This window comes from Cellulomonas sp. (assembly GCF_035634735.1).
Taxonomy (GTDB): domain Bacteria; phylum Actinomycetota; class Actinomycetes; order Actinomycetales; family Cellulomonadaceae; genus Cellulomonas.
This window is the reverse complement of sequence record NZ_DASQCJ010000205.1, coordinates 1-57,671: the sequence shown is the minus strand read 5'-3', so window position 1 is coordinate 57,671 and position 57,671 is coordinate 1. Positions and strand designations below refer to the sequence as shown.

The 57,671-nt window shown below is 77.1% G+C and carries 47 protein-coding genes and 1 tRNA gene (1 of these 48 running past the window's edge); 27 read left to right on the top strand and 21 right to left on the bottom strand.

What is annotated here, in order from left to right; genetic code table 11:
• From VER05_RS16980 to VER05_RS16970, 3 genes are all read left to right on the top strand, one after another.
• On the top strand, positions 1 to 46 hold the end of the coding sequence (locus VER05_RS16980) for a toxin HicA (RefSeq protein WP_324846496.1). The gene continues 224 nt to the left of window position 1, outside the view; only the last 46 of its 270 coding nucleotides appear in the window; its start codon lies off the left edge, out of view; its stop codon occupies positions 44 to 46.
• On the top strand, positions 43 to 372 hold the full coding sequence (locus VER05_RS16975) for a type II toxin-antitoxin system HicB family antitoxin (RefSeq protein ID WP_324846495.1): 330 nt from the start codon (positions 43 to 45) through the stop codon (positions 370 to 372). The genes VER05_RS16980 and VER05_RS16975 overlap by 4 nt, the downstream gene beginning before the upstream one ends.
• Before the next feature lie 77 nt (positions 373 to 449).
• Positions 450 to 521, top strand: a tRNA-Gln gene (locus VER05_RS16970).
• Between the two features lie 11 nt (positions 522 to 532).
• Here the strand turns inward: VER05_RS16970 and VER05_RS16965 are convergent.
• Positions 533 to 1,162 (bottom strand): zinc-binding dehydrogenase, encoded by a 630-nt coding sequence (locus tag VER05_RS16965; protein ID WP_324846494.1) that lies wholly within the window; start codon positions 1,160 to 1,162, stop codon positions 533 to 535.
• 387 nt (positions 1,163 to 1,549) lie between these two features.
• Here VER05_RS16965 and VER05_RS16960 point away from each other — a divergent pair, with 387 nt between their 5' ends.
• The 5 genes from VER05_RS16960 (at position 1,550) to VER05_RS16940 (ending at position 7,341) form a co-directional block, all read left to right on the top strand.
• On the top strand, positions 1,550 to 2,860 hold the full coding sequence (locus VER05_RS16960; RefSeq protein ID WP_324846493.1) for a sensor histidine kinase: 1,311 nt from the start codon (positions 1,550 to 1,552) through the stop codon (positions 2,858 to 2,860).
• Positions 2,857 to 3,528, top strand: coding sequence for a response regulator transcription factor (locus VER05_RS16955; protein WP_324846492.1), 672 nt, complete (start codon positions 2,857 to 2,859; stop codon positions 3,526 to 3,528). The genes VER05_RS16960 and VER05_RS16955 overlap by 4 nt, the downstream gene beginning before the upstream one ends.
• Positions 3,529 to 3,669: 141 nt before the next feature.
• Positions 3,670 to 4,455, top strand: coding sequence for an ABC transporter ATP-binding protein (locus tag VER05_RS16950; protein WP_324846491.1), 786 nt, complete (start codon positions 3,670 to 3,672; stop codon positions 4,453 to 4,455).
• The gene (locus VER05_RS16945) at positions 4,452 to 6,380 is read left to right on the top strand and encodes an ABC transporter permease (protein WP_324846490.1); all 1,929 of its coding nucleotides are present in this window, start codon (positions 4,452 to 4,454) and stop codon (positions 6,378 to 6,380) included. Before VER05_RS16950 ends, VER05_RS16945 begins: the two co-directional genes overlap by 4 nt.
• 226 nt (positions 6,381 to 6,606) lie before the next feature.
• A complete protein-coding gene (locus VER05_RS16940) occupies positions 6,607 to 7,341 on the top strand; it encodes a DUF6518 family protein (RefSeq protein ID WP_324846489.1) in 735 nt (244 codons plus the stop codon).
• Between the two features lie 192 nt (positions 7,342 to 7,533).
• Here VER05_RS16940 and ptsP read toward each other — a convergent pair whose 3' ends face one another.
• The 3 genes from ptsP to VER05_RS16925 all read right to left on the bottom strand — a co-directional run bounded on the left by ptsP (position 7,534) and on the right by VER05_RS16925 (position 10,175).
• The gene (ptsP, locus tag VER05_RS16935) at positions 7,534 to 9,270 is read right to left on the bottom strand and encodes a phosphoenolpyruvate--protein phosphotransferase (protein ID WP_324846488.1); all 1,737 of its coding nucleotides are present in this window, start codon (positions 9,268 to 9,270) and stop codon (positions 7,534 to 7,536) included.
• The gene (locus VER05_RS16930) at positions 9,267 to 9,545 is read right to left on the bottom strand and encodes an HPr family phosphocarrier protein (protein WP_324846487.1); all 279 of its coding nucleotides are present in this window, start codon (positions 9,543 to 9,545) and stop codon (positions 9,267 to 9,269) included. Before VER05_RS16930 ends, ptsP begins: the two co-directional genes overlap by 4 nt.
• Positions 9,546 to 9,737: 192 nt before the next feature.
• Complete coding sequence (locus VER05_RS16925) at positions 9,738 to 10,175, bottom strand: VOC family protein (protein WP_324846486.1); 438 nt, start codon at positions 10,173 to 10,175, stop codon at positions 9,738 to 9,740.
• Positions 10,176 to 10,362: 187 nt separating this feature from the next.
• On the opposite strand from VER05_RS16925, the gene glmU reads away from it, so the two are divergent.
• From glmU to VER05_RS16885, 8 genes are all read left to right on the top strand, one after another.
• Positions 10,363 to 12,027 (top strand): bifunctional UDP-N-acetylglucosamine diphosphorylase/glucosamine-1-phosphate N-acetyltransferase GlmU, encoded by a 1,665-nt coding sequence (gene glmU, locus VER05_RS16920; RefSeq protein WP_324846485.1) that lies wholly within the window; start codon positions 10,363 to 10,365, stop codon positions 12,025 to 12,027.
• Entirely contained in the window at positions 12,024 to 13,007 is a 984-nt protein-coding gene (locus VER05_RS16915; RefSeq protein WP_147795744.1) for a ribose-phosphate diphosphokinase, read from the top strand. The genes glmU and VER05_RS16915 overlap by 4 nt, the downstream gene beginning before the upstream one ends.
• Positions 13,008 to 13,317: 310 nt before the next feature.
• A complete protein-coding gene (locus VER05_RS16910) occupies positions 13,318 to 13,917 on the top strand; it encodes a 50S ribosomal protein L25/general stress protein Ctc (protein WP_324846484.1) in 600 nt (199 codons plus the stop codon).
• 109 nt (positions 13,918 to 14,026) lie between these two features.
• Positions 14,027 to 14,647 carry an aminoacyl-tRNA hydrolase gene (gene pth / locus VER05_RS16905; protein ID WP_324846483.1) on the top strand — a complete coding sequence of 207 codons (621 nt, stop codon included), beginning with the start codon at positions 14,027 to 14,029 and terminating at the stop codon, positions 14,645 to 14,647.
• Positions 14,648 to 15,146: 499 nt separating this feature from the next.
• A complete protein-coding gene (locus tag VER05_RS16900; RefSeq protein ID WP_324846482.1) occupies positions 15,147 to 16,790 on the top strand; it encodes a sugar transferase in 1,644 nt (547 codons plus the stop codon).
• The gene (locus VER05_RS16895) at positions 16,777 to 17,985 is read left to right on the top strand and encodes a glycosyltransferase (protein WP_324846481.1); all 1,209 of its coding nucleotides are present in this window, start codon (positions 16,777 to 16,779) and stop codon (positions 17,983 to 17,985) included. The genes VER05_RS16900 and VER05_RS16895 overlap by 14 nt, the downstream gene beginning before the upstream one ends.
• A complete protein-coding gene (locus VER05_RS16890; protein ID WP_324846480.1) occupies positions 17,982 to 19,895 on the top strand; it encodes a polysaccharide biosynthesis tyrosine autokinase in 1,914 nt (637 codons plus the stop codon). The genes VER05_RS16895 and VER05_RS16890 overlap by 4 nt, the downstream gene beginning before the upstream one ends.
• Entirely contained in the window at positions 19,892 to 21,100 is a 1,209-nt protein-coding gene (locus tag VER05_RS16885) for a glycosyltransferase (RefSeq protein WP_324846479.1), read from the top strand. Before VER05_RS16890 ends, VER05_RS16885 begins: the two co-directional genes overlap by 4 nt.
• Here the strand turns inward: VER05_RS16885 and VER05_RS16880 are convergent.
• The 15 genes from VER05_RS16880 to rfbF form a co-directional block, all read right to left on the bottom strand.
• The gene (locus tag VER05_RS16880) at positions 21,060 to 22,295 is read right to left on the bottom strand and encodes a glycosyltransferase (RefSeq protein ID WP_324846478.1); all 1,236 of its coding nucleotides are present in this window, start codon (positions 22,293 to 22,295) and stop codon (positions 21,060 to 21,062) included. The genes VER05_RS16885 and VER05_RS16880 overlap by 41 nt on opposite strands.
• Complete coding sequence (locus VER05_RS16875) at positions 22,292 to 23,392, bottom strand: glycosyltransferase family 4 protein (RefSeq protein ID WP_324846477.1); 1,101 nt, start codon at positions 23,390 to 23,392, stop codon at positions 22,292 to 22,294. The genes VER05_RS16880 and VER05_RS16875 overlap by 4 nt, the downstream gene beginning before the upstream one ends.
• Positions 23,389 to 24,936, bottom strand: coding sequence for an O-antigen ligase family protein (locus VER05_RS16870; protein ID WP_324846476.1), 1,548 nt, complete (start codon positions 24,934 to 24,936; stop codon positions 23,389 to 23,391). The genes VER05_RS16875 and VER05_RS16870 overlap by 4 nt, the downstream gene beginning before the upstream one ends.
• Positions 24,933 to 27,125, bottom strand: a complete 2,193-nt coding sequence (locus tag VER05_RS16865) for a glycosyltransferase (protein WP_324846475.1) — start codon at positions 27,123 to 27,125, stop codon at positions 24,933 to 24,935. The genes VER05_RS16870 and VER05_RS16865 overlap by 4 nt, the downstream gene beginning before the upstream one ends.
• A 52-nt stretch (positions 27,126 to 27,177) precedes the next feature.
• Positions 27,178 to 28,398, bottom strand: coding sequence for a glycosyltransferase family 4 protein (locus tag VER05_RS16860; protein ID WP_324846474.1), 1,221 nt, complete (start codon positions 28,396 to 28,398; stop codon positions 27,178 to 27,180).
• A complete protein-coding gene (locus VER05_RS16855; protein ID WP_324846473.1) occupies positions 28,395 to 29,282 on the bottom strand; it encodes a glycosyltransferase family 2 protein in 888 nt (295 codons plus the stop codon). Before VER05_RS16855 ends, VER05_RS16860 begins: the two co-directional genes overlap by 4 nt.
• A gap of 40 nt (positions 29,283 to 29,322) precedes the next feature.
• Positions 29,323 to 32,628, bottom strand: a complete 3,306-nt coding sequence (locus VER05_RS16850) for a discoidin domain-containing protein (RefSeq protein WP_324846472.1) — start codon at positions 32,626 to 32,628, stop codon at positions 29,323 to 29,325.
• 1 nt (position 32,629) lies between these two features.
• Positions 32,630 to 33,454, bottom strand: coding sequence for an ABC transporter permease (locus tag VER05_RS16845; RefSeq protein WP_324846471.1), 825 nt, complete (start codon positions 33,452 to 33,454; stop codon positions 32,630 to 32,632).
• Positions 33,455 to 33,457: 3 nt separating this feature from the next.
• Positions 33,458 to 34,666, bottom strand: a complete 1,209-nt coding sequence (locus VER05_RS16840) for an ABC transporter ATP-binding protein (protein ID WP_166944183.1) — start codon at positions 34,664 to 34,666, stop codon at positions 33,458 to 33,460.
• Positions 34,663 to 35,733, bottom strand: coding sequence for a glycosyltransferase family 4 protein (locus tag VER05_RS16835; RefSeq protein ID WP_324846470.1), 1,071 nt, complete (start codon positions 35,731 to 35,733; stop codon positions 34,663 to 34,665). Before VER05_RS16835 ends, VER05_RS16840 begins: the two co-directional genes overlap by 4 nt.
• Entirely contained in the window at positions 35,726 to 36,904 is a 1,179-nt protein-coding gene (locus tag VER05_RS16830; RefSeq protein ID WP_324846469.1) for a glycoside hydrolase family 99-like domain-containing protein, read from the bottom strand. The genes VER05_RS16835 and VER05_RS16830 overlap by 8 nt, the downstream gene beginning before the upstream one ends.
• A 325-nt stretch (positions 36,905 to 37,229) precedes the next feature.
• A complete protein-coding gene (locus VER05_RS16825; protein ID WP_324846468.1) occupies positions 37,230 to 38,513 on the bottom strand; it encodes an NAD(P)H-dependent oxidoreductase in 1,284 nt (427 codons plus the stop codon).
• Positions 38,510 to 39,070, bottom strand: coding sequence for a dTDP-4-dehydrorhamnose 3,5-epimerase (gene rfbC / locus VER05_RS16820; protein ID WP_324846467.1), 561 nt, complete (start codon positions 39,068 to 39,070; stop codon positions 38,510 to 38,512). Before rfbC ends, VER05_RS16825 begins: the two co-directional genes overlap by 4 nt.
• On the bottom strand, positions 39,067 to 40,095 hold the full coding sequence (locus VER05_RS16815; RefSeq protein WP_324846466.1) for an SDR family oxidoreductase: 1,029 nt from the start codon (positions 40,093 to 40,095) through the stop codon (positions 39,067 to 39,069). The genes rfbC and VER05_RS16815 overlap by 4 nt, the downstream gene beginning before the upstream one ends.
• Before the next feature lie 4 nt (positions 40,096 to 40,099).
• Positions 40,100 to 40,924, bottom strand: coding sequence for a glucose-1-phosphate cytidylyltransferase (rfbF, locus tag VER05_RS16810; protein WP_324846464.1), 825 nt, complete (start codon positions 40,922 to 40,924; stop codon positions 40,100 to 40,102).
• Between the two features lie 345 nt (positions 40,925 to 41,269).
• On the opposite strand from rfbF, the gene VER05_RS16805 reads away from it, so the two are divergent.
• Positions 41,270 to 42,109, top strand: a complete 840-nt coding sequence (locus VER05_RS16805; RefSeq protein ID WP_324846463.1) for a polysaccharide deacetylase family protein — start codon at positions 41,270 to 41,272, stop codon at positions 42,107 to 42,109.
• A complete protein-coding gene (locus tag VER05_RS16800) occupies positions 42,106 to 43,206 on the top strand; it encodes a glycosyltransferase family A protein (protein ID WP_324846462.1) in 1,101 nt (366 codons plus the stop codon). Before VER05_RS16805 ends, VER05_RS16800 begins: the two co-directional genes overlap by 4 nt.
• Before the next feature lie 188 nt (positions 43,207 to 43,394).
• Here VER05_RS16800 and lhgO read toward each other — a convergent pair whose 3' ends face one another.
• Positions 43,395 to 44,615, bottom strand: coding sequence for an L-2-hydroxyglutarate oxidase (gene lhgO, locus VER05_RS16795; RefSeq protein WP_324846461.1), 1,221 nt, complete (start codon positions 44,613 to 44,615; stop codon positions 43,395 to 43,397).
• 170 nt (positions 44,616 to 44,785) lie between these two features.
• Between lhgO and VER05_RS16790 the strand changes: the two genes are divergently transcribed.
• From VER05_RS16790 to VER05_RS16770, 5 genes are all read left to right on the top strand, one after another.
• Positions 44,786 to 45,643, top strand: coding sequence for a glycosyltransferase (locus VER05_RS16790; protein WP_324846460.1), 858 nt, complete (start codon positions 44,786 to 44,788; stop codon positions 45,641 to 45,643).
• Positions 45,640 to 46,797, top strand: coding sequence for a glycosyltransferase family protein (locus tag VER05_RS16785; protein WP_324846459.1), 1,158 nt, complete (start codon positions 45,640 to 45,642; stop codon positions 46,795 to 46,797). Before VER05_RS16790 ends, VER05_RS16785 begins: the two co-directional genes overlap by 4 nt.
• Position 46,798: 1 nt before the next feature.
• On the top strand, positions 46,799 to 47,317 hold the full coding sequence (locus VER05_RS16780) for an acyltransferase (protein ID WP_324846458.1): 519 nt from the start codon (positions 46,799 to 46,801) through the stop codon (positions 47,315 to 47,317).
• 95 nt (positions 47,318 to 47,412) lie between these two features.
• Positions 47,413 to 48,495, top strand: coding sequence for a glycosyltransferase family A protein (locus VER05_RS16775; RefSeq protein WP_324846457.1), 1,083 nt, complete (start codon positions 47,413 to 47,415; stop codon positions 48,493 to 48,495).
• A gap of 156 nt (positions 48,496 to 48,651) precedes the next feature.
• Positions 48,652 to 49,851, top strand: a complete 1,200-nt coding sequence (locus VER05_RS16770) for a glycosyltransferase family 2 protein (RefSeq protein WP_324846456.1) — start codon at positions 48,652 to 48,654, stop codon at positions 49,849 to 49,851.
• 437 nt (positions 49,852 to 50,288) lie between these two features.
• Here the strand turns inward: VER05_RS16770 and VER05_RS16765 are convergent, their stop codons facing one another.
• Positions 50,289 to 52,085 carry an acyltransferase gene (locus VER05_RS16765; RefSeq protein WP_324846455.1) on the bottom strand — a complete coding sequence of 599 codons (1,797 nt, stop codon included), beginning with the start codon at positions 52,083 to 52,085 and terminating at the stop codon, positions 50,289 to 50,291.
• Positions 52,086 to 52,321: 236 nt separating this feature from the next.
• On the opposite strand from VER05_RS16765, the gene mfd reads away from it, so the two are divergent.
• The 4 genes from mfd to VER05_RS16745 all read left to right on the top strand — a co-directional run.
• Positions 52,322 to 55,969: a transcription-repair coupling factor gene (gene mfd, locus VER05_RS16760; RefSeq protein ID WP_324846454.1), complete on the top strand. Its 3,648-nt coding sequence runs from the start codon at positions 52,322 to 52,324 to the stop codon at positions 55,967 to 55,969.
• Between the two features lie 110 nt (positions 55,970 to 56,079).
• On the top strand, positions 56,080 to 56,631 hold the full coding sequence (locus VER05_RS16755) for a hypothetical protein (RefSeq protein ID WP_324846453.1): 552 nt from the start codon (positions 56,080 to 56,082) through the stop codon (positions 56,629 to 56,631).
• Positions 56,628 to 57,377, top strand: a complete 750-nt coding sequence (locus VER05_RS16750) for a MazG family protein (RefSeq protein ID WP_324846452.1) — start codon at positions 56,628 to 56,630, stop codon at positions 57,375 to 57,377. The genes VER05_RS16755 and VER05_RS16750 overlap by 4 nt, the downstream gene beginning before the upstream one ends.
• Positions 57,378 to 57,547: 170 nt before the next feature.
• Positions 57,548 to 57,671: hypothetical protein (locus VER05_RS16745; RefSeq protein WP_324846511.1), on the top strand; the 124-nt coding region annotated here is incomplete at its 3' end.

Here is a 57,671-nt window from a genome sequence, read left to right as displayed (position 1 = left end):
CGACAGGCTCGCGACCGAGGCGGGAGAGGAGCAGGGAGCGCGATGAGCACCTACGAGGACCACTACAGCTACCGCGTCGGATGGTCGCCCGAGGACGACGCCTACGTCGGCACCGTCGTCGAGTTCCCGTCGCTGTCGTGGCTCGACGCCGACCGCGCGCTGGCCTTCGGCGGGATCCAGCGCCTGGTCGAGGACGTGATCGCCGAGATGGTGGAGTCCGGGGAGGACCCACCCGCCGCGCTGGCCGACCGGGTGTACTCCGGGCGGTTCGTCGTCCGCATCCCGCCGGAGCTGCACCGGAGGCTCGCGATCGAGGCGGCGGAGCAGCAGGTGTCGCTGAACCGGCTCGCCTCGATGCGCCTCGCGGGCTGACGCGGCCCGGGAGCGCGTCCCGGGCTGGCAGACTGGCGGCCGACGCGGGGGAGCCGGCACGCCCGGCCCGCCCGCGGTCCGCCCTGGTGTAACGGCAGCACGCAGGCCTTTGGAGCCTTGAGGTCCGGGTTCGAATCCTGGGGGCGGAGCCGGCGTGTCGCTACCGTCCGGGCGTGATGGCGATCTTGCCGTGGACGTGCCGGCTCGTCTGGTGGGTCACCGCTTGCTGGAACTGCTCGAGGCCGTAGACCGCCGCGACCGGGACCCGAAGCCCGCCCTCGGAGATGAGCGCGAGCAGACGGTGCAGCGCGTCCGGTCGCGCGTCGGAGCCGTTGACCTGCACGACCCCGGCCGGCGGACCGTCAGCCTCGATGGTGACGACGCGGTGCCGCGGCACCCCCAGGCGGATCGCCGTCTCGGCGGTTTCCGTGCCGTGCAGGTCGGCGGCGGCAGCGACGGAGACGCCCATGGCGGCGATCTCGCCGTCGAGAGCAGGGCCGTAGGTCACGGGCCGCGCACCGAGCGATCGGATGTGGTCGGCAGAGGCCGCCGAACCCGTCCCGATCACCCCGACGCCGCCGCGGACGAGCAGCTGGGTCAGGATCGAACCGACTCCGCCGCCTGCGGCGCCGACGAGGACGGTCTCGCCGGGCTCCGCAGCCAAGGCGTCAGCGACGGCCGACGCGGTACGTCCGGCGATGTCCAGAGTCCCGGCCTCGAGGTCGGAGACACCAGCAGGTGTGCGGTGCAGGCTCGGATGGCGTTCGTCGACAGTGATCGACGTCGCCACGGCCCGGCCGCGGGCTCCACCGAAGACGCGATCTCCCACGCGCCATCGGCTCACCGACGGGCCGATCTCCGTGATCGTCCGCAGGGACGTCGATCACGAACGCTGCTGCGAGCGTGCTCGACTCGACGATCTGCCAGTCCACGGGGTTCAGGCCGGCGACGGTGACGCCGATCCGGACCTCAGAGCCCAGGAGGCGACGAGGTGCGACGGAGCGGAGGGCGAGGTCGGCGACGTCGCCGAACCGGTCGAGTACGACAGCAGAGTCCACGTCGTCCGCAGCGAGGCCGCTCGAGCGTCTACTCCTCCGCGGTCACCTCGTCGTGCAGCGGACTCCACCCCACCGCGCGCCCGTCGGGCGTCGACGACGCGCTCGGCCGCCGTGCGACGATGCCCGACGTGCCCGTGCCGCTGCCCGCGTCCGCCGCCGCCCCCGCCCTGGCGGCCGTCCGGCGCGGGGACGTCGTGGCGGCCGGCGTGACGCTCGCGCTCGGCGTGGCCGGGCTGCTCGCGCTCCCGGCGCTCGCCGCGATGGAGCCGGCCGAGCCGGTGCCGGTGCCGGCCGTGGGCGCCCTCGGGTGGTGGCTGGTCGTCGCGACGCTGGTGGTGCAGGCCGGCGCGGTCGCCGTCGCCCGGACCGCGCCCCGCGCCGCGCTGCTCGTCGTCGCGGCCGTCCCGCTCGGGGTCGCGCTCGCGGGCGGGGGCCCGGAGGTGAGCGCGTCCGGCCTGCTCACGCTGGCCGTGGTGGTCGCGGTGTACCGCGCCGCCGTCGCCGTGCCGCTCGCCCGGATCCGCCTGGCGCTCGCCGCCGGGGTGCTGCTGCTCGCGGTCGCCTCCGCGGTCGCGGGGGTGGACGCGGTCGACGCACCCGGCACACCGCTCGTCGCGCTCGCCGCGGCGGCGCAGGCGCTGGCCGTGGTGGCGCTCGGGCTGGTGCCGGCGCTGGTCGTGTCGTCGCGCCGGGCGGTCCGGGCGGCGCAGGAGGGGGAGCTCCGCGCCCTCGCCGGCGAGCAGGAGGCCCGGGTTCGGACGGCGCTGGCGGAGCAGCGGACCGCGATGGCCCGCGAGCTGCACGACCTCGCGGCGCACCACCTGTCCGGCATCGCGCTGATGGCGTCGGCGATCGACCGGCAGATCACCACGGACCCCGAGGCCGCGCGCCGCGGGGTGCGGGAGGTGCGGGAGCAGAGCCGTGTCGTGCTCGCGGACCTGCGCCGGCTGGTCGGGCTGCTGCGGGAGGACGACGGCGCGGAGACGTCGGCGCTGACGCTCGCGGCGGTGCCGGACCTGGTCGCGGCGGCGCCCGGCGCCCCCCGGGACGTGACGCTGGAGGTGCTGCGGGCCCCGGGGGCGGACGCGGCGCCGCTCGGCGCCGGCGTCGGGCCGCTCGCCCAGCTCGCCGGGTACCGGATCGTGCAGGAGTCGCTCGCGAACGTCCGGACGCACGCGACGGGCGCGGCCTGCCGGGTGACGGTCGACGACCGGGGTGCCGACTCGGTCGTGCTGACGGTGCGGAACGGGGTGCCCACCGGCGAGCCGCGGGCCGGCGACCCCGGGCACCCCGGGTACGGCCTGCGCGGGATGCGGGAGCGCGCCGAGCTCGTCGGCGCCGACCTGCGGCACGGCCCGACCCCCGACGGGGGCTGGGAGGTCCGGCTCGTGCTGCCGCGCGAGCCCCGAGCAGAGGAGGGCGCGCCGTGACCCGGGTGCTCATCGCCGACGACCAGCCCCTGGTGCGCGCCGGCCTGTCCGCGCTGCTCGCCGCCGAGCCCGACCTCGAGGTCGTGGGCGTCGCGGCGGACGGCGACGAGGCGGTCGCGCTCGCCCGCACCGCCGAGCCCGACGTGGCGGTCCTCGACATCCGGATGCCCGGCCGGGACGGGATCAGCGTCGCGCGGGAGCTGTGCGGGCCGGAGGCCGAGCGCCCGGTGCCGGTGCTGGTGCTGACGACGTTCGACCTCGACGACTACGTGTTCGGCGCGCTCGAGGCGGGCGCGTCGGGGTTCCTGCTCAAGGACGCCGAGCCGGAGGAGATCGTCCGGGCGGTGCGGCACGTCGCGGCGGGGCGGGGCACGCTCGACCAGGCGCTGACCCGCCGGGTGCTGCGCGAGTTCGCGGACCGCCGCCGGCTGCAGCCCGTGACGGTGCAGCGGGGGGCCGACGTGCTGACCGCCCGGGAGCAGGACATCCTCCGGCTGCTCGCGCAGGGCATGTCGAACGAGGAGATCGCCGCGGAGCTGGTGGTCGAGGTGTCGACGGTGAAGTCGCACCTCGCGCGGATGATGCCGAAGCTCGGGGTGCGGTCGCGGCTGCAGGCCGTCGTCTGGGCGTACCAGAACCGGGTGGTCACGGTCCCCGACGAGGGCTGACGCCGGGCGCGGTCCGCCGCGCGGCGGACCGGTTGCGTCGAAGGATGCAGGCCCGCCGGTTCCGTCGCAGGCGGCTGGAGGGCGAGGGGGCCGGATTCCTAGCGTCGAGGGGACGCAGCACCCCAGACGAGGAGACCGGCCATGAGCGCCACCGCACCCACCCCGACCAGCCCGGCGAGCCCGGCCGCCCCCCCGGCCGGCGCCCAGCCCGCCGTGCTGCTGGACCGGGTCCACCGCACCTACCCCAACGGCCGCGGCACGGTCGCGGCGCTGGCGGGCGTCTCCCTGGCGCTCGCCCCCGGCTCGTTCACGGCGGTCATGGGGCCGTCGGGCTCCGGGAAGTCGACGCTGCTCAACGTCTCCGCCGGCCTGGACCGGCCGTCGAGCGGGCGCGTCGTGGTCGGCGGGTCCGACCTCACGGCGATGTCGCCCGACGCGGTGACCCGGCTGCGGCGGGACCGGATCGGCTTCGTGTTCCAGGCGTACAACCTGGTCGGCCACCTGACCGTGGCGGAGAACATCGCGCTGCCGCTGCTGCTCGGCGGCCGCGAGCCCGACGCGCACCTGCGCCGCTACCTGATGGCCGCCGTCGGGCTCGAGGGGATGGACGACCGGCTGCCGGGCGAGCTGTCCGGCGGGCAGGCGCAGCGCGTCGCGATCGCCCGCGCGCTGGTCACCCGGCCCGCGGTGGTGTTCGCCGACGAGCCGACCGGCGCGCTCGACTCGCACACCGGCGGCCAGGTGCTGGAGGTGCTGCGCTCGACCGCGCAGACCCTGCAGCAGACGCTGGTGCTGGTCACCCACGACGCGCACGTCGCCGCCGCGGCGGACCGCGTGCTGTTCCTCGCCGACGGCCTGATCGCCGGGCACCTCGACGCGCCGACGACCGAGCAGGTCACGGCCCGGATGATCGAGCTGGGCCGATGAGCGCCGTCGGGTCGATGGCCCGGTCCGCCGTCCGCGTGCACCGCGGCAGCCTGGCCGGCAGCGCGCTGGTCGTGGGGCTCGCGGCCGCGCTGCTCACCGCGACGGGCGTCTGGGTGGAGGCCGGGGTCCGGCTCGCCGCCGGCGCGGCCGACGACCCCGCCGCCTCGATGCTGCTGGCCGTCGCCTCGTCGTTCGCGGGGACCGCGGTGCTGATCGCGCTGCTGGTGGTCGCGTCGACGTTCGCGGGCGCGCTCCGGCCGCGGGCGCGGGAGTTCGCCCTGCTGCGGGCCGTCGGCGCCACGACCGGGCAGGTGCGCCGGCTGGTGACCGCGGAGGTGCTGCTGGTGTTCGCGGTCGCCGCGCCGCTCGGGGCCGTCCCCGGGCTGCTGCTCGCACCGCTGCTGGCCGACGTGCTGGTCGCCGGCGGGGTCGTGCCGGCCGGGTACGCGCCCGCGCTGTCGCCGTGGCCGGTGCTCGGCGCGCTCGCGCTGCTGGTGCCGACGGCGCTGCTCGGCGCGCGCCTGGCCGGACGGGAGAGCGCGCGGCTGAGCCCGGCGAGCGCCGTGCAGCAGGCCGCGGTCGAGCCGCGGGGCATCCCGCGGGCGCGCGCCGTGACGGCGGCCGTGCTGGCCGTGGCCGGGCTGGTCGCCGCGCTGGTGCCGTTCGCCCTGCCCGGGATCGCGGGCGCCGCGGCCGCGACGACGTCGGCGATCGTGCTGCTGATCGCCGCCGCGCTGGTCGGGCCGCTGCTGGTCCGGTGGGGTGCGGAGCGGGGGCTGCGGCTCACCCGCGGGTCGCGCGCCGTGCCGACGCTCGCGCTGACCAACGCCCGCGGGTTCTCCCGGCGGCTCACGGGGGCGGTGCTGCCGCTCGCGCTCCTGCTGGCGCTCGGCACCGTGCAGTCCGGGGCGAACCGGGCGATCGTCGACGCCGCGGAGCAGCAGGTGCGGGACGCCGTGGTGGCGGACGTGGTGGCCGAGGACCCGGCCGCGGGCGGGGTCGCCGAGGCGCGGGCCGCCGAGGTGGCCGCGCTGCCGGGCGTCGCCGCCGCGGGCGTGACCGCCGGCGTGGCCGCGCAGGTCCGGACCGACCAGGAGGACGAGGACCTGCCGTTCCTCGACGGGCTGTCCTGGGAGGCGGCGACGCTGCGGACGGTGCCCGCCGAGGCGACGCTCCTCGACCCCGACGTGCGGTCCGGCTCGCTGGACGACCTGGGCCGGGACGGCACGATCGCGATCAGCAGCGAGGCGGCGCTCGGCACCAGCGGGCTGGGCGACCCGGTGGAGGTGCGGGTCGGGGGCTCCGAGGTCGAGCTGACGGTGGTGGCGGTCTACGAGCGGGGTCTCGGGCTGGGCGACTACCTGGTCGGCTCCGGGACGGCGGTCGCCGCCGGGGCGGAGGGCGGCGTGCTGCTGGTCCGCGCCGAGGACCCGGCCGCGGCCGGGGACGTGCGGGCGGCTGTCGCGGCGACCGGGCTCGACGTCACCGACCCCGCCGGGTACGCGCGGTCGGTGCGGGACGCCGCGGCGGGGGAGCAGGGGCTCGGGACGGCGCTGCTGCTGGCGCTGCTGGCGTTCGTCGCGGTCGCGGCGGGCAACGCGCTGGTGGGCCTGGTCGGCACCCGGCGGGCGGAGCTGGCGCTGCTGCGCCGGACCGGGGCGACCCGCGCGCAGCTGATCCGGATGGTGGCCGCGGAGTCGGCGCTGATCACCGGGACCGCGGTCGCGGTCGGGCTCGCGGCGGTGCTGCCCGCGCTGCTCGGGGTCGGGCAGGGGCTGCTCGGCGTGCCGGTGCCGGTGCTGGACCCGGTGGTGCTCGGTGGGCTGCTGGCGGTCGTGGCGCTGATCGGGCTGACGCTGCCGGTCGCGGCGGCGGTGCGCGCGACGGCCCCGTCGGCCGGGGGCCTGGCGGCGCGGGCGGGGTGAGGCCCGCGGCGGCCGGGCCGGCTCGCCCGCACCCGATTTTCGCGCTGCCACCTGATCATGAGGGTGACGGCGCGAGAATCGGGCGCACGGACCCGGGGGCGCCCGCGGGCGCCCCGGCGCGCCACGGGCCCCGCCCGCGGGCCCGACCCCGGGTGGACGCGCGCGGGGGAGCGGTCCGGCCCCGGGGGGACGACGGCGCGGGGGTGCGCGCGGTCGGATGGGGACCGTGAGCACCGCCGTCCCCGCCCCGCGCGCCGCGCGCGACCCGCACCCCGCGCCCGAGCCCGCGCCCGCCCCCGGCGTCCCGGCCGCCGGTCCCGGCGACCGCGACCCCGCCGCGCGCTCGGCCGGCCCGACCCCCGCCCCGGGCCTCCCCGCGCCCGGCGTGCTCGCCGCCGCGGTCGGCGCCGGGCTCGTGGTCGGCGCGCTGACCTCGTTCGGCCAGACCGTGCTCGGCGGCACCTGGTTCGCCGGCCTGGCCAACGCCGTGAGCCCGTGGCTGGTGGCGTCGTTCCTGGTGGGCGCGCTGGCCCGGCGCTGGTGGGTCGCGGCGCTCGCGGGCCTGCTCGCCTGCGTCGGCCAGGTCGCCGGCTACTACCTGGTGGCCGACCTGCGCGGGTTCGGCGTCGGGGCGTCGTCGGTCGCCGTGTGGGCGGTGTCGGGCGTCGTCGGCGGGCCGGTGTTCGGCTGGGCCGGGCGGCTGTGGCGGACCGCCGCGGGCCGGTGGCGCGGGCTCGGCCCGGCGCTGCTCGCGGGGTGCTGGCTGGCCGAGGCGGTCGTGACCTACGCGGTCGCGCTGCGGTCCTGGGGCGACGCGGCCGTGTTCGCCGTCGTGGCGGCGCTGCTCGTGCCGCTGCTGGGCCGGGTCGGGGGTCAGACGCGGGCGGTGCTGCGCCGGCTCCCCGCCGCGGCGCTCGTGGGCGCGGTCGGCTTCGCGGCCGTGCACCTGGCCCTGTCCTGACGCTCACGGTGACAGTGGAAGGTGGTGACGGACACGCCGCCGGCGTGTCCGTCACCACCTTCCACTGTCGACCCGGGGAGGGGCGGGGAGGCGGGCCGCGGACCGGGGTCGTCCGGGCGGCCCCACGCGCGACCCAGGCCCCGAGGGGCCGCCGGGCGGGCCTGCGTAGGAGCCCGCCCGACGGGGTCGGTGTCAGTCCTCGCCGAGGAGGACCCGCGCCACGTCGGCGTCCAGCCCGGCGCGGACCGCCGCCCGGGCGGACGCGGCGTCCGGCGCCGCCAGCGCGGCCGCGGCCAGCGCCCGGCACGCCTCCAGCGTCAGCGACCGCAGCGCGTACCGCGCGGCCGGCACCCGGCCCGCCGCCATCGACAGGCTGGTGATGCCGAGGCCGGCCAGCACCAGCGCCATCAGCGGGTCGGAGGCCGACTCGCCGCACACGCCCACGGGCTTGCCGACCCGGACCCCGGCCGACGCCGTGGCCGCCACGAGCGACAGCACGGCCGGCTGCCACGGGTCCAGCAGGTCGGCGAGCTCGCCGCGCAGCCGGTCGGCGGCCATCGTGTACTGCGCCAGGTCGTTGGTGCCCAGGGACACGAAGTCGACCTCGGCCAGGATCGCCTCGGCCAGCAGCGCCGCCGCGGGGACCTCGACCATGACGCCGACCTTGACGATGCCGACCTCGCGCGCGGCCGAGGCGAACGCCCGGGCCTCGGCGGGAGTCGCGATCATCGGCGCCATGACCCACACGTCGGCCTGCCGCTCGGCGGGCAGCGCGCGGACCGCCGCGCCCAGCGCCTCGAGCTGGCGGGTGACGATGCCCGGCAGCGACCGGACCAGCCGGTAGCCGCGGACGCCGAGCGCCGGGTTCTCCTCGTCGGCCTGGGTGGCGAACGCCAGCGGCTTGTCGGCGCCGGCGTCGAGCGTGCGGATGACGACCTTGCGGCCCGCGTACGCCTCGATCACCTCGGCGTAGGCGGCCGTCTGGTCGGCGACGGCGGGCTCGGTGCGCGCGTCGAGGAACAGCACCTCGGTGCGGAACAGGCCCACGCCCTCGGTGCGCGGCGCGGCCGAGCGGGCGTCGTCGGGGGTGCCGACGTTCGCCAGCAGCGGCACCTCGTGGCCGTCGGCGGTCGCGCCGGGGCCGGTGACGGCGGCCACGACGGCCTCGTCCTGCGCGCGGCGGGCGACGCGGTCGGCGGCCTCGGCGGCCGGCGACACCTCGACGGTGCCGGCGGCGGCGTCGACCAGGACCGGCGTGCCGGCGGCCAGGCCGGTGGCGCCCGCGACGCGGACGACGCACGGGAGGCCGAGCTGGCCGGCGACGATCGCGGTGTGGCTGGTCGGGCCGCCGAGCTCGGTCACGATCGCCGCGACCTTCGACAGGTCGAGCGCCGCGGTGTCGGCCGGGGACAGATCGTCGGCGACCACCACGGCCGGGGCGTCGAGCGGGGCGAGGCCGGGCTCGGGCACGCCGAGCAGCCGGGCCACGGCGCGGTGCCGGACGCTGCGCAGGTCCGTGGCGCGCTCGGCCAGGTCGCCGCCCGCGGCGGTGAACACCGCGGCGAAGCCCTCGACGGCCTGGTCCAGCGCGGTGGCCGGACCGGTGCCGGCGTGCACGAGGCGGGCGGCCTCGGCGGCGAGCGCGGGGTCGCCGGCCATCGTGGCGGCGGCCTCGAGCATGCTCCGCAGGTCGGCGTTGGGCGTCGCGGCGGACCGGGCGCGCAGGTCGTCGCCGACCTCCGCGAGCACCGCGCGCAGGCGGGCCTCGGCGGCGGCCGGGTCGGCGGGCGCGGGCTCGTCGGCGGGGATCGCCGGCGGGGCGGCGACCAGGGCGACGGGGGCCAGCGCCACGCCGCGCCCCACGCCGATGCCCGCCAGGACCGTCCCGGCGGCGAGGGCCCCGGCGGGGGCGGCGTCGACGGTGGTCACGCCTGCTCCACCAGGTCCAGGTCGCTCTCCAGCAGCGCGGCCAGCTCGTCCAGCAGCGCCTCGGCGTCCTCGGACGTGGAGCTCAGCTCGATCTGGTCTCCGTGCTGCAGGCGCAGGCCCATCACCGACAGGATGCTCGAGGCGTCCACGCCGGGCTCGCCCTCGCGGCCGATCAGGACGGGGTGGCCGCCCTCGGCGGCCTTGCGGGTGACCAGCGACGCCGGGCGGGCGTGCAGGCCGGAGGCGGTGGCGACTCGTGCTCGACGTCGAGGCATTGCCGGACTTCCCTTCTCGTCGCGCCGGCCTGCGTCGGACGGCGCGCCAGGGCAACAAAAAAGACCTGAGGCGTCCGACGCTCGCCGGTGCCTCAGGTCTTGCCTGAACCGCTCAGTAACAACCCTGGTGGCGTCAGTTGTACGGCGGCCGGGCGCGCCCCGTCAAACGCCGCGGTGCGGCGCGGCCGCGCCTCAGCCCACGAAGATGCAGAACGGGTGGCCCGCCGGGTCGGCGAACACGTACAGCGGCTCGTCCGGGTCGTCCCGGCGGTCGAGCAGCAGCCGGGCGCCGAGCGCGACCGCGCGGTCCCGCTCCGCGTCCAGGGTGTCGCCGTCGGGCACCGTCATGTCCAGGTGCAGCTGCTGCGGCACCGCGGGCTCCGGCCACGTCGGCGGCGTGATCTGGAGCACCTTCTGGAACGCCAGCGGCCACAGCCCGTCACCCCGCAGGACCAGCCAGTCGTCCCCGCGCGCGTCCGGCTCGCCGGGCGCCGGCGGCTCGTCGCCCGGGCGGTACGTCATGCCCAGCAGCTCCCGGTAGAACTCCGCGAGGCCCCGCGGATCGGTGGTGTCCAGCACCGTCTGCACGACCCGGGGCCGTGCGGCGCCGGGGGCGGTCGCGTCCGTCATGGCGGCGCTCCTCTCGGGGACCGGCGGGCCCCCGTCCGGCACCCGCGCCGGTCCCATCATGGTGCCGCCGGGCCGGACCCGCGACGGCGGGCTCCCCGGCGGCGGTAGAGTGCGTCAGCGCACGACGTCCCCGCCCGGCTCGCCCTCACCGGCGCGCGGGCAGACCTCTCACAGGGAGCACCCACAGGTGACCACCCCCCGCCCCGCCGCGGTCATCGTCCTCGCCGCAGGCGAGGGAACGCGGATGCGATCCGCCACTCCGAAGGTCCTCCACACCCTCGCGGGCCGCTCGATGCTCGGGCACGCGCTCGCGGCCGCGCAGGCCCTCGAGCCGCGGCGCACCGCGGTCGTGGTCCGGCACGAGCGCGAGGCGGTCGCGGCGCACGCCCGCGAGCTGCTGCCGCAGGTGCTGGTGGCCGACCAGGACGACGTCCCCGGCACCGGCCGCGCCGTGCAGTGCGCGCTGTCCGTGCTCGACGCCGCCGCGCAGGCCGAGGCCGCGTCGGCCGGCGACGGCCCGGGCGAGCCCGGCAGCGTCTCCGGCGTGCTGGTCGAGGGCCCGGTCGTGGTCCTCGCCGGCGACATCCCGCTGCTGGACGGCGAGACGCTGGGCGAGCTGCTCGCCGCGCACGCCGCCGACGGCAACGCGGTGACCGTGCTGACGACCGAGGTCCCGGACCCGACCGGCTACGGCCGCATCCTGCGCGCCGCGCCGGACGCCCCGGACGCGGGTGACGTGCTCGGCATCGTCGAGGAGAGGGACGCCACCGACGCCCAGCGCGCGGTGGCCGAGATCAACTCGTCCGTCTACGTGTTCGACGCCGCCGTGCTGCGCGGCGCGTTCGGCCGGCTCGGCCGCGACAACGCGCAGGGCGAGGTCTACCTGACCGACGTCCTGGCGATCGCGCGCGGCGACGGCGGCCGGGTGCGCGCGCTGCGCACCGACGACCCGGTGCTGGTCGAGGGCGTCAACGACCGCGCCCAGCTCGCGGTGCTCCGCGCGGAGCTCAACCGCCGGGTGCTCGACCGCTGGATGCGCGCCGGCGTGACCGTCGTCGACCCGGCCACCACGTGGGTCGACGTCGACGTCGAGCTCGCGCAGGACGTGACGCTGCTGCCCGGCACCCAGCTGCTCGGCGCCACCTCGGTCGCCACCGGCGCCACCGTGGGCCCGGACACCACGCTCCAGGACGTCGAGGTGCACGCCCGCGCGACGGTCGTCCGGACGCACGGCTCGCTGGCCGTGGTCGGCGAGGACGCGACGGTCGGCCCGTTCGCCTACCTCCGCCCGGGTACCGTGCTCGGCGAGCGCGGCAAGATCGGCACGTTCGTGGAGACCAAGAACGCCGAGATCGGCGCCGGGTCCAAGGTGCCGCACCTGTCCTACGTCGGCGACGCCACCATCGGCGTCGAGACGAACATCGGCGCCGCCTCGGTGTTCGTCAACTACGACGGCGTGCGCAAGCACCGCACCACGATCGGCTCCTACGCCCGGACCGGCTCGGACAACATGTTCGTCGCCCCGGTCGAGGTGGGCGACGGCGCGTACACCGGCGCCGGCAGCGTGATCCGGCACGACGTGCCGGCGGGTGCCCTGGCGGTCAGCGCCGGCGCCCAGCGCAACATCGAGGGCTGGGTCGCCCGGTCCCGCCCGGGCACCCCGGCCGCCGAGGCCGCCGCCCGCGCGCGCGACGAGGACGCGGAGCTCTCGCCGCAGGCGCGCGCCGAGCGCGAGCGCGCCGGGCAGGCGAGCGCCGGCTCCGGCGTGCACCGCACGCCACCCCCGACCCTGCCGGACCACCCGGTCCCGCTGCCCGACGCCCAGCCCAGCACGGAGGACACCGCACGATGACCGGGATCGTCTCGCAGGACGGTGAGAAGCGGCTCGTCCTGGTCTCCGGGCGCGCGCACCCCGAGCTCGCCGCCGCGGTGGCCAAGAGCCTCGACATCGACCTCCTGCCCACCACGGCCTACGACTTCGCCAACGGCGAGATCTACGTGCGGTTCGCCGAGTCGGTGCGCGGCGCGGACGTGTTCGTGCTGCAGAGCCACGCGGCGCCCATCAACCAGTGGCTGATGGAGCAGTTCCTCATGGTCGACGCCCTCAAGCGCGCCTCGGCCAAGACCATCACCGTGATCGCGCCGTTCTACGGCTACGCGCGGCAGGACAAGAAGCACCGCGGCCGCGAGCCGATCTCGGCCCGCCTGATGGCGGACCTGTTCAAGACCGCGGGCGCCGACCGCCTGATGAGCGTCGACCTGCACGCCGCGCAGATCCAGGGCTTCTTCGACGGCCCGGTGGACCACCTGTGGGCCATGCCGATCCTCACCGAGTACGTGCGGACCCGGGTCGACGTGCAGAACGTCACCGTCGTGTCCCCGGACGCCGGCCGCATCCGCGTCGCCGAGCTGTGGGCGCAGAAGCTCGGCGGCGGCCCGCTGGCCTTCGTGCACAAGTCGCGCGACATCCGGCAGCCGAACAAGACCGTCGCGAACCGCGTCGTCGGCGACGTCGAGGGGCGCACCTGCGTGCTCGTCGACGACCTGATCGACACCGCCGGCACCATCGCCGGCGCCGTGCGCGTGCTGCACGAGGCCGGCGCGAAGGACGTCATCGTGGCGGCGACCCACGGCGTGCTGTCCGACCCGGCGATCGACCGCCTGCAGCAGTCCGGCGCCCGCGAGGTGATCATCACGGACACGCTGCCGATCCCGGAGGAGCGCCGGTTCGAGGGCCTGACGGTGCTGTCCATCGCGCCGCTCATCGCCCGGGCGATCCGCGAGGTGTTCGACGACGGCTCGGTGACCAGCCTGTTCGACGGCCAGTCCTGACCTGCGCGCGCGGCGCCCGTCGCCGCACGTGCGCCCGAGGCCCGCTTCCCCGCGACGGGGGAGCGGGCCTCCACGCGTCGCGGGGCGCGGCGGCCGCCGCCGGGGGGTGCGGGGCCTGGTTTCGTGCGGGGCGCGGGCCCGGGTAGGATCGTCCAGTTGCCTCGGCGAGGGATGTCGGACGGTCACCGGAGAGACCCGGGTCCGCCGGTCCGTGATCGACAGGGTGGAACGCCTCCGCGTGCCCGTCCCGCGCCCCGCGTCGAGGCCACCACCGCTCGCCATCGCCCTTCTCAGCGCCCCAGGAGTCACCGTGTCCGAGATCAAGCTCGCCGCCACCGCCCGCACCGAGTTCGGCAAGGGCGCCGCCCGCCGCCTGCGTCGCGCCCACCAGATCCCGGCCGTCCTGTACGGGCACGGCACCGAGCCGGTCCACGTCGCCCTCCCGGGCCACGAGACCATGCTCGCGGTCAAGGGCGCCGCGAACGCGCTGTTCGAGATCCAGCTCGACGGCAAGCCGGTCCTGGCCCTGGCCAAGGACGTCCAGCGCGACCCGGTCAAGAACGTCATCGAGCACGTCGACCTGCTGATCGTCCGCCGCGGCGAGAAGGTCCAGGTCGAGGTCCCGGTCACGGTCGTGGGCGAGTCGGCCCCGGGCACCATCCACATCGTCGAGACCCAGACGCTGACCCTCGAGGCCGAGGCCACGCACCTGCCCGCGCACGTCGAGGTCTCCATCGAGGGCCTCGAGGCCGGCACCGCGCTGACCGCCGGCGAGCTGACGCTCCCGGAGGGCTCCGTGCTCGAGGGCGACGCCGAGCAGGTCATCGTCACCGTCACGGTCCCGACGGTCTCCGCCGAGGACCGCGCCGCCGACGAGGCCGAGGCCGCCGAGGCCGCTGCCGCGGAGTGACCCACCCGGCGCGCGCGCTGCGCGCCGACCGCGTCGGGACGCCCGGTACCGTGACGGTGCCGGGCGTCCGGCGTTCCTGCAGGTGGACGACGGAGGGAGTGGCGCCGCGATGAGCGAAGGGCGCTGGCTGGTGGTCGGGCTCGGGAACCCCGGGCCGCAGTACGCCGGGAACCGGCACAACGTCGGGCAGATGGTGCTCGACGAGCTCGCGCGGCGCGCGCAGGCGTCGTTCGGGTCGAAGGGCGGCGTGCTGTCCCGCCGCCCGCAGGCCGCGACGGCCGAGGTGCGCCTCGGCACCCTGCCCGGCGGTGCGCCCGGGCCGCGGGCGGTGCTCGCGAAGCCGACCACGTACATGAACACGTCCGGCGGGCCGGTCGCGGCGCTGTCGAAGTACTACGACGTGCCGCCCGAGCGCGTGATCATGGTGCACGACGAGCTGGACATCCCGTTCGGGGAGATCAAGCTCAAGATCGGCGGCGGAGAGGGCGGCCACAACGGCCTGCGCGACACCACCAAGGCGCTGGGCACCAAGGACTACCTGCGGGTGCGGGTCGGCATCGGCCGGCCGCCGGGGCGGATGGACGCGGCCGACTTCGTGCTGCGCGACTTCGCCAAGCCGGAGCTCAAGGAGCTGCCGCTGCTGCTGGACGACGCCGCCGACGCCGTCGAGGTCCTCGTGACCGAGGGCCTGGAGCGCGCGCAGCTCCGGTTCCACACGCGCACCGCGTAGCGCGTCGCCCGCGCCACCGAGGCCGCCACCCCACCCCGGGTCGGCGGCCTCGCGTGCGTCCGGGGCCGGGTCGCTCCGCGGACAGTGGAACGTCGTGACCGACACGCCGACGGCGTGTCGGTCACGACGTTCCACTGTCGACAGCTCAGCCGCGGGCCGGAGGGCCGCCGGCTGCCCTCCCGCCGGCCGGCCGGCTGCCCGGCCCGCCGGCCGCCACCGCCTGCCGGCCTCCGGCGGGCGGGTGAACCGTGCCCGCCCGGGGCCCGGCGCGCGCCCGCCGCGCGCTCGCGTCGGTGCTGGTCAGCGCGATACCCGCAGGTCAGCACCACCCCCCTCGGGTACCCCCGGACAGGGCCGTCCGGGGGTGTTCGCGCACGTCAGAGGGGCATCGCTCGCCCATACGGGTGTGAAAGGGGTGAAAACGGACACATCGGGCGGACTAGGACAAACACGCTGATATAGCCTCAACTCACACCAAAGCCGCCCGGGGGGATCCGACATGAGTCTGCTCGACGATCACGACGTCTCGCGCTCCGCGCAGCGCGACGTCGCGACCCCGGGCACGGCGGCACCGAGCGGCACGGAGGCGCCCGTGGGCGCCGCCGAGCGCCCCGCGGAGCAGCCTGCCACGGGACAGGCGGACGCCGAGCGCGCGGCCGCCGCGTCCGCCGCCGAGCGCCGCCGCGACACCCGCGGCCCCCGGCTGTCCTGGGCCTCGGACCGCCCGTTCCACGAGCCGCTCGGCCACGCGGAGCCCTCGGGCTGGCGCGGCTCGCACGCCGCCTACCAGGTCGAGACGCTGGCGCGCGACGTCGTGCTGGCGACCTGCGTGCCGACGCTGCTGCTGTTCCTCATGCACGGCGTGACGCTGCTGCAGCTGTCCTGGGGCCTGATGATCGGCCTGCTCTACATCGCGTTCGTCGCGGTGGAGCGCGGCTACGACCGCCAGGTGATCGGCGACGGCCACCAGGAGTTCGAGGCCGTGATCCGCGGCGGCGTGCTGACCGCGGCCGCGCTGGCGGTGTTCGCGGTCGGCGCGGACGTCGACGTGCCCCGCACGATCGTGTTCCTCGCGCTGCCGCTCGTCGCGGTGCTGCTGCTCGGCGCCCGCCACCTGGCCCGCCGGTCGCTGCACAAGCGCCGGGCCCAGGGCGAGTCGATGCGCCGCACGCTGGTGGTGGGAGACGCCTCCTCGATCACGCACGTGGTCGACGACCTGTGCGGGCTCCCGCAGTACGGCTACAACATCGCCGGCGTGTGCGTGCCCTCGTTCGACGGCCCGCTGCCCGCGCTGGGCGTCCCGGTGCTCGGCACCGTGTCGGACGTCGTGCAGGTGGCTGTGGACGGCGAGTTCGACGTCGTGATCGTCACCGGCTCGGAGCTGTCGGGGCAGGCGCTGCGCCGGCTGTCCTGGGCCCTCCAGCGCACCGACACCGAGCTCGTGGTCGCCCCCGGCATCGTGGAGGTGTTCGGGCCGCGCGTGAGCCTGGAGCCGACCGCGGGCCTGTCGCTGATCCACGTGAACGCCGCCGAGTCGCGCCGGTCCCGGATCCTCGCCAAGCGGGCCTTCGACACCGCGTTCGCGCTGGGCGCCCTGCTCGTGCTGTCGCCGGTGCTGGCCGTGACCGCCCTCGCGGTGAAGCTCACCAGCCCCGGCCCGGTCCTGTTCAAGCAGACCCGGGTGGGCAAGGAGGGCCGCGAGTTCTCCATGCTGAAGTTCCGGAGCATGGTGGTCGACGCCGAGGAGCGGCTGGCCGCGCTGCGCGCCGCGAACGAGGCCGACGGCCCGCTGTTCAAGATGGACCGCGACCCGCGGATCACCCGGATCGGCCACTTCCTGCGCAAGCACTCGCTGGACGAGCTGCCGCAGCTGATCAACGTGGTCAAGGGCGAGATGGCGCTGGTGGGCCCGCGCCCGCCGCTGCCCTACGAGGTCGCCCAGTACCGGGAGTCCGCGCGGCGCCGCCTGCTCGTGAAGCCGGGCCTCACCGGCCTGTGGCAGATCAGCGGCCGCGCCGACCTGGCCTGGGAGGACGCGGTGAAGCTGGACCTGCGGTACGTGGAGAACTGGTCGATCGCGTTCGACCTCATGATCCTGTGGCGCACCGTGCACGTCGTCGTGAGCGGTCATGGCGGTCGGTGACGGGGTCGCGCTGGCGCACGACTACGCCACGCAGCGCGGCGGCGCGGAGCGCGTCGCCCTGGTGATGGCCGACGCGTTCCCCGGCGCCCCCCTCTACACGACGCTGTACGACCCCGCCGCGACCTTCCCGGAGTTCGCGCCGCTGGACGTGCGGACCAGCCCGATCGACCGGTTCGGCGTGCTGCGCCGGCACCACCGGCTCGCCCTCCCGCTGCTGGCCCCGGCCGTCGGCGCCACGCCCATCGAGGCGGAGGTGCTGCTGGCCTCGTCGACCGGCTGGGCGCACGGCTTCCCGACGACCGGCCGCAAGGTGGTCTACTGCCACGCCCCGGCGCGCTGGCTGTACCAGTCGGACCGGTACCTCGGCCCGTCCCGCCAGGGCGGCTCGGGCCACGCCCCGGGCGGAGCCCAGCGCCGGCTCGCGGCGGCGGCCCTCGGCCTGCTCGCCCCCGCCCTGCGGGCGTGGGACCGGCGCGCCGCCGGCACCGCCGACCGCTACCTGGCCAACTCGACCGTGACCGCGCGGGCGATCCGCGAGGTCTACGGCATCGAGGCGGAGATCGTGCCGCCGCCGCCGGCCATGCTGCCGGGCGGCGCCGAGACCCCGGTGGACGGCGTCGAGCCCGGGTTCCTGCTGTGCGTGGCCCGGCTGCTGCCCTACAAGAACGTGGACGTCGTGGTCGAGGCCGTCCGGCGCACGCCCGGGGCCCGCCTGGTCGTGGTCGGCGACGGCCCCGAGCGCGCGGCGCTCGAGCACCGCGTGCGGGACCTGCCGCGCGTCGTGCTGGCCGGCCGGGTCGACGACGCGCGCCTGCGCTGGCTCTACCGGAACAGCGCCGCCCTGGTCGCCGCCTCGTACGAGGACTACGGCCTGTCCCCGCTGGAGGCCGCCGCCTTCGGCCGCCCGTCCGTCGTGCTGCGCGACGGCGGGTACCTCGACACCGTCCGCGACGGCGTCACCGGGGAGTTCTTCGACGCCCCCGACCCCGACCTGGTGGCCGAGGCCGCCGGTCGCGCGCTGGCACGCACCTGGGACCCCTCGGTGCTGACCGCGCACGCCGACGACTTCGCCGCGGAGCGGTTCGTCGAGCGGCTGCACCGCGTCGTGCGCGAGGAGCGCGCGGCCGGGCGGTCCGCCGGACCCGAGCGGCCCGACCCCGCAGAACCTGTGCTGACCGAGAGGCGATCCCGATGACCCTGCAGGACATGTTCCGGACCATCTGGTTCGGCAAGTGGCTGGTGCTGGTGTCCGTGCTCGCCGCGCTCGGCGGCGCGTACCTCTACGTGTCCCGCCAGGAGCCGCAGTACGCCAGCACGGCGACGGTGCAGATCGTCGACGCCGAGACGCTCGCCGCCTCCGGCGTACGCCTGGAGAGCGACCCGAGCCTGGTGACCAGCGACGCGGTGACGGCCGCCGCGGCGAAGGACCTCGGGGACCCGGGCCTGGCCGACGGCCTGGCCGCGTCGTCGACGGCCGAGTACGCCACGGACAACCCGAACACCGTCATCATCACCGAGACCGGCCCCGACGCCGACGCCACGGTGGACCGGGCCAACGCGATCGCCACGGCGTACGTCGCGGCGCTCCAGGCCCAGTTCGACGACGACCTCGCGTCGATGCAGGAGCGGCTGAGCACCCTCGCCACCAGCATCGACCAGCAGCAGAAGGCGATCACCGAGGCCCGGCGTGCCGCCGCCGCGGCCACGGCCGCCACGAACCCGAACGCCCAGGTGGACCCCGTCGACGGCCTGCTCGAGGCGCAGTACTCCACGACCATGGACCAGTACCAGACGCTGTCCGGCCAGCTCACCCAGGCCCAGCTGCTGGCCTCGCCGGCGACCATCCTGCAGAACGCGGTCGGCAGCACCCTGGTGAGCATCCCGGCCAGCCTGGTCTACGCGATCGCCGCCCTCGCCGGCCTGCTCGTCGGCATCGGCCTCGCGGTGGTCCGCCGCGGCCTGGACACCAAGGTCCGCACCTCGGGGCAGGCGCGCCGCTCGGCGGGCGCCCCGGTGCTCGCCCGGCTGTCCGGCACCGGCGTCGCCCTGAAGTCGGCCGAGGCGGAGGGCACGCTGCCCGTCGCCCGCCGCGAGGCCACCGCGTACACCCGGTCGATCCGCGAGCTGCGCACCGCGCTGCAGGCGGCGGTCGAGAACGACTCCGGCAGTGCCGTGATCGTGGTGACGGCGGCCGACGTGGAGACCCCGCGGTCGTTCCTGGCCGCCAACCTGGCGGCCTCCTGGGCGCTGTCCGGCCGGAGCGTGGTCGTGCTGTCCGGCGACCTGCGGCAGCCGCGCCTGAACGCGCTGCTGCCCGCCGACGCCGACGCGCCCGTGCGCACCGGCCGGGGCGGCGGCCGCGCCCGCACCGCCGCGCTGCCGACCGCGATCCCGCACCTCGCGGTGCACCCCGCGCTGCAGACCGAGCTCGACCCGGCCGACTTCCTGGCCTCCGCCGACGTGCGGGCCCTGGTCGAGCAGCTGCGGGCCACCGCGGACGTCGTCATCATCGACGCCCCGCCGATGCTGGTCGCGGCCGACGCGACGATCCTCGGCTCGTACGCCGACGGCGTGCTGCTCGCGGTGACGCTGGGCCACACCCACGTCGGCGCGGTCGAGGAGTCCGCGGAGCGGCTCCGGGCGGCGAACGCCGCGCTGCTCGGCCTGTCGGTCGACGGCACCACGGAGCGCAGCGAGGCGACCTACGAGGCGACCTACGCGTTCGCCGGGGCCGACGAGGCCGCGCAGGACGCGGAGGGCGCCGAGGACGACCGGCCCGCGCCGGCCCCCGCGGACCATGCGCCGACGGCGACCGCGACCACCGCCGGCTCCGACGCCGCGGCGGGAACGCCGGCCGACGGCGACCGCGCGGCGGAGCCCGGGGCCGACGTGCCCGGACCCCGCGCCGACGGCCAGCACCGCGCGGCCGACGGCGACGCCGACGACCGGCCCCGGGCCGACGACCGGCCCCGGGCGGACGCCGAGCCGGCCGAGGCCGAGCCGGCCGACGCCCAGCCGGCCGCCGAGGACGAGGACGAGCCCGCCGACGCCGAGGCCGCCCGGTCGGCCGGGGACCGCGCGCCGGTCGCCGCCGAGTCGAAGTGACCGCCGCACCCGCACCGGGCGCCGCGCCGCGCCCGGTGCGGGTGGCGGTCCTCGACCACACCGCCCAGCTCGGCGGCGCGGAGCTCGCGCTGCTGCGCACCGTCCGGGCCCTCGACCCGGCCGCGGTCGAGGTGACCGTGGTGCTGTTCGCCGACGGGCCCCTGGCCGGGCGGCTGCGGGACGCGGGCGTGGCGGTGCGCGTGCTGCCGCTGGACCCGCGGATCGCGCAGACCGACCGCGCGGCCGCCGGCCGGTCGGCGGTGGGCGCCGCGCGCTCGGCGGCCGCGACGCTCCCGTTCGTGGCCCGGCTCGCCCGGCTGCTGCGAGACCTGCAGCCCGACGTCGTGCACACGACGTCGCTCAAGGCCGACGTGATCGGCCTGCCCGCCGCCCGCCTCGCCCGCCGCCCGCTGGTCTGGCACGTGCACGACCGGATCGCCGAGGACTACCTGCCGGCGCCGGTGGCGCGGGCGCTGCGTATGCTGGCCCGCCGCGGACCGCGGCACGTGGTGGTGAACTCCCGGGCCACCGCGGCCACGCTGCTGCCCCTGCCGCGCGGCTGGACGCTCGCGTACCCGGGCCTGGCCCCGGAGCAGGTGGCCGCCGACCCGGCGGGGCGTCCCGCGCCCGCCACCCCCGTGATCGGGCTCGTGGGCCGGGTCAGCCCGACCAAGGGCCAGCGGGAGTTCGTGGCCGCCGCGGCGCTGCTCGCCGAGCGGTTCCCCGACGCCCGGTTCCGGGTCGTCGGCGCCGCGCTGTTCGAGGAGCAGGCGTACGAGGTCGAGCTGCGCGCCCAGGTCGCCGCGCTCGGCCTCGCCGACCGCGTCGAGCTGACCGGCTGGGCCGCGGACCCGGTCGGGGAGATCGACCGGCTGTCCGTCCTGGTGCACGCCTCGCCGGTGCCCGAGCCGTTCGGCCAGGTGGTCGTCGAGGGCATGGCCCGCGGCGTCCCGGTGGTCGCGACGGCGGGCGGCGGCGTGGACGAGATCGCGGTGGCCGACGACGGCACCCCGCGCTGCCTCGTGGTGCCGCCGCGGGACGTGCCCGCGCTCGCCGAGGCGGTCGCGCGGGTGCTGGACCGGCCGGAGGAGGCCGCCGCGCGCGCGGACCGCGCGTGGAAGGACGTGCAGGCGGACTACGCGGTCGCCCGCACGGCCGAGCGGCTCACCGCGGTGTGGCGGCGGGCGTCCCGCGCACGCGGCTGAGCACCGCCTGCATCTCGCGCACCCGGTCCGACCAGCGCGGCACGTCCGCCGGCGCCGGGCCGATCCCGGACGGGCGGCCCTCGGCCAGCACCCGCACGACGGCGTCCGCGAGGTTCTGCGGCGACGCGGTGGTGACCCGGTCGGCGGGCTGGTCGCGGAACCCCGCGACGGGGGTCGCGACGACCGGCCGGCCGACGGCCAGGTACTCGTAGAGCTTGATCGGGTCCAGCGAGTCGGTGAACCCGTCGACCACGTGCGGCACCAGCAGGACGCCGGCGTGCTGCAGGTACCCGGGCACCAGCGCGGCGGGGCGCGGGCCGAGCACGAGCGCGCCCGCGGCGTCGAGCCGGGTCAGGTCCAGCGGGTCGAGCAGCGCGGGGCCGACGAGCACCAGGCGCGCGCCGGTGGCCCGCAGGTGGGTGGCGACGCGCAGGCACGCCTCCACGTCGAGCCGGTCCGGGTGCAGGGTGCCGACGTACACCGCGTACGGCTCGTCCGGCAGGTCCGCCGGGCGCGGCTGCGGCGTCCGGTAGGCGTCGACGTCGACCGCGTTGGTGAGCAGCGTGACGGGGCGGTCGGCCCCCTTCGCCCGGGCCAGCGCGGGGGAGCACACGACGACCTCGGCGCACCGCTCGACGAGCAGCGCCTCCGCCGCGCGGGTCCGCTCCAGCTCGGCGGGCTCGCGCACCGCGCGGAGCCAGTCGTCGGTCACGTCGTAGAGGGACCGCCAGCCGGTGGCGCGCAGCACGGCGGCGCCGTCGGGGTCGTTCACCCAGAGCACGGGGTCGGCCATGCCCAGCCGCCGCGCCACCCGGGCGACCGTGCGGGCGCGACGGTCGTCGCCGGCCGGGTCGAGGCGCCGGGGCAGCCACTTGGTCGGCCGGTACGCCCACGCGCGGCCCGCCGGGGCCCCGTCGTCCGGCCCGAGCCGGCGCAGCCGCCGCCCGAGCGTGGGGGAGGCGCCGCGGCGCAGGTCGTGCAGGTGGTCGACCGCGGGCTCGACGAACAGCACCCGGAGGCCGGGGTCGGTGGCGAGCAGGCCGGCGACCAGGTGCTGGTTGCGGCGCCACACCTCGTCCCAGGGCTCGAGGGAGAGCACGACGAGGTCGCGGCGGTCGGCGCCGGGCGGCGGGCCGCCGGCGGGGGCGTCGCGGCGCACGGCGGGGCCCGCCTCGTCCCGGGTCCCGGCGGTCACCGCGGGGCCCCGGGGGTCGTGGCGGCGGCGTTCGCGGGGGTCGCCGGCGCGAGCGGGGCGCCGAGCACCGCCGCGTACACCGCCGCGATCCCGTCCGCGTGCGCCTCCGGCCCGAACCGCCGCTGCTGCAGGGCCCGCAGCTCCTCGCCGTAGGCGGCGCGGCGCTCGGGGTCGCGCGCGAGCCGGGCGAGCGCGGCGCCCGCGGCCTCGACGTCGTCCGGCGGCACCAGCACGGCGCCGTCGGCCGCCCCGACGGTCTCCGAGTGCCCGCCGCCGCGGCCGGCGACGACGGGGGTGCCGTGCGCCATCGCCTCGACGGCCGACAGCCCGTACGGCTCGTCGCCGCGCGGGGCGAAGAAGATCCCGGCGGTGGCGAGCAGCGCCGGCACGTCGGCGCGCATGCCGAGGAACCGGACGGACCCGCCGAGGCCGAGGGACCCGGCCAGCGCCTCCAGCTCGGCGCGCCGGGCGCCGTCGCCGGCCAGGTGCAGCTCCCAGCCGTCGGCGGCCAGGCCGGAGGCGGCCCACATCCGCAGCGCGACGTCGGTGCGCTTCTCGGCCTCGAGCCGCTGGGCCATCAGCACGACCGGGCGGCGGTCCGGCTCGGCGCCGGTGCGCGGGACGACCGGGACGCCGGGGTGCACCACGGTCGACGGGCCCTCCACCCGGCCTGCGACGAACGCGCTGATCGCGACCTGGGCGGCGATCCGCGGGGCCACGAACCGGCCGACGGCGCGGCCCACCGCCGAGGAGCCGCGGCGGTCCGCGAAGTGCCGGGTGGCCACGACCGGGGCGCGGGCGGCCGCGGTCGCGGCGAGCTCGGCGGCGGTCATGTGCGCGTGCACCAGCCGGGCGTCGAGGCGGCGCAGGGCGCGGGCGGCGCGCACCGGGGTGGGCGCGGCGGACCAGCGCACCCCGGACCCGGCCAGCTCGGCGGGCATCCGGTCGGCGGCGCCGCCGAGCACATGCACCCGAAGGCCGCGGGCGTCCTGGGTGCGGGCGAGCGTGGTGACGTAGCGCTCGACGCCGGCGAAGGCGTCCGTGCAGACCACGTGCACGACGTCGAGGGGCGCCGGGCCGGCGCCGGGGGCGGTCACGAGGGCTCCCGGTGGCCGACGGGCAGCGGGCCGCGGCTGCGCCGGGGGCGGCCGCCGACGACGGCCTCCCGCAGGTGCCGGGCGCGCCGGCCGGCGGGGCTGTCGGACGGGCCGGGCGTGCTCCGCGACGAGGGCGGCGGCGGGCCGAGGACCGCCGGTTCGTCCTCGGGGTCGCCGGACCGCTGCGCGTGGGCCTGGGCGCCGAGGCAGATGCCGGCGATGACGAACGGGATCGACACCTGGGCGGCGACCCAGAACAGGTCGAACTGCCCCTGCACGAACCGCATCAGCACCAGGACGAACGCGAGCGTCCCGTACCGGGAGTCGACCCGCCACAGGATGACGAGGATCGCCAGGAACATCACGAGGAAGCCGACCAGGCCGACGATCCCGCCGGAGGACAGCATCTCGAACTCGGCGTTCGGCGGCTGGAACTGCTCCTCGAACCGGTCGGTGTACCACCAGCGCAGGCCGGCGCCGAACCAGGGGTACTCCTCCCAGATCACCAGCGACTGCCGGAACCAGATGAGCCGCTGGTAGGCGGAGTTGTACTGGTTGCCGGACTCCAGCTGGTCCTGGACGAGCGTGCCGATGACGACCGCCGCGCCGGCGATGGCGAGCAGCACGACCTTGGAGCGGTGCCGGTGCGGGTCGGGCCGCAGCGCGACGACCGCGATCGCGACGGCCAGGCCGATGAGCGCCTGCCGGGACTGCGCGACCAGGATGCCGGCGAGGAACAGCCCGAACAGCCCGAGGCAGACCAGGTCGTTCCACCGCAGCCAGCGCGGCCGGGCGTAGACGATGATCGCCGCGAACGCGAGCACGCACCCGATGTAGTTCTTGTGCATGAGCAGCGGCTCGTTCAGGTACACCGGCCCGAAGCTGCCCGACGCCGCGTTCACCAGGAACTGCGCGAGGGCGGCGAGCGCGACGACCACCGAGCCGCCGACGTACAGCCCCAGCGCGAGCCGCGCGTGCCCGGCGGCGCCGATCGCCCAGCCGACCAGCAGCGCCCCGCCGACCAGCAGCCACTCGTGGAACCACTCCACCGCGTTCGCGGCGTACGGGTTCGCGATGACGGTGAACAGGACCGTGGCCTGGTAGAACGCCGAGGCCCACAGCACGTTGCGCATCGGCCGGGTCAGCGGTCGGCGGCAGAACAGCAGCGCGGGCCAGAACGCCGCGAAGAGCACGAAGTCCGACACCGACAGCGCGCCGCCGACCCGGTTCACCAGGAGCAGCAGCGGCATGCCGAGCACGGGCAGCGCCAGGGGCATCCGCAGCGTGAGCCCGACCACCAGCACCACCGCGGCGACGCCGAGCGCCAGCACCGGCTGGGTGGAGGTGACGGCGCCGACGACGAGCGCGACGGCCACGAGCACGCCGCCGGCCAGGGCGCGGCGGCCGGCGGTGGTGCGGGGCAGCCGCTCGGCGAGGGCGCCGCCGGTGGCGAGGCGGTGCGGGCGCACGCCGGGCGCGAGCTCGGGGGCGCCGGCGGGGGCCGGGGCGGCGCGGGGCGGCGCGGGCGGGGTCGTGGTGGTCACGCGGCGGCCTCCCGGTCGGCGGTCTCGGGGGTCGGGTCGGCGCCGGCGCCGCGCGCGGGCGCGGGGGCGGGCGGGACGGGGGGCAGGGGCGCGGGCCGCGGGGCGCGCGGGTCGCCGAGCGCCGCCTCGGCCCGCAGCGGGCCGCGCAGGTACAGCCGCAGCCGCAGCCGGGCGGCGGACCCGCGGTCGCCGGGCAGCAGCGCCCGCGGCACCGCGCCGAGCGCGACGGCCGCGCGGGCGGACGCCCAGCCCGCCGCGCCGTGGTGCGTCCGGAAGTACCGCTCCTGGGACGCGTGGAAGTGCGTCTCGCGCCGGGTCGGGTCGGTGCTGGTGCCGCCGCCGACGTGCCCGGCGAGCACGTCCTCGACGACGCCCGAGCGCCAGCCCGCGTCGTGCGCGCGGCGCTGCCAGTCGGTCTCCTCGGAGTACAGGAAGAACCGCTCGTCGAACCCGCCGACGGCGGTCAGCGCCTCGGCGCGGAGCAGCAGCACGGAGCCGATGACGAACCCGTCGCCGGTGTCCCGGACGCCGAGCCCGGCGGCCTGCCGCCAGGCGGCGGCCGGGGTGGGGAACGGCCAGCGCACCCGGGCCGGGGCGCCGTCGTCGTCCACCTGGGCGGGGCCGACGGCGGCGACGCCGGGGTCCGCGCGCAGGGCGCGGTGCAGCGCCCGCACGCCGGCGAGGTCGACCCGCGCGTCGGGGTTGAGCAGCAGCACGTCCGCGCCGGGGCGGGCGCTGCGCACGCCGAGGTTCACGGCGGCGGCGAACCCGAGGTTCGCGCCGGGGTCCAGGTAGCGCGCGCCGGCGTCCTCGGCGACGCGCCGGACCGCGGGGTCGCCGGAGTTGTCCACCACGGTCACGGGCAGCGCGCCGGCGACGGGTGCGAGCGCCCGCGCGAGCAGCTCCGCGGCCCCGTAGGCGACGACGACGACCTCCGGGTCGCCCGCGTCGCCGTCGCGCTCGCCGAGATCGGTGCCCCCGCTCGAGATCGGTGCGTGGAACCGCCGATCTCGGGGCGAACCACCGATCTCGGCGCGTCCGGCGCCCGCGACGACCTCGCGGTACATCGCCTCGTACCGCTCCGCGATCGCCGGCCAGGTGTACTCCGCCGCACGCTCCGCGCCCGCCGCGCGCATCCGCGCCGCGCGGCCCGGCTCGTCCACGACGGCCACGAGGGCGGCGGCCAGCGCCGCGGCGTCGCCCGGGGGCACGAGCGTCCCGGCCCCGCCGACCACGTCGCGCAGGGCCCCGCTGTCGGAGGCCACGACGGGCACGCCCGCGGCCATCGCCTCGACGGCGACCCGGCCGAACTGCTCGAGCCAGCCCGGCGTCGGCACCGACGGCACCGCGAGGACGTCGAGCCCCCGGTAGAACGCGTCGAGGTCTGCGCCCGCGAGATGCCCGTGGAACGTCACGCGCCCCGCCAGCGCGGGGGTGGCGGCCCGGGCGCGCAGCGCGGCCTCGTGCGGGCCGGCGCCGGCGATCGCCACCGTGATCCGCGGGTCCGCCTCGGCGGCGTCGAGCAGCACGTCGAGCCCCTTGTGCGGGTGCAGGAGGCGGCCGACGTAGCCGGTGCGTGCGGGGGCGGCCGCACCGACTACGCCGGCGTCCGTGGGGGCGCCCTCGTCCCGAGCGCCCGGGGTGGTGACGGCGTCGGCGGACCCGGCCGCCTCCGCCGCCTCGACGCCCAGCCCGACGACGTGCGCGGGGGCGGTGAGCCCCTTGGCGCGCAGCACGTCGGCGGCCTCGGCGTTGCACACGCTGACCGCGCCGGCGCCGCGCAGCGCCCGCCGCTCCCACCAGCGGAACGGCACGGGGTAGCGCTTCGCGATGTTCTGCGCGGAGTACAGCACGTAGGGGACGCGCGACCGGCGCAGCGCCCGGAGCAGCAGCACCTCGGCCGTGGCCAGGGCGGCGGGCTCCTCGTGCAGGTCGAGCACGTCCCAGTCCTCGCGGAGCGCGCGCCAGATCGGCCGCGGGTCGTAGAGGAACACGTTCGGGTGGCGGCCGGTCGTGCGCACGCCGACGACGTCCTCGCCCGGCCGGGGCGCCAGGTCGACGTCCCGGCCGCCCTCCGCCCAGGTGCGCGCGCTCAGCGTGCGCACCGTCAGGCCGCGGGCGCGCAGCGCGTCCTCCCGCCCGCGCCACGCCGTGACGACGGCGCTGTGGGACACCCGGAGCACGCGCATGGGGACCATCGTGCCGGTCATCGCCACAAAACGGACATCTGGTGCAAAAGGTTCACCCGACCGGCGTGGGTGAAACGCCGGCCACCTCGGTGAGCACGGCGTCCAGGCGCCCGCGGGCCCAGGCCCAGTCGTGCGTCCGGGCCCAGGACCGGCAGCGCGACCCGATCCGGCGGCGCAGCGCCTCGTCGTCGGCCAGCGCCTCGAGCGCCGCGGCGAGCTCGCCCGCGTCGTCCGGGCGCACCAGCACGCCGGCGTCGCCCGCGACCTCGGGGATGCCGCCGATCGCGGACGCCACGACGGGCACCCCGCTGGCCATGCCCTCCATCACGGTGAGCGCGAACGGCTCCGCCCACCGGGACGGCACGACCACGACGTCCGCGTCCCGGTACACCGCGGCCACCTCGGCGCGCGGGGTGAACGGCAGCAGCCGCACCCGGTCGCCCAGCGCGGCCGCCCGGGCGCGCAGGTCCCGCTCGTACGGCGACGGCGCCGCGCCCGCGTCGAAGTTCTGCGAGCCGACCATCGTCAGCTCGACGTCGTCCCGGCCCAGCCGCGCGACGGCGTCGAGCACCACGTCCGCGCCCTTGTCCGGGATCATCCGGCCGACGAACAGCACCCGCAGCCGCTCGCCGCGCCCCGGGTCCGCCCGCGGCACGAACCGGGTGGTGTCCACGCCGTTCGGCACCACCCGGAGCCGGTCGCGCAGCCGCGCCGGCAGGTGCGCCGCGGTCTGGTCGGCCAGCGCGCCGCTCACGCAGACGATCGCGGCCGCCCGGCCGAGCACCCGGTCGGCCTCGCGCGGGGAGTACGTGCGCAGCAGCAGGTTGTGCGCGTACAGCACGGCCGCGTGCCGCTCGTGCACCAGGGGGACCAGCTGCGGGGCGTTGTGCGCGAGCACCACGCCGGGCGCCCAGGCGTCCTGGTCGCCGAGCGTCGGGCGCAGGGTGCGCCGCACGCCGGGGCGGGGGAGCCCGAGCCGGCCGGCGAGCGCGTCGACGTACCGGTCGGCCGGGCGCGCGGTGGCGAGCGGGTAGCCCACCGGGTCGGCGCTGGCGTACCGGTCGGGGTAGGTGCCGTCGGCGACCACGACCCGCGGCCGCGGGGTGGCGCCGGCGGGCAGGGCCGCGCACAGGCCGTCGACGACCGTCGGGATGGCCGAGCCGGTGCGGGGGGAGAAGTGGTCGCCGGGCGTGAGCACGTGCACCTCGGGCACGCGCGCGGCCGCGGCCGCGCCGCCACCGCGGCCCGCGGGAGCACCGCCGGGTCCGCTCACCGCCGCCGGCTCCGCGGCTCGAGCCCCAGCGCCGCCCACACGTCGGCGGCCGGCCCGCGCCAGCGCGGCAGCGTCCACGCGACCGGGATCGTCGCCAGCGCCCGCGCCTTCTCGGCGGCCGGCGCGTCCGACGCCAGCACCCCGCGGGCCAGCTCGACGCTCACCTTGGTGTGCGGGAACGCGAACCGCACGGACGCCGACGGGGCGTGCCACGCGACCTGCGCCTGCCCCTGCTGGGAGAACTGCTCGCTGTGCCGGCGCTGCAGGAACAGCTGCTCGGGCACCAGCTGGAACGGCCCCTGGCAGGCGAGCTCGGCGAGGATCACCAGGTCGTTGCCGACCGTCGGCCGGATGCCCCGGGTGCGGCGCAGCGCGTCCGTGCGGTGCAGGCCGTAGAACAGGTGCGCCGCCTGGGCCCGGAGGAAGTGGCCCATCCGCTCGTGCGGGGTGGGCTCGTCGCACGCCAGGTCGGCGTCGTTCAGGTCCTCGGTGATGATCCCGCCCGCGTCGATGATCTGGGTGCGCGGGTACACCAGCACGGTCGCCGGGTCCGACTCCGCGAAGACCTCGAGGCAGCGCCGGACGAACGCCGGGCGCCGCACGTCGTCGGCCGCGGCCCAGGTGAAGTACGGCGCGGAGGCCATGCCGAGCACCTGGTTGAAGTTCCACCGCCCGCCGCCGTTCCGCTCGTGCCGGACGTACCGGATGCGGTCGTCCTCGGCCGCGGCGGCGCGGCAGATCTCCTCGGTGGCGTCGGTCGAGGCGTTGTCCGAGATCACGATCTCGAGGTCGGCCTCGTCCTGCTCCCGCACCGAGTCGAGCGCGGCCGGCAGGTACTTCTCGCCGTTGTAGACGGGCATGCCCACGGTGGCCCTGGGGCTCATCGGCGTCGTCCCTCCTGGGAGCGGGTGGCGGTCGGGTCGGTCATGCGGCGGGTCCGTAGGCGGCGAGGCGCACCAGCGACACGGGCCAGGTCGGCTCGGGCCGCACGGGCTCCCACGCGGGGAGCAGCCCGCCGGACTGGCCGGAGTAGTTCACGTCGGGGACGGTGAGGCCCCGGGTGGTGGTCGACGGCACCTGCACCCGGATCGCGGTGACGGTGCGCGGCTCGAAGGTCACCGAGGTGGTGCGGGCCAGGAACAGGCCGTCCTGCCGGCCGACCTCCCGCCACTCGCCGTCGTCGCCCTGCACCTCGACGGTGTAGGCGCGGACCCCGGAGGTGCAGCACCGGATGCCGGCGCTCTCCACGACCACCCGGTCGACCGTCGCGGGCGCCGCCAGGTCGACCTGCACCCACGGGCTGACGTCCGGGCCGTCGTCGGTGCGGGCACCGGCCCGCCACGGGTTCGCGCCGGCGCCGCCCTCGGCGACCAGGTCGGCCGGGTCGGTGCCGTCGGTGCTGGAGCTCGCGGTCACCGAGCCGCCGGCCAGCAGGTCGGCGCCGGCGTCGGCGGCCGGGGCGACGGCGAGGTCCGCGTCCGCGGTGAGGAACACGGGCGACCCGGTCACCGGCAGCGCGGTCGGCTCGCCGGCGGCCAGGTCGACCGTCCGGGTGCCGCCGTAGACGTCGGTCACCGTCATGGTCGTCGCGGCGTCCGCCGTGACCAGCGCCGAGGTCACCTCGTCCTGCGTCCACACGGCCAGCAGCGCGTCGTCCCGGGTGCCCGCGGGGGAGGGGTTGCCGGCGGCGGAGGGCGCGCCGGTCGCCGGGCCGAACGCCATGGCGTGCAGCGCGGGGTCGCCGGTGTCGAGCAGGTCGGGCGCGCCCCGGCCGTCCAGGACGCCGGACACCGCGGCCATGGCCAGCGCGCCGGGCTTCACGAACGAGCCGAGCTGCACGAGCGACCAGGTGAAGCCGCCCTCGCCCCAGCCGCCCTCGCTGAAGAAGTACATCCACTCGTCGACGCCGAGCTCGCGCATCCACAGCAGGGACCGGGCGACGTCGTACGCCTGCGCCCAGTGGTTCGCCGGGCCGTCCGACCACCAGCCGGACTCGGTGTCCCACACCGGCACGTCGGCGCCACAGGCCGCGAGCACCTCGCGCAGCGCCGTGATCTGGCCGATCGGCCCGTCGGCGCCCTCCTCGTCCCAGGACCGGTTGAACCCGGTGTACGGGTGGATGCCCACGACGTCCATCGCGGCGCAGCCGCCGGCGTCGACCACCTGCTGGTACCAGGGCACGACCACGTTCAGCGCGTTGCCGCCGATCACCCGGGCCTGCGGGTCGACCCCGCGCACCGCGTCCGCGAACGGGGTCAGCACCTGCGTCGCGTAGGCCGCGCCGTCGCCGAAGCCGGTGTTGTTCGGCTCGTTCCACGGCGCCCACAGGTGCAGGTCGGGCGCGCCGCCGTGCAGCGCGGCCGCGATCACCCCGACCCAGGCGCCCCAGGTGCCGTCGGCCACGGCTTCGGCCTCCGCCTCGCCGCCCTGGCCGACCTGGACGTACAGCTGCACGTCGGAGTCGGCGGCGAGGGCCGCGGCGGCGGCGATGCCCGCGTACGGGTCGCCCTCCTCCGCGCCGGGCAGCGCGGCGAGGTCCAGCCCGGCCGCCGAGGGGGTGGCCGCCACGTCCGGCACCAGCCGGCCGAAGTCGAGCTGCACGCGGTGGCTGCCGAGCCCGAGCTGGGCCGCGAGCTGGACGCCGCGCAGCGGGCCGGGCCCGCCCCAGTCGGCGCCCTCGGCCAGCGAGGCCGGGTCGAACGTCGCGCCCTCCGCGCCCACGGCGTACCGCAGGCAGGTGGCGGTGCGGACCTCGCCGGTGGCCTTCTCGACCAGCGTGGCGTGCACCTCGTACGGCCCGGGCCGCGCGGCGGGGACCTCGAGCGGCACCTCGCCGCCGTCGACGGGGATCGCCACGGTGCCGGAGGTGCCCGCGACGGGCGGGTCCAGCCACGGGTCGCCGGTCACCTCGTAGCGGAGCTCGTAGGCGTCGCCGAGCGCGCCCCAGGCCGGGGTGAACTCCACGTGCACCGCGGGTGTGGTGCCGGGCGCGACGTAGTCGTCGGCCGCGTCGGTCGCCAGGCCCGCGCCGAAGCCGAGCAGGTCGAGCGAGGAGGCGTGGTTCACGTCCCAGACGATCGGGGCGTCGAGCAGCAGGTCCAGGTCGGCGTCGGTGACGCGCGACAGCTGCAGCCCCTCGCCCTCCTCGCGCGGGGAGGCGAAGTAGACCGCGTCGCCGCCGCGCACGAACGGCGTCAGGTCGGCGAACCGGAAGGTCGAGCCCTGGCCCTCGCCGGACAGCGACTGGCGCCGCCACACGCCGTCCGGGCCGACCTCGAGCAGCCGCCAGGTCGGGCCGGCGAGCAGCAGCCCGCCGTCCGCGGCGGTGGCCACGCCGGTCGGGTGGTCGAGGCCCGGGGCGCGCCCGTTCGACCCGCCGGACAGCGGCCCCTCGAGCCGCAGGCCCGGCGTGCCGTCCGCGGTGTACTGCTGGAGCGCGATCGAGGACGACTGGTCGTCGGCGTCGCTCATCAGCACGAGCGTGCCGTCGTCCTGCGGGTAGAACCGCGGGTACGACCCCCACTCCAGCTCCGGGCCGTCGCCGTCGACCGTGCCGTCGGCGCGCAGCAGCGCGAGGCGGTGCGAGTCGGCGAGCACGACCGAGGCGAGCACGCCGGAGCGGCCCGCGGTCCAGCCGAGCACCGCCTGCACGTCGCCGCGCCGCAGCGCCGCCAGGTCCCAGGTGGTGCCGGCGTCCGCGGACCCCGCGGCCCACTGCGCGACGGTGGTCCCGTCGCCCGAGCCGTCGGCGGCGACCACCGCTCCGTCGGAGGTCAGCGCGAAGCTGGTCGGCGCGTCGTCGCCGCCGTCCACCACGACCGGCGTGCCCGCCTTCCCGGCGGACGTCCAGCGGCTGATCGTGGCCGTGCCGCCGTCCACCTGGAGCGCGGCGACCTGGTCGCCGGCGGCGGCCAGCTGCAGCGGCACGGCGTCGCCGAGGTCCGCCAGGTCCTGCACGGTCGCGACCGGGGCGTCCGCGGCCAGCGCCGCGTACCGGTCGGGGTCCGCGACGCCGCACATCCGGGCGGCCGGGTCGCCGGCCGTCGGCGCGCTGGCCACGGCGCCGTCCCCGGTGCCGGGCTGCTGCGCGGCGAGCTGCCACACGCCGAGCCCGGCCGAGGCGCCGAGCACCGCGGTCAGGCCCAGGACCACGCCGCGGCGGCCCCACCGGCGGCGGGGTGCCGGGGTGGGGGCGCCGGGCGGCGGGCCGGCCGGGGGTCCGGAGGCCACGTCAGATCACGTCCGCGAAGCCGCGTTCCATCTTCGAGAAGATCAGCGCGCCGCCGACGAACACCGCGACGCTCACCCCCGCCGTCGCGGCCATCTGCCACGTCTCCGGCTGCGCGAGGCCGAGCAGCGACCAGCGGAAGCCCTCGAGGATCCAGGTCAGCGGGTTGATGTCGAACAGCCAGCGGATGCTCTCGCCCACCTCGCTCAGCGAGTAGGCCAGCGGGCTGGCGTAGAGCAGCGTCTGCAGCGCGAACGGCACCACGTAGGCGATGTCGCGGAACTTCACCATGAGCGCCGAGGCGGCCATGCCGAGGCCGGAGCCCAGCAGGATCACCGCGAGGATCCACAGCGGGAGCGTGAGCAGGGCCCAGGTGATCGGGATGTCGTACCAGACGATCAGCCCGACCATCAGCACGCCCGCCACCAGGAAGTCCACCAGCACCGAGAGCACCGAGGACAGCGGGACGAGCAGCCGCGGGAAGAACACCTTGGACACCAGCGCCTGGTTGTTCACCAGGGACGGCGCCGCCCGGGACACGATCCCGTTGAACAGCGTCCACGCGAGCATGCCGGTGAACGAGAACACGAAGTACGGGACGCCGTCGCTGGACAGGTCGGCGATCTGCCCGAACACGATCGAGAAGATGCCGGCGCTCAGCAGCGGCTGCAGCACCACCCAGATCACGCCCAGCGCGGTCTGCCGGTAGCGCAGCTTGAGGTCGCGGATGCCGAACCGGGTGAAGACCTCGCGGGCCTCCCACATCTCGCGCCACGCCGGCAGCGGCAGGCGCCCGGGCGGGTTGATGACAGTCGTGCGCGTGGCCATCGCTCAGCGCCTCTCGTAGTCGAAGTCGGCGAGGACGAGGCCCGCGTCGAGCCCCTCGTCGGAGACCGCCTGCGGGTAGGGCAGCACCGGGTGGATCTCGAACCGGCCGGCGCCCTCGAACGAGTCGAGCACCCCGGAGGAGCACACGAACAGGTCGACCGTGTACTCGCCGGGCTTGAGCCAGGGCTCCTTGATGGTGAGCGCGATCTTCTGCTCCTGCGCCGGGTCCAGCCACAGGCCGCTGACCCGGGAGTCGCACTGCAGGATCGTGGTGCCGTGCCGGTCGTTGATGTGGCAGGACACGAAGTACTTGCCGATGTAGTCCGCGTTGGCGGACACCAGGAACTCGATGGTCTTCGGCTCGGTGGTCTTGTAGAGCGGGCTGGAGACGGTCGCGGAGGTGATCCGGACCTCGCCGGTGCCGGGGCGGCGGTCGATGTCGGTCTGGCTGATCGCCACCCGGTCCCGGCTGGTCTGGTAGAGCTCGATGGCGTCGTCGACCGTGCCGTGCATGACGAGGTTGCCGTGCTCCAAGAAGATCGCCGAGGTGCACAGGGTCTTGACGGTCTGCACCTGGTGCGACACGTACAGGACGGTGCGGCCCTCGGAGGCGACCGTGCGCATCCGGTCGAGGCACTTGGCCTGGAACTCCGCGTCGCCGACCGCGAGCACCTCGTCGACCGCGAGGATCTCGGTGTCCAGGTGCGCGGCGACCGCGAACGCCAGCCGGACGTACATGCCGGAGGAGTACCGCTTCACCGGGGTGTCGAGGAACTTCTCGACGCCGGAGAACGCCACGATCTCGTCGAAGCGCTGCTTGATCTCGCTCTTGCGCATCCCGAGCAGCGTGCCGTTGAGGAAGACGTTCTCCCGGCCGGTGAGCTCGGGGTGGAAGCCGGTGCCGACCTCCAGCAGCGAGCCGACCCGGCCCGCGAGCTCGATCCGGCCCCGGGTGGGCGCCGCGACGCGGGTGAGCAGCTTCAGCAGCGTCGACTTCCCGGCGCCGTTGCGGCCCAGGATGCCGACGGCCTCGCCGCGGGGGATCTCGAAGCTCACGTCGTCGAGCGCGCGGAACTCCTCGTACTGCGCGCGCTGCAGCGGGTGCCGCAGGCGCTGCAGCACCGCCTCGGCGGCCGTGGACGGGGCGTCGTCGGACGTGGCGATCCGGTACGACTTCCCGACCCCGGCGGCCCGGATGGCGACATCGGTCATGACTGGTCTCCGTGCTGCTGGGGGGTCGTGTACAGGCGCTCGTACGCGTCGGCGACGGCGGTGAGCGAGAAGGCGCGGGACCGCTCGAGGCCCGCGGCGGACAGCGCCGCGCGGCGCGGGGCGTCGAGCAGCACGTCGGCCAGCGCGGTGCCCAGGTCGTCCAGCTCGGCGAGCACCGCGGCGCGGCCCTCGTCGGAGACGTACCGGGCGCCGACGTTCGGGGTGGCGACGACCGGCAGGCCGCTGGCCATCGCCTCGGCGTACGGGATGCCGAAGCCCTCGTAGGACGACGGCAGGCAGAACACCCAGGCGCGGCGGTAGGCGTCGGCCAGGTCCTCGTCGGACAGCCGGCCGAGCACCCGGATGCCGGGCCCGGGGTCGGCGGGGGCGTCGCGCGTGACCATCCACAGCTCGGCCTCGGGCACCCGCGGCAGCACGTCCCGGGCGAACGCCGCCGCCAGGTCCTTGCCGCGCTTGCGGCCGTGCCAGGTGCCGACGAACAGCACCACCGGGTGGTCGGCGCGCCCCGCGGCGTCGCCCGGGGTGAACCGGGCGGTGTCGACGCCGTTTGGGATCACGTCGTGCGACCGCGGCACCCAGCGGCGCGTCTGCGGGGACACCACGACGACCCGGTCGGCGACCACGGAGGCGAGCACCTCCGTGAACCCGAGCAGCAGCATCCGGAGCTTCTCCTTGGCGCCGCGGATGTGCCGGGCCTCCTCGAAGCAGGAGCCGTGCACCGTGCGGACGTGCAGCGGCGCGCGCCGGCGCCACAGCCAGTAGTCGTCGCCGTGCGCGTGCAGCACGTCGTAGCCGGTGAAGTCCTGCTTGCGCAGGTCGGTCGCGAACCGGAACGTGCGCAGCGAGCCGGACATCGCGACGTGCCGGTGGCCGTAGGCCGCGCCCGGCACGGGTGGGCAGTCGCTGAACATGTCGACGTGGTGGCCGCGGCGGGCGAGCTCGGTCGCGAGCTCGTGCGCCTGGAAGCCGACGCCGATCTTGCTGCCCGACGGGAGGTAGTAGGACAGCATCGCGATGCGCAGCGGGGAGGTCGTGGCCTCAGCCATGCGCGACGCCGTCCGTCGGGGCGGTGCGGCCGAGCGCGTGCGTCGGGGTGAGCACCCGGGCCGGCTCCGTGGCGAGCGTGCTCGTCGCGGTCAGGCCGTCGCGCAGCGCCTCGAGCCAGGCGTGCCCGTGCTCCAGGTCGGGCTCGAGGTAGTTGCCCTCGGCCCACTCGTTCCAGGACTTGACCCACAGCAGCCGCTCGGCGGGCCGGCGCGCCTGCAGGGTGTCGACGGCCTGGCGGACGTGCCGGCCGAACAGCTCGGGGGTGGAGCCCGTGAGCACCACCGCGCGCGACCCGGACCGCGGGGAGTTGTCCCAGTTCGGGTAGACGCACGGCTGCAGCCGGTCGGAGATGCCCGCGGGGGCCGGCTCGAAGTCCGGCGCGTGCGGGAACACCTCGGGGCGGCCGAGCTTGCGGCCGACGCGCATCCGCAGCACGTCCGCGCGGGTCTGCCGGGCGGGGATCCGCATGTACACGCCGGCGTCGAAGCCGGCCGCGTCCACGTCGGTGTACTTGGGCCCGCGGCTCAGCAGGTCGGACACCTCGGCCACCAGGTACAGCCCGGGCAGGCCGGCCGCGCGGGCCATCGCCTGCCAGCGGTCGACGAACGCGGCGGCGTCCGGCAGGTCCTCCGGTCGGAACACGTAGAACACCGGGCGGTCGTCCACCCGGAGGTAGCGCTCGTCCCGGAACGCCGGCAGCAGCGAGTCGAAGTGCGCCTCCTCGTCCTCGGGGCCGGGGTAGGTCTGCTCCATCAGGACGCGGTCGCTCGCGCCGTGCCAGATGCCGCTCCAGGTCTGGTTGGCCCAGGCGAGGCAGAACTTCACCGACGGGGCGCCGGACGCGAGCACCTCGGTGAACGGGCGCTCGAGGATCCGCCGGCCGCCGCCGAACCAGTAGTGCCAGTACACGAACGCCTCGACGCCGTAGCGCTGCGCCAGGTCGCTCTGCGCCTCGCGCGCCTCCGGCATCCGCAGGTCGTAGAACCCGAGGTCCGCCGGGATGTGGGGCTGCACGTGCCCGCGGAACAGCGGCCGGGCCTTCGCGGTGTTGGTCCACTCCGTGAAGCCGGGGCCCCACCACGCGTCGTTCTCCGGCACGGGGTGGAACTGCGGCAGGTAGAACGTCACGGCGCGGGCGCGCAGGTCCGTGCTGCTGTCGGTGGACGGCACGGTCCCCCCTCTCCTGGTGGTCCTGGGTGGCCGGGGGGCGGGTCGTCGTCCCCCAGGCCCGTTCCTGCTGGCATGCAGCCTATGAGTAGATTTGTCCGGTTTGTCCGCCGACCCCGGGTGAAGCGGCTGGCATCCGGGTGATCCGCCGCGCGGGCGCCGCCGGGCGCGCCCGGCCCGCGCGGGGTGGGCTGGGCGCGTGGGGCGCCGGGCCCCCGTGCGGTCGCGCGGGAAGGCGCGGGGGAGCGCATCCTCACCCGATTCTCGCGCTGCCCCCCCGATCGAGCGGGGGGCAGCGCGAGAAGAAGGTGGGGACGCCGTCGCCGGCTCAGGCCAGGGCGGCCTGGGCCTCGCGCAGGCGGTCGACGAGGCGGCCCTCCGGGAGCCGGACGTCGTCGTACGTGAGGGTCGCGTCCTTCGGGACGTCCCTCACCAGCACGCAGCCCTCGGCGACGCCGACCGGCAGCAGCCGCTCCGACCGCGTCACGTCGGCGCGCTCGGCCTGGCCGTAGTAGTGGTACCCGCCGAGCGCGTCCAGCACGGTGCCCGCCGCCAGGTCGGTCTTGGCCGTGGTGACGACCTCGACGGACGGCGCCCCGAGCGGGCGGATCGTCGCGTCGCCGAGCAGCGCGGCCCGGGCGATCGTCGTCGGCACCTCGAAGTGGCACAGGTGGTACGGCTGGTAGAACGAGTAGAGCGGCCCGGTGCCCAGCTTGTAGAGCTCCAGGTAGTGCCGCTGCTTCGGGTCGTCGTGCGTGGCGAGGACGTAGACGCCGGGCCCGGGCCTCGCCCCGACCACGTAGTCCACCGCCCCGCCGAGCGCGCGCAGCTCGTCCACGTCGTACCGCGTGGTGAGCTCGTCGACGTGCCCGTCGTGGTCCATGCCGAGCATGCCGCGCCGGTGCACCGACATGCCGGTGGCGTTGGCGACCAGCGCCTGCTCGACGGACACCTTGGTGCCGTCGGCGAACGACGTGACCATGTGCGGGTCCTGGCCCCAGCGCTCGGCGAACGCCTTCTGGGTCGTCGGGGTGCGGTACTCGTCCTGCAGGCCCTTGATGTTGCCGGCCACCAGCGGCGTCAGGCCGAGCCCGGTGACGAACCGGTGCAGGTTCATCTGCACGCCGGGCTGGTCGCCGTCGCAGCCGGTGTAGACCACGCCGGCCTTGTCGGCCAGGCGCGCGAGCTCGCCGCCGACCGTCGCGTCGACCTCCGCGTTCATCAGCACCAGGTGCTTGCCGTGCTCGAAGCAGGCCAGCGCGACGTGCGCGCCGAACTCCACGGCGCCGGTCACGTCGACCACCACGTCGACCGCGTCGGACGCGATCGCGACCCGGTGGTCGGCGGTGACGGCCGGGGTGCCCGCCGCGGCGGCGCGGGTCAGCGCGGCGGGGGAGTCGACCTCGACGACGCCGGAGAGGCCCGCCTCGGTGTACGCGCGCACGCCCTGCTCCGGGTGCCGCGCCGCGATAGCGACGACGTCCATGCCGGGCACGGAGTTGACGATCTGGTTCACCAGGCCGCGGCCCATGAACCCGGCGCCGACCAGGGCGACCCGGATCGGGCGGCCGTCGGCCTGGCGCGCCTTCAGCAGCGAGTCGACGACGATCACGGCGCCACCTCGGCGGCCTCGGCATCGCCGGCGTCGACCAGCGGCCACGCCCGGTCCTTGTCCGAGATCGCGGTCACGGGCACGGGCCACTCGATGCCGAACGCGGCGTCGTCGTACCGGAAGCCCTGCTCGCCCTCGGGGGCGTACGGCCCGCTGACCTGGTAGATCACCTCGGTGTCGTCGACCAGGGTCTGGTAGCCGTGCGCGACGTACGGCGGGATGAACAGCGCGCGCCGGTTGGCGGCGGTCAGCTCGACCATCACGTGCTGCCCGTAGGTGGGGGAGTCCGGGCGGACGTCCACCGCCACGTCGACGATCGCGCCGGCGGTGCACCGGACGAGCTTGCCCTCGGCGTACGGGGGCACCTGGCGGTGCAGCCCGCGCAGGGTGCCCGCGGCGTGGTTGTACGACAGGTTGCACTGCGCCACCGCGACGTCCAGGCCGTGCGCCTCGAACTCCGTGGTGTCGAACGTCCGGGCGAAGAACCCGCGGTCGTCCGACCGGAGCTCGAGGTCGACGATCATGACGCCGTCGACGGCGGTCGGGGTGTACTTCACGGGTTCACCGTCCAGAAGAGCTGCGGGTCCACCTGGCCGGTCTTGAGCAGGTGCTCGATCTGCGCCAGGCGGGTGTGCCCGCGCCCGGTGAACGTCTCGGTGTCGAGCTGGATCTGCTCGAACACGCGGTGCAGCTGCGCGGCGCCGGCGGCGGCGTCCCAGTCGCATCCGAAGCCGGGGAGGACCTCGCGGATCTTCGCGAACGACACCCGGTAGGACCGGTTGTCCGCGCTCGGCTCGCCGAACGACACCTCGCAGCCGGGGAACTCGGCCCCGACCGTCTGGGCGATCTCGCGCACCGTGTAGTTGTTGGAGTCCGCGCCGACGTTCAGCACCTGCGCGTGGACGTCCTCGCGCGGGGCGTCGAGCACCGCGCGGATCGCCTTGGCGATGTCCAGGCCGTGCACCAGCGGGCGCCACGGCGTGCCGTCGGAGGTCATCGCGATCCGGTGCGTCGTCCAGGCCAGGCCGGCCAGGTTGTTCAGCACGATGTCGAACCGCTGCCGCGGCGAGGCGCCGAACGCCGTCGCGTTGCGCAGGAAGGTCGGGGAGAAGTCGTCGTCGGCCAGGGCCGTGACGTCCCGCTCGACCAGCGCCTTGCACCGCGCGTAGGCGGTCTGCGGGTCGGTCGGGCTGGTCTCGTCGACCGTGCCGTCCGCGACGCCGTAGACCGAGCAGGACGACATGTAGACGAACCGGCTCACGCCGGCGCGCTTCGCGGCCGAGGCGAGCGCCACCGAGCCGTGGTGGTTGATGTCGTACGTGACGTCGCCGATCCGGTCCCCGATGGGGTCGTTCGACAGCTCGGCCATGTGCACCACCGCGTCGAACCCGACCAGGTCGTCCGGCGTGACGTGCCGGATGTCCTTGACGAGCGTGTGCGGGGTCTCGTGGACGCCGTTGTAGAGCCAGCCGTTCTTGTAGTAGCCGGTGTCGAGGCCGGTGACCTCGTCGCCGCGGCCCAGCAGCGTCGGTGCGAGCAGGCTGCCGAGGTAGCCCTCGGTGCCGGTGACCAGGATGCGCACGCGCTCAGTCCTCCCAGATCTTCCAGGGGGCGCGACCTGCGTCCCACAGTCCGTTCAGCTCCGTCCAGTCACGGAACGTGTCCATGCCCATCCAGAAGCCCTCGTGCTCGTACACCGAGAGCTGACGGTCCCGGGCGAGCTGCTGCAGCGGCGCGCTCTCGAGCATCACCGCCGGGTCGTCGTCGAGGTACTTGTCGACGAACTCGCGCTCGAACACGAAGAACCCGCCGTTGACCCAGCCGTCGGCCAGGGTCGGCTTCTCGTTGAACTCGACGACGGTGTCGCCCTCGACCCGCATCTCGCCGTAGCGGCTGGACGGGTGCACGCCGGTGAGCGTCCCGAGCAGCCCCTGCTCGACGTGGTGCCGCAGGGCGCCGGTGATGTCGACGTCGCCGATGCCGTCGCCGTACGTCAGGGCGAACCGGTCGGCGTCGAGGTGCTGCGCGACCCGGCGGATGCGCGCGGCGGTCGCCGTGGTCAGCCCGGTCTCGACGAACGTGATCTCCCAGTCCTCCTTCGCGGCGGTGCCGTGGAAGACGGGCTCCGACTCCGCGCCGTCCGCGCCGAGGTGCAGCGTGAAGTCCGACGTCAGGTGCCGGTAGTCCAGGAAGTACTGCTTGATCAGGTCGCTCTTGTAGCCGAGCGCCAGCACGAACCGGCGGAAGCCGTGCTCGCTGTACGTCTTCATGATGTGCCAGAGGATCGGCCGGCCGCCGATGTCGACCAGCGGCTTCGGCAGCTTCTCGCTGGCCTCGCGGAGGCGCGTCCCCATGCCCCCGCACAGGATCACCACCGGGATGTCGGCGGGCGACAGGTCGCCTGCGGTCATGGCTCCTCCTCGGACGGGGGGTGTGGGATGCGCCGCGAAGGCCCCGCGGCAGCCCCGAGGCTAGTCCGGGCATTTCAGGCCAGACAGGTACTAACGGGTGAAAACCGGACATATCACCCCAAGGGGGCCGCGGCCGGGTGGCCGGGTCCCCCGGGTGGCCCAGGGGCCCGGTCGCGGACCCCGCTGCCGGGGCGGACGGCGCCCCGGTCGCCCGGCGGGGGCGAAACCTGTCGAGCGTTCGGGTGAAAAGCCCCAAATCGGACAAACCGGGCCGGTTGCCGCGGGCACACTGTCGTCCGGCGGGCGCCCTGCAGGCCCGCCCGGCTCGATGCGAGGGGGAGGTCGATGGTCGTCGAGAAGCCGGCGCTGCACCGCGGCACCCGCCCGGCGCCGCGCGACCCGGGGGAGATCCTGGTGCTGCGGCGCGACCTGGGCGAGTTCGGGGCGCCCGCGCCACGTCCGCTGCCGGACCGGGCGCCGCTGCGCCTCGCGCGGCCGCTGCTCCGCGGGCTCGCGCCCACCGCCTGCGTGCGCACCGCGGACGCGGTCGCCGCCCTGACCTACGACGACGGCCCGCACCCGGACCACACGCCGGGGCTGCTGGACCTGCTCGCCGACCGCGGCCTGCGCGCGACCTTCTTCGTCCTGGCCGACGCCGCGGAGGCGCACCCGGACCTGGTGCACCGCATCGTCGCGGAGGGCCACGAGCTCGCGCTGCACGGCCCCGACCACGGCCGGCTCAACCGGCTGCAGGACGCGGAGGCGGTCCGGGTGGTCGCGGACGCCCGGCGTCGCGTCGAGGCCGTCGCCGGCGTGCCGGTCACCCTGTTCCGGCCGCCGTACGGCGCGCACCGGCCCCGCTCGCTGCGCGGCTGGACCCGGTCCGGGCTGGACGTCGTGATCTGGTCCGGCTGGGCGGAGGACTGGGTCGACGCCCCGGTCGCGGACGTCGCGGCCCGCGCCCGCGCGGCGCTGCACCCCGGCGGGATCCTGCTGCTGCACGACACCCGGGCCGACCCCGAGACCCTGGGCCCGGGGGAGGCGCTGCCCGCGTTCGACCGGGCCGCGGTCACGGCCGCGCTCGTCGACCCGCTGCTCGCGGAGGGCTGGTCCTTCGACACCGTCGGCGGCCTGCTCGGCCGGTACCCCCGGGTGCGGTCCGTCTTCCGGGAGCTGATGTCGTGAGCGGCCTCCGGGACGGCGTCGGGCGGCCCGCCGGCGTCGAGCTCACCGTCGTCGTCGCCGCGTTCGACGCCGAGGCCACGCTCGGCGCGCAGCTCGACGCCCTCGCGGCGCAGCGGGTGCCGTTCGCCTGGGAGCTCGTGGTCGCCGACAACGGGTCGACCGACGGGACCGCCGCCCTCGCGCGCTCGTACGCGGACCGGCTGCCCGTGCGGGTGGTCGACGCCTCCGCCACCCGCGGCGCCGGCGCGGCCCGCAACGTCGGCGTCTCCGTCGCGCGCGCCCCGCTGGTCGCGTTCTGCGACGCGGACGACGTCGTCGGCGACGGCTGGCTCGCCGCGATGCGCGCCGCGCTCCGCACGCACGCGTTCGTGGCCGGGCGGTTCGAGGGTGAGCGGCTGAACGGGCCGCGCGTGCTCCGGTCCCGGACGATCCCGCAGACGACGGGCCTCCAGGAGTCGACCCTGCTGCCCGGGCTGCACGCGGCCGGGGCGGGGAACATGGGCATCCGCGCCGACGTGTTCCGGGCCGTCGGCGGCTTCGACCCGGGCTGCCTGTTCCTCGAGGACACGGACCTGTGCTGGCGGGTGCAGCTCGCCGGCGTGCCGCTGACCTGGGCGCCGGAGGCGGTGCTGCACGTGCGGCTGCGCGGGACGCTCCGGTCGACGCTGCAGCAGGGGTACCACTACGGGTCGGGCGAGCACTGGCTGGCGCTGCGGTACCGGGAGCAGCAGGGGCGGCTGCGGGCGCTCGCGGCCGGAACTGCGGCCGGCGCGGGGGCCGCGTCGGGTGCGCGCGCCGTGCCGGCGGGCGCCGTGCCGGCTGCGGGTGCCGCGGTCGCGGTGCCGCCCGCGGGCGCGACCGCGCACCCGCACCCCGGCTGGCGCCGCGCGCTGCACCGGGTGCGGCTCACGGTGGGCGCGCTCGCGCGCGTGCGCTCGGTGGCGGAGCTCGGCGCCTGGTGCTGGGAGCTCGGCTTCGGCCTGGGCTTCGCGTTCGCGCGCGTCGACACCCCGAGCCCGGTGGTCGTGACCCGGGTCGTGCCGGGCGCGGCGGCCGCCGTCGCGCTGCCCCCGGCGGACCGCACGGTCCCCGCCTGATCCGCGGCGTCGGGCCCGCGCCCCCCTCGCGGCCCGGCGCCGCTCCCGCGCGTCGCTGCCGCGCGTCGCTGCCGGGTGCCGCTGCCGGCTGCCGTCCCGGCGTCGTCGCCGAGTCTCCGATCCCGGACTGGGTCGCACCGGTCGCCGACAGGCGCGGGACGGAGACTCGGCGCCCGGGCGCGCCGCCGTCAGGCCGCGCGCGCCGCCGGGAGCGCCGCGTCGAGCTGCCCGACGATGTGCCGCGCGATCTCCAGCGACGCGGTGGCCGCCGGCGACGGCGCGTTCAGCACGTGCACCTGCCGCCCCTCGCCCTGCAGCAGGAAGTCGTCGACCAGCCCGCCGTCCCGGCGCAGCGCCTGCGCGCGCACCCCGGCCGGCGCGGGCACCAGGTCGCCCGCGGTGATCCCGGGGACCAGGCGGGACAGGCTGCGCGCGAACGCCCGCCGGGACAGCGACCGGCCGACCTCGGCGGCACCGGGCACCAGGTTGCGCGCGGCGAGCCGCCACAGGCCCGGCCACGCCAGGCTGTCGGCCAGGTCGCGCGGCGAGACGTCGGTCCAGGTGTAGCCCTCGCGGGCGAGCGCGAGCACGGCGTTCGGCCCCGCGTGCACGTGGCCCTCGATCCCGCGGGTGAGGTGCACGCCGAGGAACGGGAACCGCGGGTCCGGGACCGGGTAGATGAGCCCGCGGACCTGCGCGCCGGCCTCGGGGGTCAGCTCGAAGTACTCGCCGCGGAACGGCACGATCCGGGCCTCGGGCTCCAGCCCGCACGCGCGGGCGAGCCGGTCGGCGTGCAGGCCGGCGCACACCACCAGCGCGTCGGCCTCGCGGTCGGCGCGGGAGGTGCGGATCTCGACGCGGCCCGGCGCGCCCGGGGTGTCCGGGACGGTGCGCGCCGCCAGCACCTCCTCGCCGAACAGGATCCGGCCGCCGGCGGCCTCGACGTCGGCGGCGAGCGCCCGGCACACGCCGGGGTAGTCCACGATGCCGGTGCTCTCGACCCGCAGCGCCGCGACGGCGCGGACGTGCGGCTCGTGCTCCCGCGCCTCCTCGGGCGTGAGCCGGCGCGCGGGCACGCCGTTGGCCTCCGCGCGCCCGGCCAGCTTCTCCAGCTGTGGCACCTCCGCGTCCGAGGTGGCGACGACGAGCTTGCCGCACACGTCGACCGCGACGCCCTTGGCGCGGGCGTAGTCGACCATCGACCGGGCGCCGGCCGCGGCCATCGTCGCCTTGAGGCTCCCGGGGGCGTAGTAGAGGCCCGAGTGGATGACGCCGGAGTTCCGGCCGGTCTGGTGCAGCGCCAGGCCGTCCTCCTTCTCCAGGACGGTCACCTCGTCGCCGCGCGCGGCGAGCCGGGCGGCGACCGCCAGCCCGACGATGCCGGATCCGACGACGACGACGTGGCTCATGGCGCGCTCCTCGGTGCTGCGGGGCCCCGTGCGGGGCGGTGCGGGCGGGCCCGGGTGGCTCGTCCGCACGGCGAGGCTAGTCGTCTGATCTGTCCCCTATGTCGTGTTTCACCCCAATTCACCCTTCGGGCGGTGCCCCCGGCGGGGGACGCCGACCTACGCTCGGGGCCATGACCCCCCCGAGCACGGTGAGTGCCGTCGTGTACTCCCGCAACGAGGCCGACCAGCTGCGCGACTGCCTCCCGCTGCTGGCCGGCTTCGACGAGGTGCTCGTGTGCGACATGGGCTCGACCGACGACACCCGGGCGGTCGCCGCCGCCCACGGCGCGCGCGTCGTGCCGGTCCCGGACGCCCCCGTCGTGGAGGAGGTCCGGCAGCGCGGGCTGGACGCCGCGACCAGCGACTGGGTGCTGTTCGTCGACGCCGACGAGCACCTGCCCGCCGGGTTCCGGGACGCGCTGCAGCCCGTGCTGGACCGGCCCGACGTCGCCGGCGTGCGGCTGCGGTACGACAACGTCGCCTACGGCCGGATGCTCGAGCACTCGCTGCAGGGCAGCGCGAAGTACGCCCTGCTCCGCCGCGGCCGCGCGCACTACGCCGAGCCCGCGCTCGCGCACGTGCCGCCGGTGCTCGACGGGCCCGGGATCGACGCGCCGGGCTCCGTGCCCGCCATCGCGCACCTGAACTTCCGCTCGGTCGGGCAGACCACCGAGAAGGTGCTCCGGTACGCCGCCAACAACCCGGGCCGGTTCACCCGGCTGGACGACCCCGTCCGGCTGGTCCGCGAGCTGCTGCGGTCCACCGTGTTCAGCGGGGCGTGGCGGGACGGGCGCGCGGGCTTCGCGGTCGCGGCCCTGCACACGTTCGGGCACCTGTACGGCTCGCTGCTCGAGGCCGAGCGCGCCGGCACCCTGACCCAGGACGTCCCGGCGCGGGACGCCCGGCTGCTCGGCGCCGTCGAGGGCGTGCAGCGGGCCGGGGTCGCCGCGCGCGACCGGGTGCGGCGCGCGGGCCGGGGGCGCCGGTGACCGCCCGCCCTGCGGCGGCTCCGCGGTTCGTCCACGTCACCCGCCTCCCGCCCAGCCCCAGCGGCGTCGCCGCGTACGCCGCCGCCTTCCGCCCGGTGCTCGACGCGCTCGGCCCGACGGACACCGAGGTGCTGCCGCCCGCGCCCGAGGCGTCGCAGTCCGCGGTCCTCGCCGTCCGGCTGGCGCGCCGGCTGGCCCGGCGCGACCCGGGCGCCGTGCTCGTCGTCGAGCAGGCCGGCCGCGGGCTCGCCGAGTTCTGGGCCGCGTGGTGGGCCGCGCGCCGCGGGCGCCGCGTCTGGCTGATGGTGCACGACGTGCCCGAGCTGTCGGGCGGCGCGTTCTTCACCACGCTGCTCGACCGCCGGGGCGGCCGCCGGGTCGCGGCGGCGCTGTCCGGCACCCTCGGGCGGCGCGCCGAGCGCGACCTGCTGCGCCGCGCCGAGCGGGTGCTCTGCCTGTCGCCGTCCGGCGCGGCGGCGCTCGCGGCCGCGCACCGGCTGGACCGGCCCGTCGAGGCCGTGCCGCACGTCGGCGCGGCGACCGGCGACCCCGTCGACGGGCGCACCGAGGTGCTGCTGCCCGGGTACGTGGCGGCCGCCGAGGACGTGCTGCCCCTCGTGCGCGCCGCCGCCGACCTGCCGGACGGCTGGACGCTGGCGGTCGGGGCGTGCGGCGACGAGACCGCGCGCGAGATCCGTGCCGCGGCGGAGGCCGCCGGGACCGCGGACCGGGTGCGCCTGCTCGGGTTCCTGCCCGAGGCCGGCGTCCGCGCGGCGTTCGCCCGGGCGGCCGTGGTCGTGCGCTGGCGGCGCGGCGGCTGGGGCGGGGGCGGGGCGCATGCCGTCAGCGGGCCGCTGGTGGCCGCCCTCGGCCACGGCTGCGCCGTGGTCACGAACGACTCGCGCGGCGCCGGGCACCTGTTCGACGAGGCCCGGGTGGTCGTCGTCGGGGACGGCGACGCCGGCGGGCGGGCGCTGCTCGACGCCGTGCGCGCGCTCGCGGCCGACCCCGCCGACCGGCGGGCGCGCGGCGAGGCCGGCCGGGCCCTCGTCCGGCGGGAGCACACCGTGGCGGCGCTCGCGGCGCGGCTGCGCGGCGGGGCGGACGCCCCCGAGCACGAGCACGCGGGCGCGGCCCGCGGGGAGGACGGCTGACGTGGGGCGACGGGGCGAGCTCGTCTTCAACCGGGCGCTGACGCACGTGCCCAGCAACGAGCTGCGGATCCGCACGCTCCGGCGGCTGGGCGCGGACCTCGGCGAGCACGTGTACCTGTTCGGCGGCTCGGAGGTGCTCGAGCCGGGCAACCTGCGGATCGCCGGCCGCTGCCACGTCGGGCGGTTCTGCCAGATCGACGCGCGCGGCGGCATCGACATCGGCTACGACGTGGTCATCGCGAGCCACGTCCTGCTGGTCACCGCCGACCACGACCTGCGCGACCCCGGGTTCGCCGGCCGGCTCGGGCCGATCACCATCGGGGACCGGGCATGGCTCGCCAGCCGGTCGACGGTCGTGCGCGGCGTGTCGATCGGCGAGGGGGCCGTCGTGGCCGCCGGCGCCGTCGTCACCCAGGACGTCGACCCGTGGACGATCGTCGGGGGCGTGCCCGCCCGGCCGATCGGGGAGCGGCCGCGGGACCAGCACTACCGGATCGACTACGGGCCCGAGCGCTACTGACGCCGCCGCGCGGCCCGGGCGGGCTCGCGCAGCCCCGCGCCCTGTGATCTGCTACGGGTGAATCGTCCCGGTTCGTGGGCCAGGCAGGGGGAGCCGTGACCGCAGCACGCCCGCACTCCGACGCGCCGCCCGGCCCCGACGCCCACGGTGACGGCGGGCCCGGGCTCGACGTGTCGGTGGTGATCGCCGCCCGCGACGCCGCGGCGACGCTGCCCGCGCAGCTCGACGCCCTGGCCGCCCAGGACCCGGCGTGCACCTGGGAGGTGCTGGTCGCCGACAACGGCTCGACCGACGGCACCCGCGACGTCGTGCTCGACGCCGCCCGCCGGACGGGGCGCGTGCGCCTGGTCGACGCGTCCGCGACCCGGGGCGCCGGCGCCGCCCGGAACGCCGCCGCCCGGGTCGCGCGCGGCCGGGCGCTGCTGTTCTGCGACGCGGACGACGTCGTCGCGCCCGGCTGGGTCGACGCGCTGCATGCGGGGCTGCGCGGGTCCGACGTGGTCGCCGGGCGCCTGGAGTGGGAGCGGCTGAACAGCCGCGCGGCCCAGGGGTCCCGGGCGCTGCCGCAGGTCGACGGCCTGCAGCACACCGACCCGCTGCCCGGGCTCGGCTGCGCGAGCTCCAGCAACCTCGCGGTGAGCCGGGCGCTGTTCGACCGGCTCGGCGGCTTCGACGTGCGGGCCCGCTACCTGCAGGACACCGACCTGTGCTGGCGGGCGCAGCTCGCCGGCGGGGCGCTGGCGTTCGAGCCCGCCGCCGTGGTGCACATGCGGCTGCGCGCCGGGCTCGTCGGTGCGTGGCGGCAGGGGCGCGGCAGCGGGATGGGGCAGCGCTGGCTCGCCGCGCGGTACGCCGAGGTGGCGGCGCGGGCGGCGGAGGACGGCGGCGGTGCCGGTGGGCCGGGCGGGGCGGGGGAGCCGGGCGGCGCGGGGGAGCTCGGCGGGGCCGGTGGGCCGGGCGACGGCGCCGCGGCGCGGCGCGGCTGGCCGGCGCGGATCGCGCGGCGGGCGTGGCTCGTGGCGGGCGAGGCGGCCCGGGTGCGGTCGCGGGGCGACGCCGCGCGGCTGACCTGGAGCACCGGCTTCGGCGTCGGCTACGCCCGCGGCGGCCTCCCGGAGCCCGAGCCGCTGCGCGCGGGGGAGCTCGCGGGGGCCGGCTGCGGGCGCGGGCCGGCCTGATCCGCGCGAGCACCCGCACGGGTGACCCCCGTGCGGCGACCGGGCGACGCGCGGCCCGCGCACCCGGGTGACCGACTCGACGCGGTCCTGTCCGGTTTGCGAGGGTATGTCGACATTCTCGGCCGCACCCGACGCCGAGCGAGCCGGAGGTGACGCGTGATCGACGCCCGGGCCCGCGCGGACGTGTCCGTCGTGGTGGTCGCGCGGGGCGACGAGCACGGCCTCGCGCGCACCCTGCGCAGCCTTCTGGAGTCGCTCGACCACGCGGCCGGGCGCCGGGACCACCGGACCTCGTGGCTGCGCGGCGAGCGGCTGCACGGCGAGCTGCTCCTCGTCGCCCGCGACCTGGGCCGGCTGCCCGCGCTGCCCGCCGACCCGCGGCTGCGCGTCGTCGCCGCCCCCGGGGTGACCGGCGGGCGGGCGCGGAACCTCGGCGTCGCCGCGGCGCGCGGCCGGTACCTGCTGTTCACCGACGCCCAGGTCCGGGTGCCCGCCGACTGGGTGCTGGCGCTCACGGCCCCGCTGCGCGCCGGCCGCGCCGACCTCGCCGGCGGCGCCGTCCGGCTCACGGCGAACCTCGAGCGGCCCTGGCTGACCCCGGACCTCGCCGCCGCCTACCTCGACCTCGTCCCGGACCCGCCCGAGGTGGGCCGCGCGTTCAGCGGCGTCAGCATGGCCGCCACCCGCGCCGTGCTGGAGGCGGTCGGCTTCGACGAGGCGCTGGGGACCGCGCGCTGCCCCGACGGGCTCGACGTCGTGTTCCGGCGCGACGTGGTCGGCGCCGGCTTCCGCGAGCGCGCCGTGGCCGGCGCCGCCGTCGAGCGCGACCTCGGCCCCCGGGCGCTCGTGCGGCGCGCGCTGATCGAGCGGGCCCGCGGGCACGGGCGCGCCGCCGCCTACGTCGACCGCCGGCTGCGCGACGTCCGCCCCGCCGCGTCCCTGGCGCTCCTGCGGCTCGCGGGCCGGTGGCTCGGGCTGCTGGCGCTCGGGCACGGCCGGGGGCACGCGCGGGCGCGGCTCCGGGCGCACGCCGCCGTCGCGTACCACCGGGAGACCCTGCGGCTGCTGCGGGCGCCCGTGCGTGAGCGTCCCGCGTCGGCGGCCGGCGACGCCCCGGGCGGTGGCGGCGCGCCGCGCTCCGCCGTGCCCGTGGCCCTGCTCCCGCGCGACTCGGTGCCGCCGACCGCGCTGCCCGCCGCCGAGCCGGCGCCCGACGAGGCGGCCGCCGCGGCCGTGGTCGACGAGGGCGAGCGCGGCGCCGTGCACCAGTTCTGGGACCGCGGCCGGTCGCGCGGCGCCGAGGCCCGCGCGGGTCGCCCGGCGGCGACCCCGCTGCACGGCACCACCGCCTCCTGACCCCGGGCCGCGGCGCGCGCCCGCTCCCGCGCCGAGTGCCTACCGAACGCGTCGAGCGCCTACCCGCCGGATAGGCGCTCGACTCGTTCGGTAGGCACTCGCGGGGGCGCGCCGGCCGCGGCGCAGCGGTGGCGCGCCGGGGCGCGGGGCCGTGCGGCCGCGTCAGCGCGCGGTGCCGCGCGCGGTTGCGCGCGCCGAGTGTGCACGAGAAGCGTCGAGTGAGTACTCGCCGGATGCTCGCTCGGCGCGTTCTCTACCCCCTCGAGGCCGGGCCGGGCGCCGGCGCGCACGGGCGCGTGGCGGTGGGCCCGGTGTGCAGGCGGGCCGGACCAGGCAGGCCCGGCGAGGGACCCGCTCGGCGGCGGGCGACGGGACGCTCGCGGCGGTGGCACCGGGCTCGGGTGACCGGGTGGCCCGGGCGCGGCGGGTGCGGCGGGTCAGGCGCGGGGGCGCCGGGCCGGGCCCGTGGGCGGACGCCAGGGGGCCGCGACCGGGCGGGGGTCGCCGTCCGCCACCCGGGAGGCCGCCGGGGGCTCCGGCGCCGCCCAGGAGGCCGCGGGGGCGGGCGCCCCGGGGGTGCCGCGGGGCGCCCACGCGTCGTCCGGGCGGGCGGAGCCGGCGGCCGGCTCGGGCGCGGGCCGGCCCGCTGCCGCGACGGCCGCCGCGGCCACCAGGGCGGCGGTGCCCACGGCGCCCGCCGCCGCGGTGCCCTCCGCCGGGGCACCGGCCGACGCGGGCGAGCGCCCGGAGCCGATCGCGGCGTGCGCGGGCGCGGCCCCGAGCGCGCGGGGCACGTCCGCCAGGGCGAGCCCGTGCGCCGTCGCGACGTACGCGGGGGTGGTGGCCGCGGCGTGCGCCGCCGCGGGTGCGCCCGCGCGCGCCGCGTCCGCGCCCGGAGCCGCCGCGCCCGGAACCGCCGCGCCCCGACCCGCCGCGCCCTGACCCGCCGCGCCCGGGCCCGCCGCCCCGGGCGCGCCGGCGCGCTCCAGGGCCGGGCCCGCCGCGACGCGCACCGCGCCGACCCCCGCGAGGGCGACCGCGGCGGCGCCCGGCACCACGCCCGCCGTCGCGACCCCCGCCGGCACCCCCGCCGGCACCGCCGCCGCAGCGGCCGGCGTCAGCGGGAACGACCACGCCACGTCCCGCGGCCGGCTGTGCCGCGCCCGGCGACCGCCGGGGGCGTGCGGCGGCGGGGCCGCCCCGAGCCGCGGCGCCGGCGCCGGCAGCGTCGCGAGGACGCGGGCGCGCGCCGGGAGCTCGACGCCGCGCCACAGCAGGAACGCCAGCCCGGCCGAGACCAGCAGCACCGCCGCGATCGCCGCGGGCCCGCGGACGGGCGTCGCCACGACCACCTTGATGACCAGCTCGTGCAGCAGGTAGAAGGAGAACGACAGCGCCCCGCCGAGCCTGACCGCCGGGTGCAGCGCCCAGCGGTTCCGCCCGTCGATGTCGCCCCACGCGCACCCGGCGGCGAGCGGCGCGAAGACCACGGCCAGCACCGCGGTGAGCACCGTCGGGTGCACGTCGACCGCGGCGGCGCCGAGCACGCACGCGGCGAGCACGGCCAGCAGCGCCCACGCCGGGACCCGCGGCCGCCAGCCCTCCCGCACCGCCAGGGCGGTGACCATGCCGAGCAGGAACTCCGGCAGCCGGGCGGGCGGCAGGTGGAACAGCAGCGGGATCAGCGACGGCCACGCCAGCGCGACCGCCACCGGAGCGGCCAGCGCGGCCCCGGCGACCAGGAGCCGGGTGCGCGGCCGCACCCGGCGGAGCGCCCAGAGCAGCGCGGGGAAGGCGGCGTAGAACGCGATCTCGCAGGACAGCGACCACGCGACGCCGTTCACCGCGAACACCACCTGGCCGTCCGGGGACCACGCCTGCAGCAGCAGCATCCCGGACAGCAGCGTGACCGGGTCGACCGTCGCGCCCACCACCAGCACCGTCACCGCCAGGCCGAGGGCGAACGCCGTCAGGTGGTTCGGCAGGATCCGGGCGAGCCGGCGGGTGTAGAACGCCCCGAGCGTCGTCCCCGGCTGCGCGGTCCAGGTGAGCACGAAGCCGGACAGCACGAAGAACAGCCCGACGCCGGTGTAGAACGCGCTGGACCCCCGGATGACCTGCAGGTTCCAGGAGTTGACGTGGTACAGCATCACCAGCAGCGCGCCGGCGGCCCGCAGGCCGTTGAGGCTCCACAGGACGGGCAGGCGGTCGCCGCCGTGCGCGGTACCCGTCACTTCGCCCTCCCGGGGTGGCAGTCGTCGGCCGGGGCTGGTCGCGGCTGCGCGGGAGCCCCGCGTCAGGCCTAGAGGTGCAAATTAGGACAAAAGCGTGCAGAACGTGTCAAGAGGGGTACCGCCGTCAGGGTGAGAGTGTCGGTGGTCGCTCGTAGAGTGGTCGCGCACCCCGGATCTGATGGATCCGGGGTTCTCGTGCTGACCGCGCCCCGCCGCCGGCACCCCGGAAGGAACCCATGAACGTCGCCGGACTGCTGCCCGTCCTCCTCACCGACCCCGCCGTCGCGCGCGCCGTCTCCCTCGTCCCGTCCCGCGGGGAGGTCGACGTCGTCGGGCCCGCCGGCATCCGCCCGCCGCTGCTGGCCGCCCTCGCGGGCGCCCGCGCCGAGGCGACCGCCGGCAAGCGCCCCGGCCGCCCCCTCGTCGTCGTGACCGCCACCGGCCGCGACGCCGACGAGGCCGCCGCCGCCCTGCGCTGCTACCTGCCGGACGACGACGTGGCGGTCCTCCCGTCCTGGGAGACGCTGCCGCACGAGCGCCTGTCGCCCCGCAGCGACACCGTCGCGCGCCGGCTCGCCGTGTTCCGCCGCCTGGCGCACCCCGACCCGGAGCCCGGCCACACCGGCCCGATCCGGGTCCTCGTCATGCCCGTGCGCGCGCTGCTGCAGCCGGTCGTCGCCGGGCTGGGGGAGCTGGAGCCGGTCTCGCTGGACGTCGGCCGGCGCGCCGATCTGTCCGAGGTCGCCGAGCGCCTCGTCGCCGCGGCGTACAGCCGGGTCGACATGGTCGAGCGCCGCGGCGAGTTCGCCGTGCGCGGCGGCATCCTCGACGTGTTCCCGCCGACCGAGGACCACCCGCTGCGCATCGAGTTCTGGGGCGAGGACGTCGAGGAGATCCGCTGGTTCTCCGTCGCCGACCAGCGCAGCCTGGAGGTCGCGAACCACGGCCTGTGGGCGCCGCCGTGCCGGGAGATCCTGCTGACCGACGAGGTGCGCGAGCGCGCCGCCTCCCTGGTCGAGCGGCTGCCCGGCGCGGTCGACATGCTCGACAAGCTCGCGCAGGGCATCGCGGTCGAGGGCATGGAGTCCCTGGCCCCGGCCCTGGTCGGGGACATGGTCCCGGTGCTCGACCTGGTGCCCGACGACGCGCTGCTCGTGCTCGCCGACCCCGAGCGGGTCCGCCGCCGCGCGCACGACCTCGTGGCGACCACCGAGGAGTTCCTGCAGGCCGCGTGGACCTCCGCCGCCGCGGGCGCCGCGACCCCGCTCGACCTGTCCGCCGCCTCGTTCGCGTCGTTCGCCGAGGTGCGGGCGCTCGCGGCCGTCCGCGGCCTCGGCTGGTGGACGCTCAGCCCGTTCACGCTCGACGCCGAGGCCGTCGACGCCGCGGACGGCAGCACGGCCCCCGACGACGTCCGCAGCACCGACGACGGCGTCGAGACCGTCGTGGTCGCCGCACGCGACGTCGAGCGGTACCGCGGCGAGGTCGACCGCGCCGTCGCCGACGTGCGCCGCCTGCAGCAGGACGGCTGGCGGCTGCTGCTCGCCACCGAGGGCCACGGCCCCGCGCAGCGCATGGCCGAGCAGCTCCGCGCCGCCGACGTGCCCGCGCGCCTGGTCCCGGCGCTCGAGGGCGACCTCGAGGGCGGCGTCGTCCTCGTCATGCCCGCGCAGGTCGGCCCGGGCTTCGTCTCCGAGGACCTGCGGCTCGCGGTGTTCTCCGAGTCCGACCTCACCGGCCGCCCCGGCTCGTCCACCCGCGACATGCGCAAGATGCCGAGCCGGCGGCGCAACGTCGTCGACCCGCTGCAGCTCCGCCCGGGCGACTTCGTCGTGCACGAGCAGCACGGCGTCGGCCGGTTCGTCGAGCTGGTGTCCCGCACCATCGGCACCGGCGCGGCCGCGGCGACCCGCGAGTACATGGTCGTCGAGTACGCGTCGTCGAAGCGGGGGCAGCCGGGCGACCGGCTGTTCGTGCCGACCGACCAGCTCGACCAGGTGACCAAGTACGTCGGCGGCGAGGCGCCCAGCCTCAACAAGATGGGCGGCTCCGACTGGGCCAAGACCAAGGGCCGCGCCCGCAAGGCGGTCAAGGAGATCGCCGGCGAGCTCATCCGGCTCTACAGCGCCCGCATGGCCACCTCCGGCCACGCGTTCGGCCCGGACACCCCGTGGCAGCGGGAGCTCGAGGACGCGTTCGCGTACGTCGAGACGCCCGACCAGCTCGCGACGATCGACGAGGTCAAGCAGGACATGGAGAAGCCGATCCCGATGGACCGGCTGATCTGCGGCGACGTCGGCTACGGCAAGACCGAGATCGCGGTGCGCGCGGCGTTCAAGGCGGTGCAGGACGGCAAGCAGGTGGCGGTCCTGGTGCCGACGACCCTGCTCGTGCAGCAGCACCTCGACACGTTCACCGAGCGGTACGCCGGCTTCCCGGTCACCGTCAAGGCGCTGTCGCGGTTCCAGACGAAGGCCGAGTCCGAGGCGGTCGTCGACGGGCTGCGCGACGGCAGCATCGACGTCGTCATCGGCACGCACCGGCTCATCACCGGCGAGGTCCGGTTCAAGGACCTGGGCCTCGTCATCATCGACGAGGAGCAGCGGTTCGGCGTCGAGCACAAGGAGACGCTCAAGGCGCTGCGCACCAACGTCGACGTGCTGGCGATGTCCGCGACCCCGATCCCGCGCACGCTCGAGATGGCGGTCACCGGCATCCGCGAGATGTCGACCCTCGCTACCCCGCCGGAGGAGCGGCACCCGGTGCTGACGTTCGTCGGCGCCTGGGAGGAGAAGCAGATCTCCGCCGCCATCCGCCGCGAGCTGCTGCGCGAGGGCCAGGTGTTCTACGTGCACAACAAGGTCGAGTCGATCGAGCGCACCGCCGCCCGGCTCAACGAGCTGGTGCCGGAGGCCCGGATCGCGGTCGCGCACGGCAAGATGAACGAGCACCAGCTGGAGCAGGTGATCGTCGACTTCTGGGAGAAGCGGTTCGACGTCCTGGTCTGCACGACCATCGTCGAGACCGGCCTGGACATCTCCAACGCCAACACGCTGATCCTGGAGCGCGCCGACCGGCTGGGCCTGTCCCAGCTGCACCAGCTCCGCGGGCGCGTGGGGCGCGGGCGGGAGCGCGCGTACGCGTACTTCCTGTACCCGCCGGAGAAGCCGCTCACCGAGACCGCGCACGACCGGCTCCAGACGATCGCCGCCAACACCGACCTCGGCGCCGGCATGGCCGTCGCGATGAAGGACCTGGAGATCCGCGGCGCGGGCAACATGCTCGGCGGCGAGCAGTCCGGGCACATCGAGGGCGTCGGGTTCGACCTGTACATCCGGATGGTCGGCGAGGCCGTCGCGTCCTACCGCGGCGACCAGCCCGAGGAGCTGCCCGACGTCACGGTCGAGCTGCCGGTCGACGCGCACATCCCGCACGACTACATCGCGCACGAGCGGCTGCGCCTGGAGGCGTACCGCAAGCTCGCGGCGGCGGGGGACGAGACGGCGCTGGCGGAGATCTCCGCGGAGCTCGTCGACCGCTACGGCCCGATCCCGGAGCCGGTGACCAACCTGTTCGCCGTCGCCCGGTTCCGGCTGCACGCGCGCACGGCCGGGCTCACCGACGTCACCGCGCAGGGCAAGTTCGTGCGGTTCGCGCCGGTCGACCTGCCGGAGTCCGCCCAGCTGCGGCTCAAGCGGCTGTACCCGGGCTCGGTGCTCAAGCCCGCGCTGCGCACCGTGCTCGTGCCGTTCCCGACGACGGCCCGGATCGGCGGCAAGCCGCTGCACGGCGAGGCCGTGATGACGTGGGCGCGGCAGCTGATCGACGCGGTGGTCCTCGGCGACGTGTCCGCGGCGGCGGGGGTGGGCACCGCGGCGCGCTGAGCCCGGTGCCGCGGTACGCGACCGCGGCACGTCCCGCACCTGCCGCCCCGACCCGGCCCCTACGATGGGCCGGGTCGGGCGACGGAGAGCGACGAGAGGCCAGGTGTGCGGTGACGCGGAAGACGGTCCGGCGGACGGTGTCCGCCGTCGGGGTGCTGGCGGTGGCGGGCGCGCTCGCGGCGTGCGGCGGCGGGCGGCCCGGTGCGGCCGCGGTGGTCGACGGCCGGTCGATCCCGACCTCCGAGGTCGAGACCGCCACCCAGGAGCTCGGCCCGGTGCTGCAGGGCGTCTCGGCCTCCGCGATCCTCGGCGTGCTCATCCAGGAGCCGACCGTCGCCGCGGCGGCCTCGGACGCCGGCGTCGCGGTCTCCGACGAGCAGGCCGCCGACGCGCTCGACCAGCAGGTGGAGGCCGCGGGCGGCGACGCCCAGGAGTTCTCCCCGGCCTCGGTCCGCGTCATGCGCTACCTGCTGGAGATCCAGGGCCTGCAGGGGGCGAGCGACGCGGACACGCTGCTCGCCTCGCTGCAGGAGGACCTCGGGTCCCTCGACTTCACGGTGAACCCCCGGTTCGGCAGCGCGGACGAGCTCGGCACCGTCGGCACGACGACGTACCCGTGGCTCGTGTCCGCCGACGGGGCCACCGCGACCCCGGCCCCGTGACCGCCGCCGACGGCGCGACCGCGGCCGACCCGGCCGCGGTCGACCCGGCCGCGGTCGACCCGGCCACGGTCGCCGACCCGCTGCGCCGCCTCGTCGCCGTCATGGACCGGCTGCGCTCCCCGGGCGGCTGCCCGTGGGACGCCGAGCAGACCCACGCCTCGCTGGTCCCGTACGTGCTCGAGGAGGCGTACGAGGTCGCGGAGGCCGTCGAGGGCGGGGACCGCGCGCACCTGCGCGAGGAGCTCGGCGACCTGCTGCTCCAGGTGGTGTTCCACGCCCGGATCGCCCAGGAGGACGCGGCCGAGCCGTTCGACGTCGACGACGTGGCGGCCGACCTGGTCGCCAAGCTCGTCCGGCGGCACCCGCACGTGTTCGCCGACGCGCAGGTCGCGGACGCCGACGGCGTGAACCGGCAGTGGGACGCGATCAAGCGGGACGAGAAGCAGCGGGAGTCCGTGCTCGACGGCGTGCCGCTGGCGATGGGCGCGCTCGCGCGGGCGCAGAAGGTGGCGTCGCGGGCGGAGCGGTCCGGGCTCGCCGCCGTGGCGCCGGCACCCGCCGTCCCGCCCGCCGGCCCGCCGGACCCGGGCGCGCCCGCCCCCGGCCCGGCCGCGCCCGGCGACCTCGGGGCCCGGCTGCTCGCGCTCGTGCAGGAGGCCCGGGCGGCCGGCCTGGACGCCGAGGGCGAGCTCCGCCGGGCGACGGCCGCGTGGGAGCGGGACCTGCGCGCGGCCGAGCGGGGCTGACCCCCGCCCCGCACCGCCCGGCCGGCGCCGCCCGCGCCGCGCCGGGCCCAAGGTCCGGGACGCCGGCGACCCCCGGGCAGCAGGATGGGCGAGGCTGCGGTGCACCCGCGGCCCGGTGCCCCACGCCCGGCGAGGGCGGGCGCACCGCGACACCGGACGAGGAGGGGTCGATGCGGATCGGCGTCCCGAAGGAGGCCCGGCCGGGCGAGCGGCTCGTGGCCGCCACGCCCGCCACCGTGGGCCGGCTGGCGAAGCTGGGCTACGAGGTGGTCGTCGAGCACGGCGCGGGCGAGG

Coding starts and splice junctions, on each gene's coding strand:
- VER05_RS16975 (WP_324846495.1), top strand. CDS start 43: ATGAGCACCTACGAGGACCACTACAGCTACCGCGTCGGATGGTCGCCC.
- VER05_RS16960 (WP_324846493.1), top strand. CDS start 1,550: ATGCCCGACGTGCCCGTGCCGCTGCCCGCGTCCGCCGCCGCCCCCGCC.
- VER05_RS16950 (WP_324846491.1), top strand. CDS start 3,670: ATGAGCGCCACCGCACCCACCCCGACCAGCCCGGCGAGCCCGGCCGCC.
- VER05_RS16945 (WP_324846490.1), top strand. CDS start 4,452: ATGAGCGCCGTCGGGTCGATGGCCCGGTCCGCCGTCCGCGTGCACCGC.
- VER05_RS16930 (WP_324846487.1), bottom strand. CDS start 9,545: ATGCCTCGACGTCGAGCACGAGTCGCCACCGCCTCCGGCCTGCACGCC.
- VER05_RS16925 (WP_324846486.1), bottom strand. CDS start 10,175: ATGACGGACGCGACCGCCCCCGGCGCCGCACGGCCCCGGGTCGTGCAG.
- VER05_RS16915 (WP_147795744.1), top strand. CDS start 12,024: ATGACCGGGATCGTCTCGCAGGACGGTGAGAAGCGGCTCGTCCTGGTC.
- pth (WP_324846483.1), top strand. CDS start 14,027: ATGAGCGAAGGGCGCTGGCTGGTGGTCGGGCTCGGGAACCCCGGGCCG.
- VER05_RS16900 (WP_324846482.1), top strand. CDS start 15,147: ATGAGTCTGCTCGACGATCACGACGTCTCGCGCTCCGCGCAGCGCGAC.
- VER05_RS16895 (WP_324846481.1), top strand. CDS start 16,777: ATGGCGGTCGGTGACGGGGTCGCGCTGGCGCACGACTACGCCACGCAG.
- VER05_RS16890 (WP_324846480.1), top strand. CDS start 17,982: ATGACCCTGCAGGACATGTTCCGGACCATCTGGTTCGGCAAGTGGCTG.
- VER05_RS16865 (WP_324846475.1), bottom strand. CDS start 27,125: ATGCGCGTGCTCCGGGTGTCCCACAGCGCCGTCGTCACGGCGTGGCGC.
- VER05_RS16855 (WP_324846473.1), bottom strand. CDS start 29,282: ATGAGCCCCAGGGCCACCGTGGGCATGCCCGTCTACAACGGCGAGAAG.
- VER05_RS16845 (WP_324846471.1), bottom strand. CDS start 33,454: ATGGCCACGCGCACGACTGTCATCAACCCGCCCGGGCGCCTGCCGCTG.
- VER05_RS16840 (WP_166944183.1), bottom strand. CDS start 34,666: ATGACCGATGTCGCCATCCGGGCCGCCGGGGTCGGGAAGTCGTACCGG.
- VER05_RS16835 (WP_324846470.1), bottom strand. CDS start 35,733: ATGGCTGAGGCCACGACCTCCCCGCTGCGCATCGCGATGCTGTCCTAC.
- rfbF (WP_324846464.1), bottom strand. CDS start 40,924: ATGACCGCAGGCGACCTGTCGCCCGCCGACATCCCGGTGGTGATCCTG.
- VER05_RS16805 (WP_324846463.1), top strand. CDS start 41,270: ATGGTCGTCGAGAAGCCGGCGCTGCACCGCGGCACCCGCCCGGCGCCG.
- lhgO (WP_324846461.1), bottom strand. CDS start 44,615: ATGAGCCACGTCGTCGTCGTCGGATCCGGCATCGTCGGGCTGGCGGTC.
- VER05_RS16790 (WP_324846460.1), top strand. CDS start 44,786: ATGACCCCCCCGAGCACGGTGAGTGCCGTCGTGTACTCCCGCAACGAG.
- mfd (WP_324846454.1), top strand. CDS start 52,322: ATGAACGTCGCCGGACTGCTGCCCGTCCTCCTCACCGACCCCGCCGTC.